At 72.9% G+C, this 43960-nt stretch carries 36 protein-coding genes, 1 pseudogene and 1 riboswitch; of the genes and pseudogenes, 23 read left to right on the forward strand and 14 right to left on the reverse strand.

The features are described 5' to 3' along the window. Positions 1–176 precede the first annotated feature (176 nt). Positions 177–686 carry a DoxX family protein gene (locus ABZ564_RS03575; RefSeq protein WP_360848777.1) on the forward strand — a complete coding sequence of 170 codons (510 nt, stop codon included), beginning with the start codon at positions 177–179 and terminating at the stop codon, positions 684–686. Positions 687–842: 156 nt separating this feature from the next. On the opposite strand, the gene ABZ564_RS03580 is transcribed toward ABZ564_RS03575, so the two are convergent. Beyond that, positions 843–2153, reverse strand: coding sequence for a PspC domain-containing protein (locus ABZ564_RS03580; protein ID WP_360848780.1), 1311 nt, complete (start codon positions 2151–2153; stop codon positions 843–845). A gap of 197 nt (positions 2154–2350) precedes the next feature. On the opposite strand from ABZ564_RS03580, the gene ABZ564_RS03585 reads away from it, so the two are divergent. Continuing rightward, entirely contained in the window at positions 2351–3649 is a 1299-nt protein-coding gene (locus ABZ564_RS03585; RefSeq protein WP_360848783.1) for a PspC domain-containing protein, read from the forward strand. Further along, positions 3633–4337 carry a response regulator transcription factor gene (locus tag ABZ564_RS03590; RefSeq protein ID WP_360848786.1) on the forward strand — a complete coding sequence of 235 codons (705 nt, stop codon included), beginning with the start codon at positions 3633–3635 and terminating at the stop codon, positions 4335–4337. The genes ABZ564_RS03585 and ABZ564_RS03590 overlap by 17 nt, the downstream gene beginning before the upstream one ends. Before the next feature lie 18 nt (positions 4338–4355). Here ABZ564_RS03590 and ABZ564_RS03595 read toward each other — a convergent pair whose 3' ends face one another. Next, complete coding sequence (locus ABZ564_RS03595; RefSeq protein ID WP_360848789.1) at positions 4356–5132, reverse strand: GNAT family N-acetyltransferase; 777 nt, start codon at positions 5130–5132, stop codon at positions 4356–4358. A 41-nt stretch (positions 5133–5173) separates the two neighbouring features. After that, a complete protein-coding gene (locus tag ABZ564_RS03600) occupies positions 5174–6220 on the reverse strand; it encodes an NlpC/P60 family protein (RefSeq protein WP_360848792.1) in 1047 nt (348 codons plus the stop codon). Positions 6221–6530: 310 nt separating this feature from the next. Here ABZ564_RS03600 and ABZ564_RS03605 point away from each other — a divergent pair, with 310 nt between their 5' ends. After that, positions 6531–6884, forward strand: a complete 354-nt coding sequence (locus ABZ564_RS03605) for a hypothetical protein (RefSeq protein WP_360848795.1) — start codon at positions 6531–6533, stop codon at positions 6882–6884. Positions 6885–6930: 46 nt separating this feature from the next. Here the strand turns inward: ABZ564_RS03605 and ABZ564_RS03610 are convergent, their stop codons facing one another. After that, positions 6931–8127 (reverse strand): NlpC/P60 family protein, encoded by a 1197-nt coding sequence (locus ABZ564_RS03610; protein ID WP_360848798.1) that lies wholly within the window; start codon positions 8125–8127, stop codon positions 6931–6933. Next, positions 8126–8276: riboswitch (cyclic di-AMP (ydaO/yuaA leader) on the reverse strand. Its footprint overlaps the gene before it by 2 nt. Positions 8277–8437: 161 nt before the next feature. Here ABZ564_RS03610 and pcrA point away from each other — a divergent pair. Next, positions 8438–10876 carry a DNA helicase PcrA gene (gene pcrA, locus ABZ564_RS03615; protein ID WP_360848801.1) on the forward strand — a complete coding sequence of 813 codons (2439 nt, stop codon included), beginning with the start codon at positions 8438–8440 and terminating at the stop codon, positions 10874–10876. A 60-nt stretch (positions 10877–10936) separates the two neighbouring features. On the opposite strand, the gene ABZ564_RS03620 is transcribed toward pcrA, so the two are convergent. Both ABZ564_RS03620 and ABZ564_RS03625 read right to left on the reverse strand, forming a co-directional pair. Then, positions 10937–12439, reverse strand: a complete 1503-nt coding sequence (locus ABZ564_RS03620) for a peptidoglycan DD-metalloendopeptidase family protein (RefSeq protein ID WP_360848804.1) — start codon at positions 12437–12439, stop codon at positions 10937–10939. A 199-nt stretch (positions 12440–12638) separates the two neighbouring features. Continuing rightward, entirely contained in the window at positions 12639–13493 is an 855-nt protein-coding gene (locus tag ABZ564_RS03625) for an alpha/beta fold hydrolase (protein WP_360848807.1), read from the reverse strand. 338 nt (positions 13494–13831) lie between these two features. On the opposite strand from ABZ564_RS03625, the gene ABZ564_RS03630 reads away from it, so the two are divergent. After that, on the forward strand, positions 13832–14245 hold the full coding sequence (locus tag ABZ564_RS03630) for a cobalamin B12-binding domain-containing protein (RefSeq protein WP_136203612.1): 414 nt from the start codon (positions 13832–13834) through the stop codon (positions 14243–14245). Positions 14246–14530: 285 nt separating this feature from the next. Here the strand turns inward: ABZ564_RS03630 and ABZ564_RS03635 are convergent, their stop codons facing one another. Together ABZ564_RS03635 and ABZ564_RS03640 are read right to left on the reverse strand one after the other, a co-directional pair. Then, positions 14531–16291 (reverse strand): DUF5691 domain-containing protein, encoded by a 1761-nt coding sequence (locus ABZ564_RS03635; RefSeq protein ID WP_360848811.1) that lies wholly within the window; start codon positions 16289–16291, stop codon positions 14531–14533. Positions 16292–16320: 29 nt separating this feature from the next. Next, the gene (locus tag ABZ564_RS03640; RefSeq protein ID WP_360848814.1) at positions 16321–17793 is read right to left on the reverse strand and encodes an SWIM zinc finger family protein; all 1473 of its coding nucleotides are present in this window, start codon (positions 17791–17793) and stop codon (positions 16321–16323) included. A 129-nt stretch (positions 17794–17922) separates the two neighbouring features. On the opposite strand from ABZ564_RS03640, the gene ABZ564_RS03645 reads away from it, so the two are divergent. From ABZ564_RS03645 to sucD, 5 genes are all read left to right on the forward strand, one after another. Continuing rightward, on the forward strand, positions 17923–19035 hold the full coding sequence (locus ABZ564_RS03645) for an AAA family ATPase (RefSeq protein ID WP_360848817.1): 1113 nt from the start codon (positions 17923–17925) through the stop codon (positions 19033–19035). After that, positions 19032–21428, forward strand: a complete 2397-nt coding sequence (locus tag ABZ564_RS03650) for a DUF5682 family protein (protein ID WP_360848820.1) — start codon at positions 19032–19034, stop codon at positions 21426–21428. The genes ABZ564_RS03645 and ABZ564_RS03650 overlap by 4 nt, the downstream gene beginning before the upstream one ends. Before the next feature lie 338 nt (positions 21429–21766). Next, positions 21767–22906: a VWA domain-containing protein gene (locus ABZ564_RS03655; protein WP_360848905.1), complete on the forward strand. Its 1140-nt coding sequence runs from the start codon at positions 21767–21769 to the stop codon at positions 22904–22906. A gap of 224 nt (positions 22907–23130) precedes the next feature. Next, positions 23131–24312, forward strand: a complete 1182-nt coding sequence (gene sucC, locus ABZ564_RS03660; protein ID WP_360848823.1) for an ADP-forming succinate--CoA ligase subunit beta — start codon at positions 23131–23133, stop codon at positions 24310–24312. A gap of 21 nt (positions 24313–24333) precedes the next feature. Continuing rightward, positions 24334–25218, forward strand: a complete 885-nt coding sequence (gene sucD / locus ABZ564_RS03665) for a succinate--CoA ligase subunit alpha (protein ID WP_073964355.1) — start codon at positions 24334–24336, stop codon at positions 25216–25218. Positions 25219–25320: 102 nt separating this feature from the next. On the opposite strand, the gene ABZ564_RS03670 is transcribed toward sucD, so the two are convergent. Together ABZ564_RS03670 and ABZ564_RS03675 are read right to left on the reverse strand one after the other, a co-directional pair. Continuing rightward, entirely contained in the window at positions 25321–26439 is a 1119-nt protein-coding gene (locus tag ABZ564_RS03670) for a Cro/Cl family transcriptional regulator (protein ID WP_360848908.1), read from the reverse strand. Positions 26440–26820: 381 nt separating this feature from the next. After that, a pseudogene (locus ABZ564_RS03675) lies at positions 26821–26976 on the reverse strand (helix-turn-helix transcriptional regulator); the annotation flags it as partial. Between the two features lie 125 nt (positions 26977–27101). Here ABZ564_RS03675 and ABZ564_RS03680 point away from each other — a divergent pair. After that, positions 27102–28676 carry a DUF6350 family protein gene (locus ABZ564_RS03680; RefSeq protein WP_360848911.1) on the forward strand — a complete coding sequence of 525 codons (1575 nt, stop codon included), beginning with the start codon at positions 27102–27104 and terminating at the stop codon, positions 28674–28676. Here ABZ564_RS03680 and ABZ564_RS03685 read toward each other — a convergent pair. Further along, the gene (locus ABZ564_RS03685; protein WP_360848826.1) at positions 28666–29625 is read right to left on the reverse strand and encodes a hypothetical protein; all 960 of its coding nucleotides are present in this window, start codon (positions 29623–29625) and stop codon (positions 28666–28668) included. The genes ABZ564_RS03680 and ABZ564_RS03685 overlap by 11 nt on opposite strands. A 330-nt stretch (positions 29626–29955) precedes the next feature. On the opposite strand from ABZ564_RS03685, the gene purN reads away from it, so the two are divergent. The 5 genes from purN (at position 29956) to ABZ564_RS03710 (ending at position 35335) form a co-directional block, all read left to right on the forward strand. Further along, a complete protein-coding gene (gene purN / locus ABZ564_RS03690; protein ID WP_360848829.1) occupies positions 29956–30612 on the forward strand; it encodes a phosphoribosylglycinamide formyltransferase in 657 nt (218 codons plus the stop codon). Next, positions 30599–32152, forward strand: coding sequence for a bifunctional phosphoribosylaminoimidazolecarboxamide formyltransferase/IMP cyclohydrolase (gene purH / locus ABZ564_RS03695; RefSeq protein WP_360848832.1), 1554 nt, complete (start codon positions 30599–30601; stop codon positions 32150–32152). Before purN ends, purH begins: the two co-directional genes overlap by 14 nt. A gap of 228 nt (positions 32153–32380) precedes the next feature. After that, positions 32381–33250, forward strand: a complete 870-nt coding sequence (locus tag ABZ564_RS03700; RefSeq protein ID WP_360848835.1) for a bifunctional methylenetetrahydrofolate dehydrogenase/methenyltetrahydrofolate cyclohydrolase — start codon at positions 32381–32383, stop codon at positions 33248–33250. 20 nt (positions 33251–33270) lie between these two features. After that, complete coding sequence (locus ABZ564_RS03705; protein ID WP_360848838.1) at positions 33271–33999, forward strand: DUF3017 domain-containing protein; 729 nt, start codon at positions 33271–33273, stop codon at positions 33997–33999. Positions 34000–34345: 346 nt separating this feature from the next. After that, positions 34346–35335: a malate dehydrogenase gene (locus ABZ564_RS03710; protein WP_360848841.1), complete on the forward strand. Its 990-nt coding sequence runs from the start codon at positions 34346–34348 to the stop codon at positions 35333–35335. A gap of 147 nt (positions 35336–35482) precedes the next feature. Here the strand turns inward: ABZ564_RS03710 and ABZ564_RS03715 are convergent, their stop codons facing one another. Continuing rightward, positions 35483–35992 (reverse strand): carboxymuconolactone decarboxylase family protein, encoded by a 510-nt coding sequence (locus tag ABZ564_RS03715; RefSeq protein WP_360848844.1) that lies wholly within the window; start codon positions 35990–35992, stop codon positions 35483–35485. A 46-nt stretch (positions 35993–36038) separates the two neighbouring features. On the opposite strand from ABZ564_RS03715, the gene ABZ564_RS03720 reads away from it, so the two are divergent. Then, a complete protein-coding gene (locus ABZ564_RS03720) occupies positions 36039–37445 on the forward strand; it encodes a PLP-dependent aminotransferase family protein (protein ID WP_360848847.1) in 1407 nt (468 codons plus the stop codon). Positions 37446–37471: 26 nt separating this feature from the next. On the opposite strand, the gene rocD is transcribed toward ABZ564_RS03720, so the two are convergent. Further along, positions 37472–38677, reverse strand: a complete 1206-nt coding sequence (gene rocD, locus ABZ564_RS03725) for an ornithine--oxo-acid transaminase (RefSeq protein WP_360848850.1) — start codon at positions 38675–38677, stop codon at positions 37472–37474. A 246-nt stretch (positions 38678–38923) separates the two neighbouring features. Between rocD and ABZ564_RS03730 the strand changes: the two genes are divergently transcribed. The 5 genes from ABZ564_RS03730 to ABZ564_RS03750 all read left to right on the forward strand — a co-directional run bounded on the left by ABZ564_RS03730 (position 38924) and on the right by ABZ564_RS03750 (position 43004). After that, positions 38924–39352, forward strand: coding sequence for a hypothetical protein (locus ABZ564_RS03730; RefSeq protein WP_360848853.1), 429 nt, complete (start codon positions 38924–38926; stop codon positions 39350–39352). After that, complete coding sequence (locus ABZ564_RS03735; RefSeq protein ID WP_360848856.1) at positions 39352–40710, forward strand: hypothetical protein; 1359 nt, start codon at positions 39352–39354, stop codon at positions 40708–40710. The genes ABZ564_RS03730 and ABZ564_RS03735 overlap by 1 nt, the downstream gene beginning before the upstream one ends. Positions 40711–40714: 4 nt before the next feature. Next, positions 40715–41182 (forward strand): hypothetical protein, encoded by a 468-nt coding sequence (locus ABZ564_RS03740; protein ID WP_360848859.1) that lies wholly within the window; start codon positions 40715–40717, stop codon positions 41180–41182. A gap of 101 nt (positions 41183–41283) precedes the next feature. Next, positions 41284–42297: a tryptophan--tRNA ligase gene (gene trpS, locus ABZ564_RS03745; protein ID WP_360848862.1), complete on the forward strand. Its 1014-nt coding sequence runs from the start codon at positions 41284–41286 to the stop codon at positions 42295–42297. A gap of 116 nt (positions 42298–42413) precedes the next feature. Continuing rightward, positions 42414–43004, forward strand: coding sequence for a 2'-5' RNA ligase family protein (locus ABZ564_RS03750; protein ID WP_360848865.1), 591 nt, complete (start codon positions 42414–42416; stop codon positions 43002–43004). 15 nt (positions 43005–43019) lie between these two features. On the opposite strand, the gene ABZ564_RS03755 is transcribed toward ABZ564_RS03750, so the two are convergent. Beyond that, positions 43020–43808 (reverse strand): decaprenylphospho-beta-D-erythro-pentofuranosid-2-ulose 2-reductase, encoded by a 789-nt coding sequence (locus tag ABZ564_RS03755; RefSeq protein WP_360848868.1) that lies wholly within the window; start codon positions 43806–43808, stop codon positions 43020–43022. Positions 43809–43960 lie beyond the last annotated feature (152 nt).

The following is a 43960-nucleotide window of genomic DNA, read 5'->3' on the forward strand; positions in this document are numbered from 1 at the left end:
TGCCGTGACCCGCACCCTGTGAAACCGGACCGCGCCGCGACCCTCACCCTGTGAAACCGGCCCGTGCCGGCCCCTTTCGCCGGGTTCGTACGTAAGGTCGGGTGGCGGGCCGTACGTCCGGTGGCAGCGGCCGGGCGGTCGCACGGCACGGCACGGCCGCGGAAGGCGGGAGCAGCATGTACGGGTACGGCGGTAACAGGCGGGGCCTCGGCGAGGCCAGGAGCCTGCGGGACCTGGCGCGGGAGCACGCTCTGCTGCCGCTGCGGATCTTCCTCGGCGTCACCTTCCTCTACGCGGGACTCGACAAGCTCACCGACAGCGCGTTCTTCCACGCCGCCGGCCCCGGGTCGATCGGCGGGCAGATGCACGACCTCCGGGACTCCGCCGCGATCCCCGGCCTCGTGGACCTGGCGCTCAAGAGCCCCTCCGGCTTCGGGTACGCCATCGCCCTCGGCGAGCTGGCCGTCGGCATCGGCACCCTCCTCGGCCTGTGGACCCGGATCGCCGCGCTCGGCGGTGCCCTGATCTCGCTGAGCCTGTGGCTGACCGTCAGCTGGCAGGTCTCCCCGTACTACCTCGGCAACGACCTGATCTACCTCATGGCCTGGCTCCCGTTGCTTCTGGGCGGGGCAGCCTCGCTCTCCGTGGACGCGCTCCTCGCGGCGCGACGGCGACGGATCCGGTAGCTGATCCAGGTGACCCAGGCGGCGGCCCACAGGCCGCCGCTGAACAGCGCGATGAAGAACTGCGGCGGCGCGTCCCACAGGCCCGCCGCGTCCGCCGCGTACCCGCCGGCCAGGGCCAGCATCACCAGACCCGTGACGGCCCGGCCGGGCCGGAACTCATGACGCGGCACGGTTGACCTCCATCTGTCCGTAGTCCACTTCCAGATCGAGCTCGATCGTGCCGCCGGGGGCGCCGTCCCCGGTCGGCGCCAGCGTCCGACGCTCGTCCTGCGAGGTGCGGATGTCCAGGTCCCCGTCGTGGCGCCCGTCCACCACCACGAGCGCGCCGACCCGGGTCCGCGCGTGCACCCGGACGGTGACCTCAGGCGGGACGTGCACCAGCACCCGGCCCGCCCGGGCCTCCACCCGGGTCCGTACGGTGTCGCCCTTCGGCACGGTGATCCGGGTCAGGTCCAGCTCGGCCTGCCCGGAGCCGACCGCGTAACGCGGCTGCACCGAGGCGACGGACGCCGGGCGCCACTCCTCGCGCACCCAGTGCGTGCTGATGTCCTTGGGCAGCGTGGCGGCGCCCGCCAGCAGTCCGGCCGTGATCATCGCCAGCAGCAGCGTGCCGAAACCGGTCCGCCCGACGAACGCGCTGACCAGCATCGCGAGACCGAACACCGCGAGCGCGGCGGCGAGCCCGATCTCCAGGCTCGTACCGAGCGGCTGGGAGTCCCAGCTCAGCCCCGTGCCGAGGCCGCCCGCCAGCAGGGCGGCCAGGAACGCCGGGCCGGCTATGGACCTCGGACCGCGCACCTCCCGGGACCGGGACGGCGGCGGGCGGAACGGCGCGTCGGGCGTCGCCCCCCGCGGCTCCCCACCGACCGCCGCGTCCGGCGGTCCCCACAGATAGCCGATCGCCACCTTGCCCGTCGACCCGTCCTTGATGATCGGGTCGCGCCACCAGGAAGGCCACGACAGCGTCGGCGGCGCCATGACCTCGGGCGGTGCGTCCGACGCGGCCTGCGCGGCCGCCTGGTGCAGCGGATCCTCGGGGTCGGCCGTCTTACGGGCCTGCGTCCACATGGAGAAGCCGAGGACCGCGATCGACAGCATCGCGGAGAAGGCGAGCGTGCCGCCGTTGCCCAGCATCGACAGGAACAGACCGCAGCCGATCAGCGCGCACAGCACCGCGCTCAGCGACGCCAGCTCGACGCGTCCCGACAGCAGCCGGCGCGCCTCGTTCTCGTCCTCGCCCTCCACCGGTATCAGCAGCCAGGCGAAGCCGTAGAAGATCAGCCCGAAGCCACCGGTCACGGAGAGCACCCCGACCACGATCCGGAAGATCACCGGATCGACGTCGCAGTACCGGCCGAGTCCGCCGCACACCCCGGCCACCACCTTGTGCCGCGGGCTGCGGTGCAGGCGCGGTGTGGGCGCGGAGGGCGGTGCGGCGCCGGGCGGCGCGTCCTGAGGAACGGTCATGGCTCCATGGTGACCGGCGCCGCGCCCCTCCGGGACCCGCCCCGACCCTGGCCGGTCCCTGATATTGGTGCACCCCGGCCTCAGGGACGCCGGGGGTAGTCCCGCCCTCCCGCCCCCATGCCGTCCCCGGTGTCTCAGGGTCGAACTGGGGGCCGACCCTGATGTCGCCACCCGCACGCGCATGTGACGATCGGGGCATGCCAGCCGCCACCGCCCGAGCCGCAAGCTCCCACACCCCCGCCCCGGAGGAGCCCCCGCTGCGCAAGTTGTACCGCAGCGCCGACGGCAGGCTGCTGGGCGGAGTGGCGCGCGGGCTCGCCGGACACCTCGGACTGCCGGTCGCCTGGGTGCGGTTCGTCTTCCTCGGCCTGTTCTTCGCGGACGGCCTCGGCGCCCTGCTGTACGCGGTGTTCTGGATCGTGGTCCCGCTCGGCGTCGGCGGCGTGGACGGGCCGAAGTCCGTCTTCGAGACCGCCCCCGACGGCACCCGCAGGCTGCGCAAACCCGACAAGGGCCAGGTCTTCGCCCTCATCGCGCTGCTCGTCGGCGCCGCCGTCTTCGTCGGCAACGTCGACATGGGCAGCAAGGCCGACCGCTACATCTGGCCGAGCCTCCTCATCGGCGCCGGCTCCGTCCTGGTGTGGCGCCAGGCGGACAACGCCCGCCGCGCCCGCTGGATGGAGGTCGGCCGCCGGCGCCGCGTCCTGCAGCTGGCCCGCGCCCTGGCCGGAGTCGCCCTCGTCGGTCTCGGCCTCGCCGTCTTCATGGTCGTACGCGGCTCCGCCGCCCAGCTGGGCAACGTCCTCACCGCAGCCATCGCCGTGCTCACCGGCATCGCCCTCCTCGCCGGCCCCTACCTCGTGCGCATGACCCAGGACCTCTCCGAGGAACGCCTCATGCGCATCCGGGCCCAGGAGCGCGCCGAGGTCGCCGCCCACGTCCACGACTCCGTGCTGCACACCCTCACCCTGATCCAGCGCAACGCCGACGACGCCGGCGAGGTCCGCCGGCTGGCCCGCGCCCAGGAGCGCGAGCTGCGCAACTGGCTGTACAACCCCGAGGGCACCGGCAAGGACGAGGACGACGAGCCGGAGACCCTGGCCGAGGCGGTCAAACGGGCCGCCGCCGAGGTCGAGGACAAGCACGGCGTCCCGCTGGAGGTCGTCGTGGTCGGCGACTGCCCGCTCGACGAGAAGCTGGCCGCACAGATGCAGGCCGCACGCGAGGCGATGGTCAACGCCGCCAAGTACGGTGGCGAGGGCGGCGCCGTCCAGGTCTACGCGGAGGTCGAGGGCCACACGGTCTTCGTCTCCGTGCGCGACCGGGGCCCGGGGTTCGACCTGGACTCCGTACCGGGGGACAGAATGGGCGTACGAGAATCGATCATCGGCCGGATGCAGCGCAACGGCGGTACCGCCCGGCTGCGTTCGGTGCCCGGCGGGGGCACCGAGGTCGAGCTTGAGATGGAGAGGACGAGCGATGAACGGCACCAGTGAGGCGACCGGCGACCATGAGGGCCCGGAGCGCCGGGTACGAGTCGTGCTCGTCGACGACCACCGGATGTTCCGCACCGGCGTACAGGCCGAGATCGGCCGCACCGAGGAGACCGGCGTCGAGGTCGTCGGCGAGGCGGCCGACGTCGACCAGGCGGTCACCGTCATCACGGCGACCCGCCCCGAGGTCGTCCTCCTCGACGTCCACCTCCCCGGCGGCGGCGGCGTCGAGGTGCTCCGCCGCTGCGCGCCCCTGATGGGCGCCGCCGAGAATCCGGTGCGCTTCCTCGCGCTGTCCGTCTCGGACGCCGCGGAGGACGTCATCGGAGTCATCCGGGGCGGCGCCCGGGGCTACGTCACCAAGACGATCACCGGCACCGACCTGGTCGACTCGGTCTTCCGGGTCCAGGACGGCGACGCGGTGTTCTCGCCCCGCCTGGCCGGCTTCGTCCTCGACGCCTTCGCCTCCACGGACGCGCCCCCGGTCGACGAGGACCTCGACCGGCTGACCCAGCGCGAGCGCGAGGTCCTGCGGCTGATCGCCCGGGGCTACGCGTACAAGGAGATCGCCAAGCAGCTGTTCATCTCGGTGAAGACGGTCGAGTCCCACGTCTCGGCGGTGCTGCGCAAGCTCCAGCTCTCCAACCGCCACGAACTGACCCGCTGGGCGACCGCCCGCCGGCTGGTCTGAGCCCGGCGGGCGCGGGCCTCAGACCGTGCCCGGGGCCGCCGGGTCGAGCGAGATGTTCAGCTTCTCGCCGACCCTGCGGTAGCCGATGGACGCGTAGATCCGCTCGACACCGGCATCGCCCGGCTCCAGCCACACCACCCGGCAGCCCCGCTCGAACGCGGTGCGCGTCAGATGCGCGGAGAGCGCGGCCCCGATGCCCCGGCGGCGGAACTCCGCGCCGACCGCGAGGCCGGCGAGCTCGCTGAGGCCGTCGACCGGGACCGAGCAGCCGCCCGCGCCCGCCGGTGTGCCGCCGAGGGTCGCGAGCGCGGCGACCCCGCCGCCCGCGACCGCGTTGCGCAGCCACTCGGCCGTGCCGTCCTCGGGCTCGCCCTCCCCGCCGTAGCCGAGGTGCTGGACGAGCGCGGCGGCCGCGAACTCCGCTTCGGTGGCGGGCTCCACGACGACCAGGCCGGCCACCGGCTTCGGCTCCACCAGGCCGCCCGGGGCGCAGGCGAGGACCGGGGCGCGGTTCTCGGCGGTGAACCCGGCGGCGAGCAGCGCCGGTTCGACGGCGGGCGCCCAGCCGGGCAGGAACTCCAGGCGGGGCATCCGGTCCCGCTCGCGGAAGGCCGCTATGAGCGCCTCGAGTTCGCCCGGAGTCGGCTCGGCGTGCTGGTCCGGGATCGCGTAGTTGGCGTACTTCAGCGACCAGTTCGGGTTGTAGCGGATCACGAACGGCCCGATGCGGACGTGGTCCGAGGAGCGCAGCGCGAGCGTACGGGTGTGGGTCTGGACGTCGGCGTCCATCGGCATGCGCGGGTGTCCTTCGGGCCGTTGGGTTCGAGGGCCGGAGCCTATGACACCCGGGTCGCCCCCGCGAAGGGCATTTCGTCGATGGGCGCCACGCGGACCGGGGCTCCCGGGCGCGGGGCGTGGATCATCCGCCCATCGCCGATGTACAGGCCGACATGGGTGACGCCCGAGTAGAAGAACACCAGGTCACCTGGTGCCAGCTGGGACCGCGGGACCCGCTGCCCGGCGTTGATCTGGGTGTACGTGGTCCGGGGGAGCGAGACGCCCGCGGAGCGCCAGGCGGCCTGGGTGAGGCCGGAGCAGTCGAAGGAGTGGGGCCCGGTGGCGCCCCAGACGTACGGCTTGCCCAGGGCGCTGTACGCGAAGGCGACGGCCTGGGCGGCGCGTGCGCCCCGCGCGGCGACGGCGCCGCGCGGGGCGCTGCGGTCGGCGTGGCCGGGGCCGCGTCCGCCCTCGGACGCCTCGTAGGCCGCGCGCTCGGCGGGAGTGAGGCGGGCGAGCAGGCGGCGGGCCTCGGCGAGCTTGGCGCGGACGGTCGCCCGGTGCTCCTTCAGGGCGGCCTGCCGGGCGGCCAGCTCGGTCAGTTTCCCGGAAGCCTCGGCGCGTACCTGGGCGATCTCCGCGACCTGGCGCCGCACCGAGCGCACCTCGGTCGCCCGGCGCTCACCGGCCCGCTCCGCGTAGGTGGCGCGGCGCAGGTACTGGTCGGGGTCGGAGGAGAGCGCCAGCTGCACGGAGGGGTCGAGGCCCGCGGAGCGGTACTGCGCGGCGGCGTACGCGCCGAGCACGTCGCGGGCGGTGTTGAGGCGTGCGGTCCTGCGGGCGGCTTCGTCGCGCAGGGCGTCGACCGACTTGGCGGCGGTGGTCGCCTCGGTCTTCGCGCCGTTGTACTTCTCGGTGGCGGCCTCCGCCTCCCGGTACAGCCGGTCCACCTGGGCCTTGACCTGTGCGGCGGTCGGCGCCGGGTCGGCGTGCGCGGCTCCCGGCAGCACGGCGGCCGTCGCGGCCCCCGCCAAGGCGAGGGTCGCCGCGGTGCGGGCCGCGGAGCCGGTGGAGAGGCGCTGCCTGGGTTTGCGATGCGCTGCCACGGGGGCGGGCGTCCTTCCGTGCGACTGCCCGGCGGGGTCTACCGGCGGGCTCCTTCGGTGGTCCGGAGAGGACGGCGCCTGGGGCCGGCCACCGGGAAGGGACGCTAATCCGAGGTAACGGAAAGGTGTCGCTATGGCGGTTATTGCCCGTTCTTGGCGTGGCATTGTCGCCGGATGGCCGCGCATGGGGCATGAGTGACCGGAAAAATTGCCGCACATGCAGGCAAAAAGTGCATTCATCATTCAAGCGGCCAGGAAGCCCTACCCTGCCCGCGAGGTGACGGAACCGGCGGCACTAGGGTGCGGAACCATGCGCGTACTCATCGATTTCGTGGTCGCCCTGCACATCATCGGCATCGCCGCCCTGCTCGGCGGCTTCCTCGGCCAGATGAAGGCGATGAAGGCCGGCACCGCCCGGTTCGTCCCCGGCATGCTGCACGGCGCGTTGACCATGCTGGTCACCGGGGTCGCCCTCGTCGGACTCGACCAGGCCGACGACCACCCCGTGAACAACGTCAAGATCGGGATCAAGCTCCTGATCCTGGTCGTCATCCTCGGGATCGTCTACGTCAAACGGGACGAGGAGAAGGTCGAGAAGGGCCTCTTCGCGGCAGTCGGCGCCCTGACCCTCGCCAACATCTTCATCGCCACGCTCTGGACCTGAGAACCGGCGGCGGCCGGCCCGTGCGCGGGCCGGCCGCCTTCCCCGCTCAGGCCGGGCGCACACTCCCGTAGATCGGCATGTAGTAGATCGACTCCTCGCGCACATTCGCCCCGGGCTTCGGCGCGTGGATCATCATTCCGTCGCCCTTGTAGATCCCGACGTGGCTGATGTCGTCGTAGAAGAACACCAGGTCACCGGGTTGAAGATCCTCCGTGGCGATCCGGGTGCCGACGTTCACCTGGTCCCAGGTGGTACGCGGGATGTCGACGCCCGCCGCCTTCCAGGCCGCCTGCGTCAGCCCCGAGCAGTCGTACGAGGAGGGGCCGGTCGCTCCCCAGACGTACGGTTTGCCGATCTGCGCCCGGGCGAACGCGAGGACCTTCTCCGCCTTCGTCGACGCACTGCTGCCGGAGCCCGAACCGGAAGCGGAATCCGAACCGGAAGCGGAATCCGAACCCGAACCGGAAGCGGAACTCGAACCCGTCTCCGTACCGCCGTCGCCCGGCTCCTCGGCCTTGCGCTCGGCCTCCTTCCTGGCGGCGGCCTGCCTCTGCGCCAGTTCCTCCGCCTTGCGCCTGGCCTCCGCCTCCTTCTTGCGCTCCAGCTCCGCCAGGCGCGCCTTCTCCTCGGCGGTCAGCTTCGACAGCAGCGTCCGGGCCTCGGTCAGCTTCTTCTGGACGTTCTGCTTGCTGGTGCGCAGCGCGGTCTGCGCCTCGGTGAGGGTCTCCAGGCTCTTCACGGCCTCGGCCCGCTGCTTGGACGCCTTCGCCTGCTGCGTACGGAACTCCGTGACCGCCCGCTGCTGGCGCTCGGCCATCCGGTCCATGAGATGGGTCTGGTCGAAGAACGACTGCGGGTCGTCGGCCAGGAAGAAGGTGGCGGTCGGCGCGAGGGCGCCGTCGCGGTACTGGGCCGCGGCGTAGTTGCCGAGCGTCCTGCGGGCGTCGTTCAGCTTCGCGGTGCGCTTGGCCACGTCGTCCAGCAGCGTGTCGACCCTGGTCCGCTGCTTGTCCGCGGCCTCCTTCGTCTGGTTGTACTTCTGGGTCGCGGTGCCCGCCTGCCGGTAGAGGTCGTCGACCTTCTTCTGCACGTCCTCGATGCTCGGCTTCGGCGCCGGGGCGGCCATCGCGCTCTGCGAGGACAACAGGGTCACCGATGCCAGCGCGGCCGAGGTGAGCCCGAGGGCGGGGGCGGTGGCGCGCACCCGGGTGCGCGGTTTGCGATGCGACGCCAAGGCCGGCATCTCCTTCCGTGGACCGCCTACCGGGTTAGCTGTCGGGTTCGGGCGGAACGGAAGGCTGCCCTACGGTCCCGTGGGGGCGGACCGATTCACCCCGGTGATGCGTGTGGGTCCCCGGTTCCGGGCGAGCCCGGATTCGGCGTGGGGGCCCGCTCGGCGTGGGTCGCCTCTGGGGGTACGGGCCGTCCGAACGAGCACGCTAGCCAACTCATGGGGCCGCTGTGAAGGTTGGTGTTCGATATGCCCGATACATTTCCGTGACCTTCTCGGAGCGGGGCCGGGTGTCGGTCGGGAGCTTTAGACTCGGACAGCGATGAGCAGCCTCTTTGACGACAGTTTCCTGGCCGGCCTCCAGCACGAGGAGGACGGGCCCCCGCCGCCCCCCGAGGACTCCGCGCCCGAAGCGGTGCCGGAGGACCTGTTCGCGGGCATGTTCGACGGGCCCCCGCCGTCGCGTGACGCGTACTACCGCGACGGCGCGCACCGCCCCGTCATCGATCCCGAGGCCCTGCTCGACGGCCTGAACACCGAGCAGCGCGCCGCCGTCGTGCACGCCGGGTCGCCCCTGCTCATCGTCGCCGGCGCCGGCTCCGGCAAGACCCGGGTCCTCACCCACCGCATCGCCCACCTGCTGGCCGAGCGGGGCGTGCACCCCGGCCAGATCCTGGCGATCACCTTCACCAACAAGGCCGCCGGCGAGATGAAGGAACGCGTCGAGCAGCTGGTCGGACCCCGGGCCAACGCCATGTGGGTCATGACCTTCCACAGCGCGTGCGTCCGCATCCTGCGCCGCGAGTCGAAGAAGCTCGGCTTCACCTCCTCGTTCTCGATCTACGACGCGGCCGACTCCAAGCGGTTGATGGCCCTGGTCTGCCGCGACCTGGAGCTGGACCCCAAGCGCTACCCGCCGAAGTCCTTCACCGCCAAGGTCTCCAACCTCAAGAACGAGCTCATCGACGAGGAGACCTTCGCCGGACAGGCGAGCGACGGTTTCGAGAAGACCCTGGCCCAGGCGTACGCGATGTACCAGGCCCGGCTGCGCGAGGCCAACGCGCTGGACTTCGACGACATCATCATGACGACGGTCCACCTGCTCCAGGCCTTCCCCGACGTCGCCGAGCACTACCGCCGCCGCTTCCGCCACGTCCTGGTCGACGAGTACCAGGACACCAACCACGCCCAGTACACCCTCGTACGGGAGCTGGTCGGCCCGGTCGGCCCGGAGGACGCGCCCGCCGAGCTGTGCGTCGTGGGTGACGCGGACCAGTCGATCTACGCGTTCCGGGGCGCGACCATCCGCAACATCCTCCAGTTCGAGGAGGACTACCCGGACGCGACGACGATCCTGCTGGAGCAGAACTACCGCTCCACCCAGACGATCCTGTCCGCCGCCAACGCGGTCATCGAGCGCAACGAGAGCCGCCGCCCCAAGAACCTCTGGACCAACGCCGGCACCGGCGCCCGCATCACGGGCTACGTGGCGGACACCGAGCACGACGAGGCGCAGTTCGTCGCCGAGGAGATCGACCGCCTCACCGACGCGGGCGACGCCAAGGCCGGTGACGTCGCCGTCTTCTACCGGACGAACGCGCAGTCCCGTGTCTTCGAGGAGATCTTCATCCGCGTCGGCCTGCCCTACAAGGTCGTCGGCGGTGTGCGCTTCTACGAGCGCAAGGAGGTCCGGGACGTCCTGGCCTACCTGCGGGTCCTCGCCAACCCCGAGGACACCGTCCCGCTCCGCCGCATCCTCAACGTCCCCAAGCGCGGCATCGGCGAGCGAGCCGAGGCGATGATCGACGCGCTCTCCCTGCGCGAGAAGATCACCTTCCCGCAGGCGCTGCGCCGCGTCGACGAGGCGTACGGCATGGCCGCCCGCTCCGCCAACGCCGTGAAGCGGTTCAACACGCTGATGGAGGAGCTGCGCACGATCGTCGAGTCCGGTGCCGGTCCCGCCGTGGTGCTGGAGGCGGTTCTGGAGCGTACGGGCTATCTCGCCGAGCTCCAGGCGTCCACCGACCCGCAGGACGAGACCCGCATCGAGAACCTCCAGGAGCTCGCCGCCGTCGCCCTCGAATTCGAGCAGGGCCGGGGCGAGGAAGAAGGCACGGGGACGCTGGCGGAGTTCCTGGAGCAGGTCGCGCTCGTCGCCGACTCCGACCAGATCCCCGACGAGGACACCGACGGCTCCGGCGTCATCACGCTGATGACCCTGCACACCGCGAAGGGCCTCGAATTCCCGGTCGTCTTCCTGACCGGCATGGAGGACGGCGTCTTCCCGCACATGCGGGCGCTCGGCCAGGTCAAGGAACTGGAGGAGGAGCGCCGCCTCGCGTACGTCGGCATCACCCGCGCCCGCGAGCGGCTCTATCTGACCCGGGCGGCCATGCGCAGCGCCTGGGGCCAGCCCTCGTACAACCCGCCGTCGCGGTTCCTCGAGGAGATCCCGGACCAGCACCTGGACTGGAAGCGCAGGGGCCCGATGGCCGCCCCGGCAGGTCCCACGGCGGGCATCACCTCGTCGCTCTCCGCCTCCCGCGCCCGCTCCGGCCCCTCCGGCTTCGCGACCCGGCGGACCTCGGACAGGCCGACGATCACCCTGGTGGCGGGCGACCGGGTCACGCACGACCAGTTCGGCCTCGGCACGGTGACGGCGGTCGAGGGCGTCGGCGACCAGGCGAAGGTCACGGTCGACTTCGGCGACGACCGCCCGAAGAAGCTGCTCCTGCGGTACGCGCCGGTGCAGAAGCTCTGAGACACGCGTAACGGCCGGAGCCCCTCGGGGCCCCGGCCGTTACGGCTGTCTGTCGCCGGCTCAGGTGGGGTTGACGCCGTGGCCGCGCAGCCACGGCAGCGGGTCGATCGCCGCGCCGCCGCCGGGCCGCACCTCGAAGTGCATGTGCGGGCCGGTCGAGTTCCCGGAGTTCCCGGAGTACGCGATGACGTCGCCCGCCTTGACCTGGCCCGAGCGGATACGGGTGCTGCTGAGGTGGCAGTACCAGGTCTCCGTGCCGTCGGCCATGGTCACGATGGCCATGTTGCCGTAGGCGCTGTTGTACTGCGTACGGACCGTGCCGTCGGTCGCCGCCATCACCGGGGTCCCGTACTGGACCGGGAAGTCGATGCCCGTGTGCACGGACATCCAGTTGACGCCCGCCTGGCCGAAGTACGCGCTCAGGCCGTGCTGCTCGACCGGGATCACGAACTTGGGGCGCAGGGCCTCCTTGCGGGCGGCCTCCTTCTCGCGCTTCTTCCTCTCGGCCGCCTGCCGAGCCTTCAGGTCGATGCGCTCCTGGGTGCGGCTCGCGCGGTCCGCGAAGTTCTCCGCGTCGGCGCTCAGGTTGGCGAGCTGGTTGTCCAGCGCGTTGTTGGCCGCGACCGGTTTGACCGTGCCGGGGTCGGCGGCGGCCATGGTGGTGGTCGCGTCCTTCTTCGTCTCGTCCCCGCCCATGCCGCTCACGGAGGCGGCGGCGATGCCCGCCACGCTCATCACGCAGGCGGAGGGAACGGCGACGGTGAGGAGGGCGGAGCGCTTCGCCGGGCTACGCCTGCGGCTGCGGCGGACGGGACGGCCGGCGGGGCGGTGGTGCGCGTCGGCCGGGGCGGCGAGGTCGGGGTGCTCGTTGGCGTGGCCGTCGGGGCCGGGGTCGGACTCCGCGTGGCCGTCGCCGGTGCCGTGCGTCTCGTGCGGATCGGCGCCGGGCCCGTATGCCTTGTGGGGCTCGTAGGTCCCGTACGCCTCCTGCGCCTCGTACGTGTCCGCCGGGGCGGTCTGTTCGGCTCCGTTCGAGGCGGCCGGGCTTTGCATGTTTTGCCGAGCGTGCTCGGGTGTGGCGCCGGTGTTCCAGGCCGTGGCGTCGTACGCGCCGGTGTCGTACGACCCGGTGTCGTCGGCCTGCCAGGGGGAAGGCGTGTTCCAGGCGGTGGTGTCCCACTGCCCGGAAACCTCCGGGGAGCCGCCCTGGGCCGGGATGCCGGGGGCGTAGCTCTCTGCCGGCAGCCAGGTGGCGCCGGTGTCGTACGTGGGGGAGGCGTCGTACCGCAGGTGCTGCTGGGCTTGGTCCGCGTAGACCGGGTAACCGGGGAAATGGCCGTGCTCGGCGGCCTGGTGAGCACCCGTGTCCCACTGGGTGGTGTCGTGCGAGCCGCTGTATTCGGCCTGCCGGCCGGTGTACGGGCCGCCGTAGCCCGCCGCGGTGTCGTACGAGCCGCCGTAGGTGCCGGGGAAGGAGCCGAAAAGCGGGTCACTGTCGAAGCTGTCCGTGGAGTGACCGTCGCATCCGGCGTACTCGGCGGCGTGGGGGTGCTGGTCGTTCACCAACTTCTCTCTCGCCTCGGCAGCAGGACCAGTCCGGGGCGTGGGGTCCCGGGGCTGTGCAGTGGCCGCGACTGTACCCGGCGGTATCCGCCGTCGACAATCTTCGACGGCGCCGTGAGGCTGGGGAAAAGGGGCAATCGGCCGTCTTTCGGCGGCGCACCCACAGAGCCTTGGCTCTATGTTCGAAATTTGTTCGGTTTCAGGCGACGGATGCCGGGCCGGTGGCTCCGGTGGACCCGGAAGCGGGCTCCGCCGTGTCGAGCGCCTGGCGTACGGCGGCCGCCACCGCCGGGTGCACCGGCAGTGCGAGGTGCCCGATGCCGCTGACGCGTACGTTGACCGCGTCGAGGTCCGGGTGGTCGACGCAAGCCGCCTCGGCGGGGACGATCACCCGGTCCAGCTCGCTCCAGAAGCTGACGAACCGGGTACGGCAGCCGGGCGCGGGCAGCCGCAGTTCCTCGATGGGGGCCGAGCCGGCGCGCATCTGGCGCACGATGGGCAGGGTGCCGGCCAGCGGGGCGACGGCCGTGCCGGCGTGCGGGGTCCCCAGCGTGACAAGGACGCGGACCCGATGATCACCGGCCAGTCGCTGCACGTAGTACCGGGCGATGAGCCCCCCGAGGCTGTGCCCCACGATGTCGACCCGGTGGTGGCCGGTGCGGGCGCAGATCTCCTCGATGTGCCGGCCCAGCAGCTCGGCGGCCGTACGGATGTCGCTGGTCAGCGGGGAGTAGTTGAGCGACTCCAGATGGCGCCAGCCGTGCCGGGCCAGCGAGCGGCGCAGCAGGACGAAGACCGACCGGTTGTCGATGAAACCGTGCAGGAGGACCACGGGTGGCCGGTCGGTCTCGTCGGCGGGCGGGATGCGGGCGTCGGCGCCGGTGTCATCGGAGGCCGGGGGTGTCCGGGCGGCAGGGGCCCGGCCCGGGTGTCGTCCACCGGTGATGCCGGTGGGATACAGCAGGGCGTGCCCGGCGAGCACCACGAGTTCCAGCGCGGTCGCTCTCAGCAGTGCGGTCGGCGGTGAGGGAAACGGCAGGCTGGGGGTCTTCATGGTCGGCCTCCTGCTCCGGTGTCCCGGGCGCTTCGTCTGCCCGGGAGGGGCGCCACGCCGGAGGTCCGTGCGGACGGGGTCCGTGGTGGACGGAGGCCCGTACCACCGTGCCGTGCGGCTGACGGCGCGGTGATACGGCGACCCGATGCGGCTCCCCGGGCGCCCGGCCCCACACGACGAATCCGCCGCGGGCCCTGGAACCGGTGCCCGTGAACAATGTCCCATGTGTGATTTCCCCCTCCCGGCTCACCGCGAAACGGCGGCTTGCGGGATGCTGTGGATAACGTTCGTTCACATCCCCGGCCCTTCAGGCACGGGAGACGCAGGTGGAGGCAGTGATGGGTGTGACCGGTCCGATCCGTGTGGTGGTGGCCAAGCCGGGCCTCGACGGCCATGACCGCGGGGCGAAGGTGATCGCGCGGGCCCTGCGCGACGCCGGTATGGAGGTCATCTACACAGGGCTGCACCAGACGCCCGAGCAGATCGTCGACACCGCGATCCAGGAGGACGCCGACGCGATCGGCCTCTCGATCCTCTCGGGCGCGCACAACACGCTCTTCGCGAAGGTGATCGAACTGCTGAAGGAGCGCGAGGCGGAGGACATCAAGGTCTTCGGTGGCGGCATCATCCCGGAGGCGGACATCGCCCCGCTGAAGGAACAGGGCGTCGCGGAGATCTTCACTCCCGGCGCGACGACCACCGCGATCGTCGACTGGGTCAACGCGAACGTCCGCCACCCGGCAGAGGCGTAGCCGGGCCGGGGCCCGGTGGCTCGCCCGGACGGCCGGGCCGGGCCGGGACGCCGCGCCCCATGAGCGGTGGGGCCCGTGCTCGCATGGGGCGGCGGGGGCTGTGCCCGCATGGGGCGGCGGGGGCTGTGCCCGCATGGGGCGGCGGGGGTCTGCCGGGCTGGAAAGTCTCACCGGCCGGCCGGGCGGGCGCGCCGCACGCTCGCCGGTCCCGTGCGGGCAGTGGCCGGGTTGCGCCCCCCGGCGGGGTAAGGCCGGCCGCGCCGGGGCCGCGGCCGGCCGGTGGGATCAGCGTTCCGGGACCGCGGACAGCTCGCTGTCCATCGTGGCGCGTAGGCGCAGCGTGGAGACCAGGCGCTGGAACGCCTCCGACCAGTAGCCGTTCGCGCCCGGGGAGGCGTCCGCGGGTTCGGCGGGAGTCGTGGTCAGGACCTCCAGGCGGCTTGCCTCGGCCGGGTCCAGGCAGCGTTCGGCGAGGCCCATGACGCCGCTGAAGCTCCACGGGTAGCTGCCCGCGTCCCTGGCTATGTCGAGGGCGTCGACTACGGCCCGCCCGAGCGGCTGGGCCCACGGGACCGGGCAGACCCCCAGCAGCTGGAACGCATCCGACAAGCCGTGCGCGGCGACGAAGTCGGCCACCCACACGGCCCGTTCGTCCGGGGGCAGTACCGCCAGAAGCTTCGCCCGCTCGGCGAGGGAGGCCGTGCCGGGGCCATTCGTCGGGGGTGTCGACGGCGGACCGAGCAGCGCCCGCGCCCACGCGGCATCGCGCTGCCGCACGGCAGCCCGGCACCAGGCCGCGTGCAGTTCCTCGCCCCAGCCGTCCGCCACCGGCAGCGCCACGATCTCCTCCGCGCCGCGCCCGCCGAACCGCGCCGGCCAGACGGAGAGCGGGGACGCCTCCACCAACTGGCCCAGCCACCAAGACCGTTCGCCCCGGCCGGACGGCGGGAGCGCCACCACCCCGTCGCGCTGCATCTCCTCGTCGCACTCGTGCGGCGCCTCCACCGCGACGAACGGCTCGTCGCCGGTGAGCCCGGGGCTCACGCAGGACAGCGCGCGGTCCGCCATCCGGCGGGCGAGGGCCGAACCGGGCAGGGCGGACAGCAGCTCGGCGGCGGTCGCCCGGACATTGCGGCTGCGGTCGGCGAGCGCCGTCTCCAGGAACTCCTCGTCCGCGGCGGACAGGCCGGTGCGCAGCGAGTCGACGAACATCAGCCGGTCCTCGGCCCGTTCCGTCTTCCAGGTGGTGGCCAGCAGGGCGCGGGCGGCGTCCGCGTCACGCGCCCGTACGGCCCCGAGCAGCGCGATCCGCTCCGCGAACAGGCCCTCCTCCCACAGCCGACGCACGGCCTCCGGGTCGTCCGGCGAGGGCAGCAGCGCGCTGCCGGACGCACCGCGCAGCGCGAACTTCCACTCCGGGTTCAGCCCGGCCAGCCACAGGCCGCGCGGCCCCGCGAACTCCAGTGTCTGCGGGCGCAGATCGGTCCTGGCCCGGGCCGCGTCCAGCAGGGCGGGCAGGGCGGAGTCCGGTGCCCGGTAGCCGTGGACGTTGGCGGTGGCCAGCCACTGCGGGATCAGCTCCGTCAGGTCCGGGGCCGTACCCCGTCTGCCGCCGGAACCCGCCGCCCGGTCCGCGAGGAGCTGGGCCAGCCGGCCACGGGCGGCCTCCGGCAGGGGTGGCCGGGGATCGTCGGGCGCGGCCGCGGGGAGAGGGGACGCGGCGGCGGGCAGCAGTCCCGCCCGGCGGCGCACGGTGTGCAGCGCGGCGGCGTCCAGCAGTGCGGCGGCGGTGCCGTCCGGGCCGGGGCCGGAAGCGCCCCCCGGCGGCCGGCGGTCCGTGCCCAGCAGGGCCGAGGTGACGAGCTCCTCCCACGGCGTGGCCGCCGGCACACCGGCGAGCCCGCCGGGGGCGGAAGCGGGTCCCGCATGCGCGACGGCCGGGTGCGCCGGTCCGGCAGCGGCGGCCACGGGTTCGGCAGCGGCGGCCACCGGTCCGGCGGGTGTCGGTGCGGTGGGTGAGGTGGGTGGGGTGGTCGTGCGGGGCATCGCTCCTCCTTCGGAGCCGTACTACGGAGTCAGATGAGCGCTACGGTCTCGACGCCTGCGGGCCCGGCGGGCACGGGCACAGCCGCCCCGGCCCCGGAAGCCGGGCGGCTCACGGGCACGGGCACGGCCGCCCCGCCCGCCGCGGAGACCGCGGGCCACGCCGCGAGCGGGTCGAAGCCCCGGTGGCCGCACTCGCCGAAGACCGTCAGCGGGGCGCCGCCCGAGACCGCGACGAGTTTCCAGAGGGCCGGCCGGTGCAGCGCGGCGGCGGTGACGGGCAGGGCCTCCCGGCCCCGCGCGTCCACCAGCTGCCAGCCGTCCGGCGCCGGCACGGGTATGACGTCGCGCAGGGTCACCGGCCAGGACTCCAGCCACGGATCGTCACCCAGGGCCCGCCCGTACGCGGCGATCGCCTCGGTGACCGTGACACCCGGCGGGGGCGTAACGGCGGGCTCCGGCACGCCGAAGCGTTCGCCCAGCTCGGCCCGGAGCTGCCCGGAGCCCGGATGGGGCGTCAGCTCGGCGTCGATCGTGACGCCCACGGGCAGGGCCTGGGCGGGGGAGCGGCCGGCCGCCCCGAAGGACAGCAGCAGGGCCGTGCGGCCCGACTCCTCGCCGTACAGCCAGATGCGGCGGGTGACGATCTTGCCCTCGGGGGTGTCGTACTGGGCGAGGACCAGCCAGCGGTCGCGGACCGGCGGCCCCTCCGGGGAGGCCGGCAGCCCCACCCGGGTGCGGACCGTGGCCGCCAGTGCGGGCGGCAGCCGGTCGCGGCCCAGCCACGCCGAGTCCAGCAGATGGAGCAGCGCGCACTCCTCGAGCAGCCGCACCGGCCAGCCGGGCCCGGACGCCGGGACGGCGCCCAGCTCCCGCACCCGGCCCGCGAGGCCGGGCGCCTGCGCGTCGACCATGCGGGCCGCCGTCTCCTCCCACAGCCCGTACCCCGACTGCTCGGCCGCCGCGAGACCGCCGCGCAGCAGGTCGGTCAGCCGCTGCTCCAACTCCCGCGCCCCGCCGCCGATCCGCTCCGCGCGTCTCTCCGCCCGCTTGCGCGCGGCCTCCGGATCGGCGGGGCCGCCACCCGCCCCGTCACCCCCGGCGGGCCGTGCCTTCGTCTCCGCGCGGGCGCGGCGGCCGGCCAGCCACTCCTCCGCCCAGTCCGGCGGCGTCCCGGCGGGCACCGCCGCGTCGTCGGACGCGCGGAGCAGCAGCAGGCCCAGCGCGTGCTTGCACGGGAACTTCCGGCTGGGGCAACTGCACCGGTAGGCCGGACCGGTGGTGTCGACCACCGTCCGGTAGGGCTTGCTCCCACTGCCCTTGCACAGCCCCCACACCGCACCCGTCACATCCCACCCGGTGTCCGACCAGGAGCCGGCCGCACCGAGCTTGTTCCCCGCCTTGCGTGAGGCGTCGTCAGGAGCCAGGGCCAGTACCTGCTCCACCGTCCAGCGCGCGGCCGAGGCAGCGGCGCCCAAGGGTTCTCCCCCGTCAGTCAGCAGCATGCCAACGACGTTAGGCCGCCCCACTGACAATCGCCCTGACCTGCGCAAAGGCCGATTGTCAGTGCCATGGTGCACGGTGGAACCACATCCGGCCGACCGATCTGGCGACCGAACCGGAGGGGGAGATCCATGACCATGTCCGAAACCACCGAAGCAGGCGCCGGCGAGGCCCTGCGCCCGCACGCCGAGGACGCCTTCGCCGACGAGCTGAAGGCGCTCGCCGCAGCCGACGACCGCCCCAGGCCCGAGCGTTGGCGCCTGTCGCCCTGGGCCGTCGCCCTGTACCTGCTCGGCGGCACCCTGCCCGACGGCACCGTCATCACACCCAAGTACGTGGGCCCGCGCCGCCTCGTCGAGGTCGCCGTCACCACGCTCGCCACCGACCGGGCGCTGCTCCTCCTCGGCGTCCCCGGCACCGCCAAGACCTGGGTCTCCGAGCACCTGGCGGCCGCCGTCAGCGGCGACTCGACGCTGCTCGTCCAGGGCACGGCGGGCACCCCGGAGGAAGCCGTCCGCTACGGGTGGAACTACGCGCAGCTGCTCGCCCACGGCCCCAGCCGCGACGCGCTGGTACCCAGCCCGCTGATGCGCGCCATGTCCCAGGGCATGACCGCCCGCATCGAGGAACTGACACGCATTCCCGCCGACGTGCAGGACTCGCTGATCACGATCCTCTCGGAGAAGACCCTGCCCCTGCCCGAACTGGGCCAGGAGGTCCAGGCGGTGCGCGGATTCAACGTCATCGCCACCGCCAACGACCGCGACCGGGGGGTCAACGAGCTGTCGAGCGCGCTGCGCCGCCGGTTCAACACCGTGGTCCTGCCGCTCCCCGCGACCCCGGAGGCGGAGGTCGACATCGTCTCCCGCCGTGTCGACCAGGTCGGCCGTTCGCTCGACCTGCCGCCCGCCCCCGACGGACTCGCCGAGATCCGCCGCGTCGTCACGGTCTTCCGCGAACTGCGCGACGGGGTCACCACCGACGGCCGGACCAAGCTCAAGTCCCCCTCGGGGACGCTCTCCACGGCCGAGGCCATCTCCGTCGTCACCAACGGCCTCGCGCTCGCCGCCCACTTCGGGGACGGCGTGCTGCGCCCCGGGGACGTCGCGGCCGGCATCCTCGGCGCGGTCGTCCGCGACCCGGCGGCGGACCGGGTGATCTGGCAGGAGTACCTGGAGACCGTGGTGCGCGAGCGAGACGGCTGGAAGGACTTCTACCGCGCCTGCCGGGAGGCGTCCGCATGAGCGGCACCCGCGCTTCGGGGCCGCTGCTGCTGGGAGTGCGGCACCACGGCCCCGGTTCCGCCCGCGCCGTCCGCGCCGCCCTCGACGCGGCGAACCCCCGGGCGGTGCTCATCGAGGGCCCGCCCGAGGGCGACGCGCTGCTGCCGCTCGCTGCGGACGGGGAGATGCGGCCCCCGGTCGCCCTGCTCGCCCACGCGGTGGACGACCCCGGCCGGGCGGCGTTCTGGCCGTTCGCCGAGTTCTCCCCCGAGTGGGTCGCGATCCGCTGGGCCCTGGACCGGGACGTGCCCGTCCGGTTCATCGACCTGCCCGCCGCGCACTCGCTGGCCATGGAGGGGCCGGACCGGGGCGGCGCCCCCGGGGACGAGGAGGACGGGCAGCCCGTCGCCGTTCCCGTCGACCCGATCCGGGTGCTGGCGGAGACGGCGGGGTACGACGACCCGGAGCGCTGGTGGGAGGACGTCGTCGAACACCGTGTCCCCGGCAGGGGCGAGGCGGCCGGCCCGCTCGCGGCGTTCGCCGCGCTCGGCGAGGCGATGACCGCGCTCCGCGAGGCGTACGGGGACGGCGGACACCCCAGGGACGCGGTGCGTGAGGCGTACATGCGCATCCAACTGCGCACAGCGGCCAAGGAGTTCGGTGACGACTTCGCCGTGGTCTGCGGCGCCTGGCACGTCCCCGCCCTGCGGACGCGCACGACGCTCACCGCCGACCGGGCCCTGCTCAAGGGACTGCCCAAGGTCAAGGCCGAACTGACCTGGGTGCCGTGGACCCACCGCCGGCTCGCCCGGCACAGCGGATACGGCGCCGGGATCGAGTCGCCCGGCTGGTACGAGCACCTCTTCGCCGCCCCGGACCGCCCGGTCGAGCGCTGGATGACGAAGGTCGCCGGACTCCTGCGCGACGAGGACCGGTTCGTCTCGTCCGCCCACGTCATCGAGGCCGTCCGGCTCGCCGGAACGCTCGCCGCGATGCGCGGCAGGCCGCTCGCCGGGCTGAGCGAGACGACCGACGCGATCCGGGCCGTCATGTGCGACGGCTCCGACGTCCCGCTCGCGCTCGTCCACGACCGCCTCGTCGTCGGCACCGCGCTGGGCGAGGTCCCCGACACCGCCCCCGCCGTCCCCCTCCAGCGCGACCTCACCCGGCAGCAGCGCACCCTGCGGCTCAAGCCGGAGGCGGACGAGCGGGAGATCGAACTCGACCTGCGCAAGGACACCGACGCCTCCCGCAGCCGTCTGCTGCACCGGCTGCGCGTTCTCGGGATCGGCTGGGGCGAACCGGCCGCCGGCCGGGGGAGCACCGGCACCTTCCGGGAGAGCTGGCGGCTGCGCTGGGAGCCCGAGCTGTACGTGCGCGTCGCGGAGGCGGGCGTCTGGGGCACCACCGTGCTCTCCGCAGCCACCGCCCGCGCCGAGTCGGACGCCCTGGCGGCCACCGCGCTCGCCGAGGTGACCGCGCTGGCCGAACGCTGCCTGCTGGCCGACCTGCCCGACGCCCTGCCGGTCGTGATGCGGGCCCTCGCCGACCGTGCCGCGCTCGATTCCGACGTCGGCCACCTCGCGGACGCCCTTCCCGCCCTGGCCCGCACCCTGCGCTACGGCGACGTCCGCGCCACGGACACCACCGCCCTCGGCGAGGTCGCCGCCGGGATCGCGGAACGGATCTGCGTAGGTCTGCCGCCCGCCTGCACCGGGCTCGACACCGAAGGGGCCGAGGCGCTGCGCCGCCAGGTGGACGGCGTCCACACCGCGATCGGGCTGCTCGCCGGCGCCGTCCCTTCGAGCGCGGACGGGCTGCGCGAACGGTGGCGCGCCGTGCTGCACAAGCTCACCGTCCGGGACACGGTCGCCGGCGTGATCCGGGGCCGGGCCGCCCGGCTGCTCCTGGACGAAGGCGACCTCGACCAGGACACCGCCGCCCGGCTGATGGGCCTCGCCCTGTCCCCGGGCACCCCGCCGGCCGACGCCGCCGCCTGGATCGAGGGCTTCGTCGGCGGGGCGGCGGGCGGCGGCATGCTCCTCGTCCACGACGAACGGCTGCTCGCCCTGGTCGACTCCTGGCTCACCGGCGTCCCCGCCGACACCTTCACCGACGTGCTGCCCCTGCTGCGCCGCACGTTCTCGGCGTACGAACCGGGCGTACGGCGCACGCTGGGCGACCTCGTCCGCCGCGCCCCGGTCGCCGGCGGGGCCCCGGGGACCGGTTCCCCGGCGGGCGCGGGTGAGACCGCCCCGGGCTTCGGCCCGGTCCTGGACGCGGCCCGCGCGGACGCGGTGGTCCCGGTCCTGCGCCTGCTGCTCGGCCTGGACGCACGGGCCGCTGCGGCGGAGACCCCGGCGGACCCCGCCCCCGCCCACCACGACGACCCGCACCTGGGGGAAACGGCATGACGACCACCACCACCCCACCGGCCTCGGACAGCGAGCCCCGCGCCACCACGGCCCGCACCACCGCCGCCAACACGCCCCGCGCCACCACGGCTCCCGGCAACGCGCCCCGCACCACCGCCGACGCGGCCCGCAACATCACGGCCTCGGGCAGCGCGGCACCCGCCACCGCCACCGCCCCCGCCACCGACGCGCCCCGCGCCACCCCGGCCTCCGGGAACGCCGCCACCCCGCCCCCCGCGCACGCCGCCACCGCGCCCCCTGCCGACACCGCCGTACCCGCCCCCGCCACCCCCGCCCGCACGGACGCCGCCCGCGACGAGCGGCTGCGGCGCTGGCGGATGGTGCTGGGCGCCGACAGCGAGGAGAGCACCGGCCGGGGGCTCACCGGACGCGACGCCGCGATGGACGGGGCGCTCACCGCGCTCTACGGGAACGGAGGACGCCCCGGCGGCCGGAGCGGCGCCAGGCGCTCGGCCGGACTCGGCGCCTCCGCGCCCTCCGTGGCGCGCTGGCTCGGCGACATCCGGACGTACTTCCCCAGCTCCGTCGTCCAGGTCATGCAGCGCGACGCCATCGACCGCCTCGGCCTCTCCGCGCTCCTGCTCGAACCGGAGATGCTGGAGGCCGTCGAGGCGGACGTGCACCTCGTCGGCACGCTGCTCTCCCTCAACAAGGCCATGCCCGAGACGACGAAGGAGACCGCCCGGGCCGTGGTCCGCAAGGTCGTCGAGCAGCTGGAGAAGCGGCTCACCACCCGCACCCGGGCCACGCTCACGGGCGCGCTCGACCGGTCGGCGAAGATCGCCCGCCCCCGCCACCACGACATCGACTGGGACCGCACGATCCGGGCCAACCTCAAGAACTACCTGGAGCTGCCCGGCCAGGACGGCGCCGGCACGGTCGTACCCGAGCGGCTCATCGGCTACGGGCGGGCCGCGCAGTCCGTGAAGAAGGACGTCATCCTCTGCATCGACCAGTCGGGTTCGATGGCCGCCTCCGTGGTCTACGCGTCCGTGTTCGGAGCCGTGCTCGCCTCGATGCGCGCCCTGCGGACCCGGCTCGTCGTCTTCGACACGGCGGTCGTCGACCTCACCGACCAGCTCGACGACCCCGTCGACGTCCTGTTCGGCACCCAGCTCGGCGGCGGCACCGACATCAACCGGGCCCTGGCCTACTGCCAGTCCCGGATCACCCGGCCGGCCGATACCGTCGTCGTGCTCATCAGCGACCTGTACGAGGGCGGCATCCGCAACGAGATGCTGAAGCGGGTCGCTGCGATGAAGGCGTCGGGCGTGCAGTTCGTGACGTTGCTCGCCCTCTCCGACGAGGGCGCCCCGGCCTACGACCGCGACCACGCGGCGGCCCTGTCCGCCCTCGGCGCCCCCGCCTTCGCCTGCACGCCGGACCTCTTCCCGGACGTGATGGCCGCCGCGATCGAGAAGCGGCCCCTGCCGATACCGGACAAGGAGCCCGCCTGACGAGGCGCCCGCGCCCCACCGGGGCGATTCTGTGACCGTAATCACCGCCCAGGTGTGATCTGCGATTTATGGTCACGCCGGGCTCGGGGATAACCTGCGAGATGGACATGCCGCGTATCCGGTCACCGTGTGCGCCTTCCTAGTGACACCGCAGTCACGTTGCCCCTCGCGGCACGCCCACGCAGAAAACCAACCGCGAGACCATTGATAAGGGACGGACGCGCGTGGACCTGTTCGAGTACCAGGCGAGGGACCTCTTCGCCAAGCACGGTGTACCGGTGCTGGCCGGTGAAGTCATCGACACGCCTGAGGCAGCCCGCGAGGCGACCGAGCGGCTGGGCGGCAAGTCGGTCGTCAAGGCGCAGGTGAAGGTCGGCGGCCGCGGCAAGGCCGGCGGCGTGAAGCTGGCGGCGAACGCCGACGAGGCGGTCGCCCGCGCGACCGACATCCTCGGCATGGACATCAAGGGCCACACGGTCCACAAGGTGATGATCGCCGAGCTGTCGCCGGAGATCGAGGCGGAGTACTACGTCTCGTACCTCCTGGACCGCACCAACCGCACCTTCCTGGCCATGGCCTCGGTGCAGGGCGGCATGGACATCGAGGAGGTCGCGGAGAAGACCCCCGAGGCCCTCGCGAAGGTCCCGGTCAACGCCGTCGACGGCGTCGACATCGCCAAGGCCCGCGAGATCGTGGCGCAGGCGAAGTTCCCGGCCGACGTGGCCGAGGGTGTCGCCGAGGCCCTGGTCACCCTGTGGGACACCTTCGTCGCCGAGGACGCCCTCCTCGTCGAGGTCAACCCGCTGGTGAAGACCAAGGACGGCCGCATCCTGGCCCTGGACGGCAAGGTGTCTCTCGACGAGAACGCCGACTTCCGTCAGCCGGGTCACGAGGAGCTCGAGGACAAGGCCGCGGCCAACCCGCTCGAGGCCGCCGCCAAGGCCAAGAACCTCAACTACGTCAAGCTCGACGGCGAGGTCGGCATCATCGGTAACGGTGCCGGTCTGGTCATGTCGACCCTGGACGTCGTCGCGTACGCCGGCGAGAAGCACGGCAACGTGAAGCCCGCCAACTTCCTCGACATCGGTGGCGGCGCCTCCGCCGAGGTCATGGCGAACGGCCTGGAGATCATCCTCGGCGACTCGGACGTCAAGTCCGTCTTCGTCAACGTCTTCGGTGGCATCACCGCCTGCGACGAGGTCGCCAACGGCATCGTCCAGGCCCTTGAGCTGCTCAAGACGAAGGGCGAGGACGTCACCAAGCCCCTCGTCGTGCGTCTCGACGGCAACAACGCGGAGCTGGGTCGCAAGATCCTCTCCGACGCCAACCACCCGCTGGTCCAGCGCGTGGACACCATGGACGGCGCGGCCGACAAGGCCGCCGAGCTCGCCGCGGCTGCGAAGTAAGGAAGAGGGACTCAGACCACCATGGCTATCTTCCTCACCAAGGACAGCAAGGTCATCGTCCAGGGGATGACCGGCGCCACGGGCATGAAGCACACCAAGCTCATGCTGGGCGACGGCACCAACATCGTCGGCGGCGTGAACCCGCGCAAGGCCGGCACGACCGTCGACTTCGACGGCACCGAGGTACCGGTCTTCGGCTCCGTCGCCGAGGCGATGGAGAAGACCGGCGCGGACGTGTCCGTCCTCTTCGTGCCGCCGGCCTTCGCGAAGGCCGCCGTCATCGAGGCGATCGACGCCGAGATCCCGCTCGCCGTCGTGATCACCGAGGGCATCGCCGTCCACGACTCGGCCGCCTTCTGGGCGTACGCCGGTTCGAAGGGCAACAAGACCCGGATCATCGGTCCGAACTGCCCCGGCCTGATCACCCCCGGCCAGTCCAACGCCGGCATCATCCCGGGCGACATCACCAAGCCCGGCCGCATCGGTCTCGTGTCCAAGTCCGGCACGCTGACCTACCAGATGATGTACGAGCTCCGTGACATCGGCTTCTCGTCCGCCGTCGGCATCGGTGGCGACCCGGTCATCGGCACGACGCACATCGACGCCCTCGCGGCGTTCGAGGCGGACCCCGAGACCGACCTGATCGTCATGATCGGCGAGATCGGCGGCGACGCCGAGGAGCGGGCGGCGGACTTCATCGCGAAGAACGTCACCAAGCCGGTCGTCGGTTACGTCGCGGGCTTCACCGCCCCCGAGGGCAAGACCATGGGCCACGCCGGCGCCATCGTCTCCGGCTCCTCCGGCACCGCCGCGGCGAAGAAGGAGGCCCTCGAGGCCGCCGGCGTCAAGGTCGGCAAGACGCCGACCGAGACCGCCAAGCTGGCGCGCGAGATCCTCGGCGCCTGACGCCGCGCCGCGCGTCCGCGCGCGGCAGCGCCTCACCGTACGTGCGACGCGGGCCCGTCCCCCGACCGGGGGACGGGCCCGCGTCGTTGTGCGCCGGGCCGTTCAGCCGGTCTCGGGGACCAGCCGGGCCGGGCCGTTGAACAGCTCTTCGCCGAGCTTCTTCCGCAGCTTCACGTCCTGCGGCGTCAGTTTCTGCGGGCCGCCGAGCGGCGGCACCCCGCCGACCTTCTGGGCGGGCGACGGGGGCGTCTCGTACTTCCGGGGGGCCGTCGCCAGGGTGATCAGCGTCAGTCCGACGATCAGCACGGTGAACGCGATGGCCGCCCTGGCCCACAGCTGCGCCTTGCGTTCGCTGCCGGTACGGATCAGTTCCGGTACCGGGAGCGAGGGGGCGGGCCGGCTGCGGGCGAGCGTGCCGAGGTGCTCGTGGATCAGCGCGGACTGCTCGGCCGGGGACGCGGACTCGGCGACCTCGGGCAGCCGCTCGGCGACGACCGCCCGCGCGGTCACCAGCCGCCCGGCCGCCGCCCGCGTGCTCGCCTCGGTCTCCGCCGCGGTCTCCGGCAGCCCGATCCCCACACCGTCGTGCAGCACCAGGGTGCGACGGTACGAGGGGGGCAGGGCCAGCAGCGCGTCGAGCAGCGCGCGCGAGGCCGGTGCCTCCGGCGGGGGGTCGAGGCGGCGGTGCTCACGGTTCAGCCGGCGCCACGGGGACATCGCGTACTCGTACGCGGCGGCCCGCACCCAGCCCACCGGGTCCCGGTCCACCGCCACCTCCGGCCACCGTTCCCAGGCCAGTTCGAACGCCTTGGCCACGGACGCGCGGGAGAGGGCCCGCCGCCCGGTCAGCAGATAGGTCTGCTGGAAGAGGGCCGAGGCGGCATACCGATACAACGCGTCGAACGCCTCCCCCGGCGAGAGGCCGCTCGCAGCACCCGAGGCCGGCTCGCCCGGCTCGCCCCCGGCCCCGGTCCCGGCGGTCCCGGCGGCCCCGGTGGTGCCGCTTCCGGTCGCCACGGCTTCCGGCGCAAGGACGTCGGCGGGCGCGCCGGTCTCAGGCGCGACAGCCTCGGCGGCTTCAGGCATGACCGCCTCGACCGCCTCGACCGCCTCGACCGCCTCGACCGCCTCGACGGCTTCAGGCGCACCGGCCCCGGCGGCTTCGTCCGGTTCAACGGCTTCGCCCGGTTCGACGGCTTCGCCGGGTTCGGTGGCGGCCATGGCAACGCTCCCGGTGGCTTCGACGGGGTCCGGTGGAGGGGGCGTCGGCGCCCCGGCCGACTCGACGACAGACGCGGGTGCGGGGGCCGCCCGTCCGGCGGCGGACGGGGGCATCGCCTCCGCCCTCTCGGCGGACGCCGGCGCCGAAGCCGGCCCTCCGGCGGCGGTCGGGGAGGTCGCCTCTTCCCGCTCACCGGTGGCCGCAGGGACCGAATCCGCCCGGCCGGCCATCGGCCTCGGCGTGGTGTTCGATGCCTTTTCCGGAGCCGAAGCCGCCTTTTCCGGGGCCGAAAAGCTCCCCGGGGCCGGGGTGGCGACGCCCGCCGCACCCGTGCCGATCAGGCGGGCGTACGCCTCGCGTTTGCGGCCGCGGGGGGTGGTACGGCCCGTTTCCCAGGCCCGTACAGTCGCCCGGCTGACGCCGACGGACGCCGCGACCTGCTCCTCCGTCAGCGACTTCGCCTTCCGCAGCCTGCGCCGCTCCTTCGGCGAGGGGAGCGGAGGAGTGGCGGCCGTGCCGGACGTGCTCTGCGTCATGCGGGCCGCCCGCACGGCCTGCACCGGGTGAAAAAGTACATAAACGTATATTGAGCGACACCACGGCCGTTCGCCCGTTACACGGAATAAGCGCGTGTCGTTGGGAGCATGACCGCGTGACCCAAGTGACCGAACGCAGCCCGTCGTTGTCGGCCGAGCAGGGGCGGTCCGCCGTGCTGGTCCCGGCCATGCTGCGCGGGGCCGTCGCGGCCGGGCTCGGCCTGGGATCCGTGGCCGTCCTCGTCGCCGCCCTCTGGATCAGTTCCCCGGCCCCGGACAGCGGGCCCGGCGAGGTGTTCCAGGCGGCAGCGGGAGTGTGGCTGCTCGCGCACGGCGCGGAACTGATCAGGACCGAGACGCTGACCGGGGCCCCGGCGCCCGTGGGGGTCGTCCCGCTGCTGCTCGCCGTCCTGCCGGTGTGGCTGGTGCACCGGGCGGCCAGGGGTGTGCCGGCGCCCGACGAGGGGCGCGGCACTCCGTCGCCCGGGGGTACGTTCGCCTCGGTGACGGGTGGATATCTGCTGGTCGGCGGGGCTGTCGCCCTCTACGCGCGGGACGGCTCCCTGTCCGCCCGCCCGCTCTCGCTGCTCTTTCCGGCCGCCTTCGTCGTGGCGGGCGCCGCCGCGGCCGGGGTGTGGACGGCCTGCGGGCGCCCGCTCGGCCCGCCGCCCTCCTGGGCGCCGTTGCGGCTGCACGAGGCGATGGCGCGCACCCGGTTTCTGCGGCGGGCCGATGCGGTGGGCCGGTCGGCGATGGCCGGGACGGCGGTCCTGCTGGGCGGTGGCGCCCTGGTCGTCGCGTCGGCCCTGGTCCGGCACGGCGAACCGGTGCAGGAATCCTTCCTGCGGATCGCCGGTGACGGGGGAGGCCGCATCGCCGTCCTCCTGCTGGCGCTGGGGCTGGTGCCGAACGCGGCGGTGTGGGGCGCGTCGTACGGGCTCGGGCCGGGCTTCGCCCTCGGTACGGCGTCGACGGTCACCCCGCTCGCCTTCACCGGCCCCCCGGCCCTCCCCGACTTCCCGCTGCTGGCCGCCATGCCGGCCCACGGCCCGGGCACGCCCCAGAACTGGGCGGCCGGGGCGGTCCCGGTGGCGGCGGCGCTCACGGTCGCCTGGTTCACCGTACGGAGGGCGGCGCCGGCCCACGGCGTACGGGAGGAGGCGTGGAGCCTGCGGGAGACCGCGCTCACCACCGCACTGGGCGCGGCCGGCTGCGGGATCGGCGCGGCGCTGCTGGCGGCGGCGGCCGGGGGCCCGCTCGGCACGCACGCCCTGGCGGACTTCGGCCCGGTCTGGTGGCTCACCGGGACGGCGGCCCTGGCGTGGACGATCGTCATCGGCGTCCCGGCGGCCCTGCTGCTGCGGGCCTGGCGGCTGCGCGGACTGACGGGGGAGGAGACCGAGGCGGAGGCCGGGAAGGAACGTACGGCCGCCGCGCCCGTTCCCCGGCCGGCCGAACCGGTGACGGCCGAGCCCGCGGACGGCCCCCGCCGCAGGTGGTGGTCCCGGAACGGCCGCCGCACCGCCGGTGAGCGGGAGCCACAGCCCGACGGGGCGGCCGCCCCCGTCCCCGTACCGGCGTCCACCGGGGGAGAAGAGGCCGACTTCGACGGGTACGACTTCCTGCCGACCGATCCCTGGCACGCGCGGGAAGCCGGTGAGCCCCGGGAAGCGTCCCCCGGGACGTCCGCTACCGCTTGACGCCGAAGAAGGGTTCCAGCGGCTTCGGGAGCAGATCGTTGCAGGTCAGCTGGCCCGACTTGGTGAGGGCGTCGTTCACGCAGGTGTAGTAGTCGCGGTAGACCATCTGCACGGTGAACGTCGTCGCGACGATGACCAGCGCGATCACGCCCGTCACCAGGCCGCTCACCGCGGCCGTGGTCTGCTGCCGGCCCCCGCGCTGGGCGGCCAGGGTGTTCGGCGCGGCCGTACCACCCTGCCCGGCAGGCCCCCGAGCCCCGGCCACGGGCGCCCCGGAACCCTCCGCTCCACCGGCCGCACCAGCACCGGTACCGGCACCAGAACCGGCACCAGAACCGGCATCAGCGCCGGCACCAGCACCGACGCCGGCACCCGCGCCGCCCGGCGCCGGCTGCTTCGGCTTGGCCCGCAGCGCGCTGATCGCCCAGTACGTGGCGAGGGCGCCGAGCAGCAGGGCGATCTCCGAGAAGTCGAAGATCGCGAAGAAGAGGGCCCACATGCCGGCGAGCAGCGCGTAGCGGGCGCGGCGCTGGATGGGGTCGGTCGGGTCCCAGCGCGGGCCCGCGGGGGCTCCGTCCGGCCCGCCCTTCCCGCTCGGTCCGCCCGGTCCGGCAGGGCGGCCGCCGAACGAGCCGTTCTGGCGGCCCGGCTGCCTGCTGCTCCACTGGCTGCCCCAGACGGGCCGGCTGTCGGAGGACCCGTCGTCGGGCTGGTCCCCGCCGTTCCCGTCGTCGCCGTTGCCGCCGCCGGACGGGTGGCGCGGCTGCCAGGGCTGGTCGGGGCGGTCCTCGGGTGGCGGCGCGAACGGGTTGTCGTCGTCCCGCGGACCTCCGGAGGAGTCGGAGGGGCCGGAGGAAGAGGAGGAAGACGAAGAGGAGCGCTCGCGCATCAGCAGGGTGGCCCGCTCGGGCAGCGGCTGGCGGAAGGCGGTGCGGCGTCGGTCCGGCATGTGGTGAACGTCTTCCCCATCTCGTCGTTTCCGCCCGGCGGACGGTTCGCTGCCCCTGACGCTACCTTCCGGCGAGGAGGGGCCGAAAGCGGGGAGCGCGGGCGCCGCGGCTCGTACGCGCGGGCGGGCGGGCCGGGGCTCGCTCACCCCGTCAGGCAAGGGCCCGGCGAGGTGCCGGTATCGTTGCTGACGGTCGGCCCGTTCGTAGAGTTCCCCGTATCGGGGAGCGCGCTTCTTTCGTACGACCGTACAAATCGCATGCCGTCGCCCCAGTGCCGTGGTGGCGGGCCGGCCGCTTCGAACCGCTCGCACGCGAGAAAGGGCCCAGCCGTGGCCTCCCCGCTTCCCTCCGCCGCCCCGGCCCGTGTGGTCGTCCTGGTCTCCGGGTCCGGTACGAACCTCCAGGCCCTGCTCGACGCGATCGGCGACGACCCCGACGGCTTCGGCGCCCGGATCGTCGCGGTCGGCGCCGACCGCGACGGCATCGCCGGCCTGGAACGCGCCGAGCGTGCCGGGCTCCCCACCTTCGTGTGCCGCGTCAAGGACCACGCCTCGCGCGAGGAGTGGGACGCCGCGCTCGCCGAGGCCACCGACGCGCACCGGCCGGACCTCGTCGTGTCCGCCGGGTTCATGAAGATCGTGGGCAAGGAGTTCCTCGCCCGGTTCGGCGGCCGGTTCGTCAACACCCACCCCGCCCTGCTCCCCAGCTTTCCCGGTGCCCACGGCGTGCGTGACGCGCTCGCGTACGGCGTGAAGGTCACCGGGTGCACCGTCCACTTCGTCGACGACGGCGTCGACACCGGTCCGATCATCGCGCAGGGCGTGGTCGAGGTGACCGAAGAGGACACCCCGGAGGGCGAAGCCGCCCTTCACGAACGCATCAAGGAAGTCGAGCGCAAGCTGCTCGTCGAGGCCGTGGGGCGGCTCGCCCGCGACGGCTATCGCATTGAGGGACGAAAGGTTCATCTCGGTCATGTCGGTGAATAAGCCCATCCGCCGCGCCCTGGTCAGCGTCTACGACAAAACGGGGCTCGAAGACCTCGCCCGCGGTCTGCACGAGGCGGGTGTCGAGCTGGTCTCCACCGGCTCCACCGCCGGAAGGATCGCCGCCGCCGGGGTCCCGGTCACCAAGGTCGAGGAGCTGACGGGCTTCCCCGAGTGCCTCGACGGCCGCGTCAAGACGCTGCACCCCCGCGTCCACGCCGGCATCCTCGCCGACCTGCGCCTGGAGGCGCACCGTGAGCAGCTCGCCGAGCTGGGCGTCGAGCCGTTCGACCTGGTGGTCGTCAACCTCTACCCGTTCAAGGAGACCGTCGCCTCCGGCGCCACCGCCGACGAGTGCGTCGAGCAGATCGACATCGGCGGCCCCTCGATGGTCCGCGCCGCCGCCAAGAACCACCCGTCCGTGGCCGTCGTCACCAGCCCGGAGCGTTACGCCGACGTGCTCGCCGCGGTCAAGGAGGGCGGCTTCGACCTGACCGCCCGCAAGCGGCTCGCCGCCGAGGCCTTCCAGCACACCGCCGCCTACGACGTGGCCGTCGCCGGCTGGTTCGCCGCCGATTACGCCGCCGCCGACGACTCGGGCTTCCCGGACTTCCTCGGTACGACGTACACGCGCGAGAACGTCCTGCGCTACGGCGAGAACCCGCACCAGCCCGCCGCGCTCTACACCTCCGGCACGGGCGGTCTCGCCGAGGCCGAGCAGCTGCACGGCAAGGAGATGTCCTACAACAACTACACGGACACCGACGCCGCCCGCCGTGCCGCGTACGACCACGCCGAGCCGTGCGTCGCGATCATCAAGCACGCCAACCCGTGCGGCATCGCGATCGGCGAGGACGTGGCCGAAGCCCACCGCAAGGCCCACGCCTGCGACCCGGTCTCGGCGTACGGCGGTGTCATCGCCGTCAACCGTCCGGTGACCGTGGCCCTGGCCGAGCAGGTCGCGGAGATCTTCACCGAGGTCATCGTCGCCCCGGCGTACGAGGACGGCGCGGTCGAGATCCTGTCTCGCAAGAAGAACATCCGCGTGCTGCGCTGCCCCGACGCCCCGGCCGCCGAGGTCGAGATCAAGCCGATCGACGGCGGCGCGCTGCTCCAGGTCGCCGACCGCCTCCAGGCCGAGGGCGACGACCCGGCCAACTGGACGCTCGCCACGGGCGACGCGCTGTCCGCCGACGAGCTGAAGGAGCTGGCCTTCGCCTGGAAGGCGTGCCGCGCGGTCAAGTCCAACGCGATCCTGCTCGCCAAGGACGGCGCCTCGGTCGGCGTGGGCATGGGCCAGGTCAACCGGGTCGACTCCGCGAAGCTCGCCGTCGAGCGCGCGGGTGAGGAGCGGGCGGCCGGTTCGTACGCGGCGTCCGACGCGTTCTTCCCCTTCCCGGACGGGCTGGAGATCCTGACCGCGGCCGGCGTCAGGGCCGTGGCGCAGCCGGGCGGTTCGGTCCGCGACGAGCTGGTGGTCGAGGCCGCGAAGAAGGCGGGCGTCACGATGTACTTCACGGGCACCCGGCACTTCTTCCACTGATCCGTACGGCGAAGGGCCGGTCTCCCCGAGCGGGTTCGGGGAGACCGGCCCTTCGTGTGCCGTCCGCCGCGGGCGGCCGTGACCGGGCCGGCCCTGCGGCCCGCGTCGTCGACAGGCCGAAAGCGGGTTTGTCCAGTCGCGTCCGAAGAAGTTGCGCAAGTGCAACCTGGCCTTCCGAGCCGTGGTCGGAATTGGTCCCAGGGTGGGGTCATCCGCGAGTATGGGCACATGACTGCCCAGATTCTCGATGGCAAGGCCACCGCAGCCGCGATCAAGTCCGATCTGACCGTCCGCGTGGCGGCCCTCAAGGCCCGAGGTGTCACGCCCGGCCTGGGAACCCTGCTGGTCGGGGACGACCCGGGCAGCAGGTGGTACGTGAACGGCAAGCACCGCGACTGCGCGCAGGTCGGCATCGGCTCCATCCAGCGCGAACTCCCCGACACCGCGACGCAGGAGGAAATCGAGGAGGTCGTCCGCGAACTCAACGCCGACCCCGCCTGCACGGGTTACATCGTGCAGCTTCCCCTTCCCAAGGGAATCGACACCAACCGCGTCCTGGAACTGATGGATCCGGCCAAGGACGCCGACGGCCTCCACCCGATGAGCCTCGGCCGGCTCGTGCTCAACGAGACGGGCCCGCTGCCGTGCACCCCGCAGGGCGTCGTCCAGCTGCTGCGTCACCACGGCGTGGAGATCAACGGGGCGCACGTCGTGGTCGTCGGACGCGGTGTCACCATCGGGCGGTCCATCCCGCTGCTGCTCACCCGCAAGTCGGAGAACGCCACGGTGACCCAGTGCCACACCGGTACGCGGGACCTGGCCGCCCACCTGAAGCAGGCCGACATCATCGTCGCCGCCGCGGGTGTGCCGCACATCATCAAGCCGGAGTACGTGAAGCCGGGGGCCGCGGTCCTCGACGTGGGCGTCAGCCGCGACGAGAACGGCAAGATCGTCGGCGACGTCCACCCGGGCGTGGCCGAGGTCGCCGCCTGGATCTCGCCGAACCCGGGCGGTGTCGGCCCGATGACCCGCGCCCAGCTGCTCGTCAACGTGGTCGAGGCCGCCGAACGCGACGCCGCGGCCGTCTCCGCCGGCTGACCAGGTCCGGGAGGAACCCCATGGGTGCTGGTACCAGCCCGGTCGACGGCTCCGGCTCCGCCGAAGAGTCCGGGGCCCCGGCGGAGCGGGAAGCGGAGGCCCGCGCGGGCGCGTCCGGCACGGCCGGGGCCGGTGCGAGCGTGTCCGGTGCGGCCGGGGCCGGTGCGGCCGAGGTCGCCCCGGCCGTGTCCGGGACGAGCGGGACCGGCGTGACTCGGACGGGCGCGACCGCGGCCGGCGCGAGCGCGACCGTCTCCGGCGCGACCGTCTCGGGCGCGACCGTCTCGGGCGAGGGCAGGACCGGCGAGCCGGCTCCCGCGCCCGCGACGCCCGGCACCGACCCCGCCGCCGCGGCCCGGGCGCGACGGTTCTCGTTGACGCGGGACACCGCGCGGCCCGAGGGCGGGGGACGGGCGGCCGGCGGGGACGCGCCCGCCCCGGCCCGGCAGTGGCCGCTGCTCGCCGTGCTCTGCATGGCCGGCATCGGGCTGCTGATCGTGGCGGCCGATCCCTTCGAGGAGGCCTTCCGCGTCGGCACGATACTGATCGGCGTGGCCCTCGTGGCGGGGGCGGTCCTGCGCCTCGTCGTCCGTTCGGTGGGCATGCTCGCCGTGCGGTCCCGCTTCACCGACCTGGTGACGTACGGGCTGCTGGGCACCCTCATCGTGCTGCTCGCGCTGGTCGCGCAGCCGCAGCCGTGGCTGGACATCCCGTTCCTGGAGGACGCGGTCCACTTCACGGTCCGCTGACCTGCGACGGAAGGACCGGTGTCCGTCCCCTCCCCCGAGAAGGGACGGACACCGGGGCGGGGGCGACCCGGAGCGAGAAGCTCCGGACCCGGCGACGTGAGCGGCCTCGCCCCGGCCTGCGTCCAGCCTTGTCGACGTGCCCCCGCCCGTTCAAGGGATGGCTGTGGCCTGTGGCACGGAAGTGACCATTCCGCCACTGTGTGATCGTCAGGCAACGGGGGTCGGGCGGCCGCGGGGTTCCGGGTCGGATAGCCTGGCGGGCGGATATCTCTTCACATCAAGATTCAGGGATGTCCCGCACCAGGGGCCAGGAGCCCGGACCGCCAGCTGTCTAACGGAGATCGCCATGACCCGCACTCCCGTGAATGTCACCGTGACCGGCGCAGCCGGCCAGATCGGCTACGCGCTGCTCTTCCGCATCGCCTCCGGCCACCTGCTCGGCCCGGACGTGCCGGTCAACCTGCGTCTCCTGGAGATTCCCCAGGGGCTGAAGGCCGCCGAGGGCACCGCGATGGAGCTCGACGACTGCGCCTTCCCGCTGCTGCGCAACATCGAGATCACCGACGACGCCAACGTCGGCTTCGACGGCGCGAACGTCGCCCTGCTCGTCGGCGCCCGCCCCCGCACCGCGGGCATGGAGCGCGGCGACCTGCTCTCCGCCAACGGCGGCATCTTCAAGCCGCAGGGCAAGGCGATCAACGACAACGCCGCGGACGACATCAAGGTCCTCGTCGTCGGCAACCCGGCCAACACCAACGCGCTCATCGCGCAGGCCGCCGCCCCGGACGTCCCGGCCGAGCGCTTCACCGCGATGACCCGACTGGACCACAACCGCGCGATCTCGCAGCTGGCCGCCAAGACCGGTGCCGCCGTCTCCGACATCAAGAAGCTGACGATCTGGGGCAACCACTCGGCCACCCAGTACCCCGACATCTTCCACGCCGAGGTCGCCGGCAAGAACGCCGCCGAGCTCGTCAACGACGAGGCCTGGCTGGCCGACACCTTCATCCCGACCGTCGCCAAGCGCGGCGCCGCGATCATCGAGGCCCGTGGCGCGTCCTCCGCCGCCTCCGCCGCCAACGCCGCCATCGACCACGTGTACACCTGGGTCAACGGCACCGCCGAGGGCGACTGGACCTCCATGGGCATCCCGTCGGACGGCTCCTACGGCGTGCCCGAGGGCATCATCTCGTCCTTCCCGGTCACCACCGAGAACGGCACCTACAAGATCGTCCAGGGCCTGGACATCAACGAGTTCTCCCGTGCGCGCATCGACGCCTCGGTGAAGGAGCTCACCGAGGAGCGCGACGCGGTCCGCGCGCTCGGCCTCATCTGAGACATCACCCCCCAAGGGGTACGCACCACGCCCCCGGCAGCCGTAGCGCTGCCGGGGGCGTGGTGGTTCCGTCCTCGGAGGCCGCGCGGCTCGCCGGGGCGCGGCCGTGGTGCGGGGCCCGCGGACCGGACGCGGTCGCGGTGACGCTCAGCGGTGGTCGCCGGGCGTGTAGTGGCCCGGCGCCATGCGCGTGGACACCTGGAACCGGTTCCAGGCGTTGATCGTGATGATCGCGCCGAGGAGGTGGGCCAGCTCCTCCTCGCCGAAGTGCTTCGCGGCCCGCGCGTACACCTCGTCCGGGACGAAGCCGTCGGTCAGCACGGTCACCGCCTCGGTCAGCTCGATCGCGGCGATCTCCTTCGGCGTGTAGAAGTGCTGCGACTCCTCCCACGCGCTGAGCTGGATGATCCGCTCCAGCGACTCGCCTGCGGCGAGCGCGTCCTTGGTGTGCATGTCCAGGCAGAACGCGCAGTGGTTGATCTGCGAGGCGCGGATCTTCACCAGCTCGGCGATCACCGGGTCGATGCCCTTGCGGGAGGCGGCGTCCAGGCGGGCCATCGCCTTGTAGACGTCGGGGGCGTGCTCGGACCAGACCATGCGCGGGGTGTGCTCGGGGCAGTAGCCGGAGGTGCTGTCGCTGTTCTCGTTCGTCGTCATGCCATAACGCTACGGGGAGAGTGGCGCAGCGGTATGGTCCATTTCCATGACAGATCCATGGGCCACTTTCGGCGCCGATCTGCACCTCGACCCGACCGGCTCGACCGGGCTGCGGGCCGGCCTGATGGACGCCCTGCGCGAGGCCGTCCGCACCGGCCGCCTGACGCCCGGCACCCGCCTGCCGTCCTCCCGCACCCTCGCCGCCGACCTCGGCATCGCCCGCAACACCGTCGCCGACGCCTACGCGGAGCTCGTCGCCGAGGGCTGGCTCACCGCCCGTCAGGGCTCCGGCACCCGGGTGGCCCGCCGCGCCGCCCCCCGGCCCACGACGGCGCTCCGGGCCCCGCGCGCCAGGCCGCCGCGCGGCGCGCCCGCGTACAGCCTGAAGCCGGGCACCCCCGACCTGGCCACCTTCCCGCGCGCCGAGTGGCTGAAGGCCGCCCGGCGCGCCCTGTCCGCCGCACCGAACGACGCCTTCGGCTACGGCGACCCACGCGGCCGGGTCGAGCTGCGCACCGTCCTCGCCGAGTACCTGGCCCGGGCGCGCGGGGTGTACGCCGACCCGGACCGGATCGTGGTCTGCTCCGGCTTCGTGCACGCCCTGATGCTGCTCGGCAAGGTGCTGCGGGGGCGCCGGGTGCGGGAGGTGGCCGTCGAGTCGTACGGGCTGGACGTCCACACCCGCCTGCTCACCGACGCCGGGCTCCGCATCCCCTGCCTGCCGCTCGACGAGCTCGGCACCCGCACCGGCGAACTGCACACCCTGCGGAACGCGGGCGCGGTCCTGCTGACACCCGCGCACCAGTTCCCGACGGGGGTGCCGCTCCACCCGGACCGTCGCGCGGCGGCGGTCGACTGGGCGCGGTCCACCGGCGGGCTGGTCCTGGAGGACGACTACGACGGCGAGTTCCGCTACGACCGCCAGCCGGTCGGCGCCCTCCAGGGCCTGGACCCGGAGCGCGTCGTGTACCTGGGCACGGCCAGCAAGTCCCTGGCGCCGGGGCTGCGGCTCGGCTGGATGGTGGCGCCGCGAGCCCTGGCCGCCGGGATCGCCGAGGCGAAGGGCGTCAGCGACTGGGCACCGAGCGCGCTGGACCAGCTGACGCTCGCGGAGTTCATGGCCTCGGGCGCGTACGACCGGCATGTGCGGTCCATGCGGCTGCGCTACCGCAACCGCCGCGACCAGCTCGTGGCGGCCCTGGCGGAACGTGCGCCACAGATCCGGGTCAGTGGGATCGCCGCCGGGCTGCACGCAGTCCTGGAACTGCCGGAGGGCAGCGAGGCCGAGGTGATCCGGGCGGCGGCCTGGCAGGGCCTCGTGGTCGAGGGCCTGGCCTACTTCCGCCACCCGGACGCCGACCTGAAGCGCGAGGCGCTGGTCATCGGCTACGGCACCCCGACCGACAGCGCCTGGACGGGCGCGCTGGAGGCGCTGCTGCGGGTGCTCACGTAAGGGGCGGGCCCGCGCCCGCCCCCGGTTCAGCCGCGCAGGACCTCGCGCAGCTGCTCAAGACCCCAGTCCAGGTCCTCCTTGCCGATCACCAGCGGCGGTGCGATCCGGATCGTCGAGCCGTGGGTGTCCTTCACCAGGACCCGGCGCTCCATCAGCTTCTCGGAGATCTCCCGGCCCGTCCCCAGCTCCGGCTCGATGTCCACGCCCGCCCACAGCCCGCGCCCCCGTACCGCCCGTACCGCGCCCCCGCCCGCCAGCAGCCCCAACTCCCGGTGGAGGTGGTCGCCCAGCTCGGCGGCACGCTGCTGGTACTCGCCGGTGGCCAGCATCGCGATGACCTCCAGCGCCACCGCGCAGGCGAGCGGGTTGCCGCCGAACGTCGAGCCGTGCTCCCCGGGCCGGTACACCCCGAGCACCGCCGCCGACGACACCACGGCCGACACCGGCACCACCCCGCCGCCGAGCGCCTTGCCGAGGAGGTACATGTCCGGCACGACGCCCTCGTGCTCACAGGCGAAGGTCTTCCCCGTCCGGCCCAGGCCCGACTGGATCTCGTCGGCGATGAACAGCACGTCCCGCTCACGGGTCAGCTCCCGGACCGCGGCGAGATAGCCCGGCGGCGGCACCAGCACGCCGGCCTCGCCCTGGATCGGCTCGATCAGCACCGCCACCGTGTTCTCCGTCATGGCCTCGCGCATCGCGGTGAGGTCCCCGTACGGCACGATCTCGAAACCGGGGGTGTACGGGCCGAAGTCGGCGCGGGCCTCCGGGTCCGTGGAGAAGCTGATGACCGTCGTCGTCCGGCCGTGGAAGTTGCCGGCGGCGACGATGATCTTCGCCATGCCGTCCGGGACGCCCTTGACCCGGTAGCCCCACTTGCGGGCGGTCTTCACGGCCGTCTCGACGGCCTCCGCCCCGGTGTTCATCGGCAGCACCATCTCCATGCCGCACAGCTCCGCCAGGCGCGTACAGAAGTCGGCGAACCGGTCGTGGTGGAAGGCCCGGGAGGTGAGCGTGACCCGCTCCAGCTGCGCCCGCGCCGCGTCGAGCAGCCGGCGGTTGCCGTGGCCGAAATTGAGCGCCGAGTATCCGGCGAGCATGTCGAGGTAGCGCCGGCCCTCGACATCGGTCATCCAGGCCCCGTCCGCCGTGGCGACGACGACGGGCAGCGGGTGGTAGTTGTGCGCGCTGTGCGCCTCGGCGGAGGCGATGGCGTTTTCCGTGGTCGACACGGGATCTCCGATCGTCGTGCGGTGCGGGCGGGGGTGTGCCCACTTTGTATCGTCGGTCGGATCCCCGCCGAGGAAACCTCCACTTCGCGGCGCGCCCGCGTCTTCCCCTGCCGGGACGCAGGCGGTGCGTGGGCCGATTTCCGGGCCTCCGAGCAGTCCCGAGGCCGAAAGGCTTCTTGCGCCAACGGACTGCGCGGGTAGCGTTACCGCACTCCGCGTTGGTGATGCTTATGCAAAGGGGGATGCATGTCATTCAGGGAGGACGGGGCGCGGCTCAAGGCGGATGCGGCGCCTCGCGAGCAGATGGCTCCGATGCGGCTTGCCTCTGCCGAGTCCGGACCCCTTACCGCTTGGAACACGACCGGCACGGATTTACGACTGACGGACGAGCCGATACGGACCAAGGCATCCGGAATACGCACGACGAGCTCCGAAGCCAGTGAGAAGTCGAAGCTCGACGACGCGGAAGCGGTGGGGAAGCTGCACTCCGGCTGGCTCGCCGGCGCCGCGAGCAACGACTGCGTGGCTGCCTGGCAGAGGCATCTGCACGGACTCGGCGACCTCGTCGAGGGCGCTGCCGCCGCCTTGACCAAGGCGATGGACAGCCAGATCGGCGAGGACGTTTCCCTTGCCCAGCGGCTCAGGGCCCAGGCCGACTGGCTGGAGGATGCCTGATGGTTTCCGTGAGCGAACTGAGCAGCGCCCAACCCGGTAAGTGGCGAGATGCCGCCGACGACGCAATCGCAGCCGCGAAGCAGTGCGAAGGCATCAGCTCCTACGCCCGGGACGAAGTCGCCTCCACTCTCGGGCAGTGCTGGGTGGGGGACACCGGGCGCGCGGCACGCGGCCGTTTCGTGAAGCACGCCGACGACTACGAAGCGGCGTCCATGGCGCTGTGCGCCATGGCAAGGGTCTACGACCGCCTGGCCGACGACATCACCGACGCACAGCGGGACCTGACCGGCGCCCTCGACTACGCCCGCACCCATGAGCTGAAGGTCGATGACAGCGGGCGGGTGCAGGTGACCGAGACCGTGGCCGTACCGCCGGGCAGCACGGAGCACCTGGAACCAGTGCTGCACGCCCAGGGCATCATCGAGGACGCCCTGGCGAAGGCGAGCCGTGCCGATGTCGATGCGGCGCGAGCCCTGCGCCCCGTCGAAGGGCTCACGGGAATCGCTGACCCCGAGCTCGTCAAGGAGGCACTCGACGGCGACAGCCCCTTGAGCATTGCGCTGCGTCTGGCCGGTGGAACGGACGGGCTGCACCCGGTCAACGTGTCGCCCGCCCAGCTGGCCGCGGTGGACAGAGCCGCCCGCGAGACGGGCATGAGCAGAAAACTGCTGCTCGCCATCCTCTGGCAGGAGCAGCAGTGGTACCAGAACCACAACCCCAGCCTGCGAGGGCCGCTCAGCTCGTTCGGCCGGTTCTTCGACTGGTCCCTCCAGCAGACCGTCAAACCGGACAAGTCGCTTGGCATCACGCACATGAAGCTGGAGACCGCGAGGGCGGTCATCGACAACAACCAGGAACGGTTCACGCTCTCGGACGGCACATATCTCGGGGACCTCAACGACTCTCAGCTCACCAAGTACATCGAGGAGAATCCCGATGAGGACGTCCTGCTGAGTGCCTATCACCTCAAGGCGCTGCAGGACCAGCCCTACGGCGCTCAGACCGACAAGCAGCTGTTCACGCTCTATGCCGCGGACACCCCGGACGTCCGGGAGAGGAACGAGCAGTACGGTGACGAGTCCGGAGCCCGGGGGGCCGACATCAAGGTCCGGGGGGAGAACTGGGACAGGCTCGAGCCTCACCTCGACGACGCGATGGCCTGGGACGCGCTGAGCGACGAAGAGCGTGCCAAGGCGATCCGGCAACTGGAGTCGGACACACCTGCCGGACACCATGTCTCCATCGAGCCGGTCTACGTGGCGGGTGGTCCCACGACAGGGACCGGCAGCGGTGACCCCGAACCAGGAACGCCGTCACCCAGCCCCGGACCGCCGCCGACACCCCCTGGGAACGACTGAGCACATGAAGAAGACGAGCTTCATTCTCGCGGCCCTCGTCCTTGCCGCGGGCCTCACTGCCTGTGGGCCGACGGAGACGAACAGTTCCCGTCCCCGCGTCCCGATGCCCAGCAGTGTTCCCACGGAGCCGGTGTTCGCCACTGCGGACGATGTGATGGAGGCCATGGGTGACGGGGGTCTTGAGTGCAGGCTTCTCCGTCGCGCGCGGGCCAACTTCGGCTCGGGACTCGACTGTGTCGCCGAAATCATGGGCACGGAGGTGGAGAACGAGATCCACGTACTCGACCCCGCCAGATTCAGCCGTGACGACATCGGAAACTCCATCGCCGGCAGGCGCGAGGTGTACGGACACACGATCGTGGCTGCGGGCAACTGGTACATCTGGGTCAGGTATGCCGTGTTCGCCCCGCAGGTCGCCAAAGCCCTCAAAGGCGTCGTTCTGTCCCCCGTAGGCCGCGGGCAGCCGACCTGAGGAGCCGGGCCGCGCCATGTCCCCGGGTTCCCGCCCGGCGTCCTCACACCTTTCCTCCACCGGCTGCCCGAGAAGACCCGCGCACCTGAGACAATGACCCCATGGCCTCTGAACGTCCCCGTGTGCTTTCCGGAATCCAGCCCACCTCCGGCTCGTTCCACCTCGGCAACTACCTCGGCGCGGTCCGCCAGTGGGTGGCCCTGCAGGAGTCCCACGACGCCTTCTACATGGTGGTCGACCTGCACGCGATCACCGTCGCCCAGGACCCGGCGCAGCTGCGGGCCAACACCCGGCTCGCCGTCGCCCAGCTGCTGGCCGCCGGGCTCGACCCCGAGCGCTGCACGCTGTTCGTCCAGAGCCATGTGCCCGAGCACGCCCAGCTGGGCTGGGTCATGAACTGCCTGGCCGGGTTCGGCGAGGCGTCCCGCATGACGCAGTTCAAGGACAAGTCCGCCCGGCACAGCGCCGACCGCACCTCGGTCGGCCTCTTCACCTACCCGATGCTGATGGTCGCCGACATCCTGCTCTACCAGGCCGACGAGGTCCCGGTGGGCGGGGACCAGCGCCAGCACCTGGAGCTGACCCGTGATCTCGCCGAGCGGTTCAACACCACCTACGGCGACACCTTCACGATCCCGGACCCGTACATCCTCAAGGAGACGGCGAAGATCTACGACCTCCAGGACCCGTCCTCGAAGATGAGCAAGTCGACGGCCAACCCGAAGGGTCTGATCAACCTCCTGGACGAGCCGAAGACCACAGCCAAGAAGGTGAAGAGCGCCGTCACCGACACCGACACGGTGATCCGCTTCGACCTGGCCGAGAAGCCCGGCGTCAGCAACCTGCTCGCCATCTACTCGGCGCTCACCGACGCCTCGGTGGCGGAGCTGGAGCAGAAGTACGAGGGCAAGGGCTACGGCGCGCTGAAGACGGACCTGGCCGAGGTCGTGGTCGACTTCGTCACACCGTTCCGCACGCGTACGCAGGAATACCTGGACGACACCGAGACGCTGGACTCCATCCTGGCCGAGGGCGCCGAGAAGGCGCGGGCCGTGGCGGCGGAGACCCTGGCGCTCACCTACGACCGGATGGGTCTTCTGCCGGCCAAGCACTGAGTCCAAGGACCCTGGCGGCGAGGCACGCACAGGCGGCACACTGGCGGCGTGAAGCTTGCGGCTGTCCGTGGCTGAAAACAGTCCATCGAGGTGTACCGAGGATTGAGGAGAACGACGTGGGGACCGTAACGCTCGGCGTTTCGATCGCGGTCCCGGAGCCCTACGGCAGCCTGCTCCAGGAGCGGCGCGCGAGCTTCGGGGATCCTGCCGCACACGGCATTCCCACCCACGTCACCCTCCTGCCGCCGACCGAGGCGGAAGCGGCCGACCTGCCCGCGATCGAGGCGCACCTCGCCTCGATCGCGGCCGGCGGCCGCCCCTTCCCGATGCGGCTGTCCGGCACGGGCACCTTCCGCCCGCTCTCGCCGGTCGTCTTCGTCCAGGTCGTCGAGGGCGCCTCGGCCTGCTCCTGGCTCCAGAAGCGGGTACGGGACACCTCCGGGCCCCTGGTGCGCGAGCTGCACTTCCCGTACCACCCGCATGTGACCGTTGCCCACGACATCCCCGAGGCGGCGATGGACCGGGCGTACGCGGAGCTCGCCGACTACGAGGCGTCCTGGATCTGCGGCTCCTTCGCCCTGTACGAACAGGGCCCGGACCGCGTCTGGCGCAAGATCAACGAGTTCCCGTTCGGAGCGGGCGGCACCGGCCCCGCCGTCCCCGCGCAGAGCGGCAGCTCCCTGGACGCCTCGTCCCTGCGCCCGTAGGACGCCCGGCGCGGGTCAGACCGGCAGGCGCCGGAACAGCGGCCTCGGCATGTGCCGCAGCGCCGACATCACCGCGCGCAGCGCCCCCGGCACCCACACCGTCTCCGACCGCCGGCGCAGCCCGGTCACGATCGCGTCCGCCACCGCACCCGGCGTCGTGACCAGCGGCGCCCGGGTGAACGGGACCGTCGCGAGCGGCCCCCCGGCTCCCCGGACCGCCGCCGCGTCCGGGACCACGAGACCCGGGCGGACGACCATCACGTGCACCCCCGTGCCGTGCAGCGCGTCCCCGAGGCCCTGGGTGAACACGTCGAGGCCCGCCTTGCTCGACCCGTAGATGAAGTCCGCGCGCCGGGCCCGCTCACCGGCCACCGAGGACAGCACCACCAGCGAGCCGTGCCCCTGCGCCTGGAGCGCCCCGGCGCACACGAGACCGGCGGAGACGGCCCCGGTGTAGTTCGTCTGGGCGACCCGGACCGCGGCGAGCGGGTCCTCCTCGTCGCGCTCCTGGTCACCGGGGATGCCGAAGGCGAGGAGCACCATGTCGATGTCGCCCTCGGTGAAGATCTTGCCCAGGACCGTCTCGTGGGACTCGGTGTCCAGCGCGTCGAACGCCACGGTCCGCACGTCCGCCCCCCGGTGGCGCAGGTCCTCCGCGGCGGCGTCCAGGGCGGGGGAGGGGCGGCCGGCCAGCCAGACCGTGCGGGTGCGGTGGGCGATCAGGCGGCGGGCGGTGGCGAGCCCGATCTCCGACGTGCCGCCGAGGACGAGCAGGGACTGCGGGGCACCGAAGGCATCCTTCACGGAACGCTCCTTGAAGAGAGGGGGAGGGGCGGCACCAGTGCCGCGGCGGCCAGGGTTCGCCCCGTCGCGACGCCATGCACGCACTCTCGCCGCACCGGCCGAAAACCCGAGTACGTCCAGTACGAGGGCTTCCGGCCGGCACGCCGGGAGCA

Origin of the sequence: Streptomyces sp. NPDC019224 (genome assembly GCF_040632605.1) — a bacterium.
GTDB lineage: Bacteria > Actinomycetota > Actinomycetes > Streptomycetales > Streptomycetaceae > Streptomyces.

What these genes read in the sequence shown, in the direction of transcription:
- ABZ564_RS03585 (WP_360848783.1), top strand. Translation starts at nt 2,351, where the DNA reads ATGCCAGCCGCCACCGCCCGAGCCGCAAGCTCCCACACCCCCGCCCCG.
- pcrA (WP_360848801.1), top strand. Translation starts at nt 8,438, where the DNA reads ATGAGCAGCCTCTTTGACGACAGTTTCCTGGCCGGCCTCCAGCACGAG.
- ABZ564_RS03655 (WP_360848905.1), top strand. Translation starts at nt 21,767, where the DNA reads ATGGTGCTGGGCGCCGACAGCGAGGAGAGCACCGGCCGGGGGCTCACC.
- trpS (WP_360848862.1), top strand. Translation starts at nt 41,284, where the DNA reads ATGGCCTCTGAACGTCCCCGTGTGCTTTCCGGAATCCAGCCCACCTCC.
- ABZ564_RS03610 (WP_360848798.1), bottom strand. Translation starts at nt 8,127, where the DNA reads ATGCCGGCCTTGGCGTCGCATCGCAAACCGCGCACCCGGGTGCGCGCC.
- ABZ564_RS03625 (WP_360848807.1), bottom strand. Translation starts at nt 13,493, where the DNA reads ATGAAGACCCCCAGCCTGCCGTTTCCCTCACCGCCGACCGCACTGCTG.
- ABZ564_RS03590 (WP_360848786.1), top strand. Translation starts at nt 3,633, where the DNA reads ATGAACGGCACCAGTGAGGCGACCGGCGACCATGAGGGCCCGGAGCGC.
- ABZ564_RS03575 (WP_360848777.1), top strand. Translation starts at nt 177, where the DNA reads ATGTACGGGTACGGCGGTAACAGGCGGGGCCTCGGCGAGGCCAGGAGC.
- ABZ564_RS03705 (WP_360848838.1), top strand. Translation starts at nt 33,271, where the DNA reads ATGGGTGCTGGTACCAGCCCGGTCGACGGCTCCGGCTCCGCCGAAGAG.
- purH (WP_360848832.1), top strand. Translation starts at nt 30,599, where the DNA reads ATGTCGGTGAATAAGCCCATCCGCCGCGCCCTGGTCAGCGTCTACGAC.
- ABZ564_RS03645 (WP_360848817.1), top strand. Translation starts at nt 17,923, where the DNA reads ATGACCATGTCCGAAACCACCGAAGCAGGCGCCGGCGAGGCCCTGCGC.
- ABZ564_RS03605 (WP_360848795.1), top strand. Translation starts at nt 6,531, where the DNA reads ATGCGCGTACTCATCGATTTCGTGGTCGCCCTGCACATCATCGGCATC.
- ABZ564_RS03735 (WP_360848856.1), top strand. Translation starts at nt 39,352, where the DNA reads ATGGTTTCCGTGAGCGAACTGAGCAGCGCCCAACCCGGTAAGTGGCGA.
- sucD (WP_073964355.1), top strand. Translation starts at nt 24,334, where the DNA reads ATGGCTATCTTCCTCACCAAGGACAGCAAGGTCATCGTCCAGGGGATG.
- ABZ564_RS03670 (WP_360848908.1), bottom strand. Translation starts at nt 26,439, where the DNA reads ATGGCCGCCACCGAACCCGGCGAAGCCGTCGAACCGGGCGAAGCCGTT.
- ABZ564_RS03580 (WP_360848780.1), bottom strand. Translation starts at nt 2,153, where the DNA reads ATGACCGTTCCTCAGGACGCGCCGCCCGGCGCCGCACCGCCCTCCGCG.
- ABZ564_RS03730 (WP_360848853.1), top strand. Translation starts at nt 38,924, where the DNA reads ATGTCATTCAGGGAGGACGGGGCGCGGCTCAAGGCGGATGCGGCGCCT.
- ABZ564_RS03595 (WP_360848789.1), bottom strand. Translation starts at nt 5,132, where the DNA reads ATGCCGATGGACGCCGACGTCCAGACCCACACCCGTACGCTCGCGCTG.
- ABZ564_RS03635 (WP_360848811.1), bottom strand. Translation starts at nt 16,291, where the DNA reads ATGCCCCGCACGACCACCCCACCCACCTCACCCACCGCACCGACACCC.
- ABZ564_RS03640 (WP_360848814.1), bottom strand. Translation starts at nt 17,793, where the DNA reads ATGCTGCTGACTGACGGGGGAGAACCCTTGGGCGCCGCTGCCTCGGCC.
- ABZ564_RS03720 (WP_360848847.1), top strand. Translation starts at nt 36,039, where the DNA reads ATGACAGATCCATGGGCCACTTTCGGCGCCGATCTGCACCTCGACCCG.
- ABZ564_RS03700 (WP_360848835.1), top strand. Translation starts at nt 32,381, where the DNA reads ATGACTGCCCAGATTCTCGATGGCAAGGCCACCGCAGCCGCGATCAAG.
- ABZ564_RS03630 (WP_136203612.1), top strand. Translation starts at nt 13,832, where the DNA reads ATGGGTGTGACCGGTCCGATCCGTGTGGTGGTGGCCAAGCCGGGCCTC.
- ABZ564_RS03650 (WP_360848820.1), top strand. Translation starts at nt 19,032, where the DNA reads ATGAGCGGCACCCGCGCTTCGGGGCCGCTGCTGCTGGGAGTGCGGCAC.
- ABZ564_RS03740 (WP_360848859.1), top strand. Translation starts at nt 40,715, where the DNA reads ATGAAGAAGACGAGCTTCATTCTCGCGGCCCTCGTCCTTGCCGCGGGC.
- ABZ564_RS03685 (WP_360848826.1), bottom strand. Translation starts at nt 29,625, where the DNA reads ATGCCGGACCGACGCCGCACCGCCTTCCGCCAGCCGCTGCCCGAGCGG.
- ABZ564_RS03710 (WP_360848841.1), top strand. Translation starts at nt 34,346, where the DNA reads ATGACCCGCACTCCCGTGAATGTCACCGTGACCGGCGCAGCCGGCCAG.
- ABZ564_RS03715 (WP_360848844.1), bottom strand. Translation starts at nt 35,992, where the DNA reads ATGACGACGAACGAGAACAGCGACAGCACCTCCGGCTACTGCCCCGAG.